General features: G+C 61.5%; 44 protein-coding genes (2 of these 44 running past the window's edge). 23 read left to right on the plus strand and 21 right to left on the minus strand.

All coding sequences use genetic code 11. The annotated features are described in order from the left end of the window. Together A7317_RS29470 and A7317_RS29475 are read right to left on the minus strand one after the other, a co-directional pair. Positions 1-218, minus strand: the start of a protein-coding gene (locus A7317_RS29470) for a D-hexose-6-phosphate mutarotase (protein WP_024078156.1). The gene continues 682 nt to the left of window position 1, outside the view; the window shows 218 of its 900 coding nt (coding positions 1-218); it begins with the start codon at positions 216-218; its stop codon lies off the left edge, out of view. A 58-nt stretch (positions 219-276) separates the two neighbouring features. Continuing rightward, entirely contained in the window at positions 277-681 is a 405-nt protein-coding gene (locus tag A7317_RS29475; RefSeq protein ID WP_010566936.1) for an acyl-CoA thioesterase, read from the minus strand. Between the two features lie 472 nt (positions 682-1153). Here A7317_RS29475 and A7317_RS29480 point away from each other — a divergent pair, with 472 nt between their 5' ends. The 8 genes from A7317_RS29480 to A7317_RS29515 all read left to right on the plus strand — a co-directional run bounded on the left by A7317_RS29480 (position 1154) and on the right by A7317_RS29515 (position 11569). Continuing rightward, entirely contained in the window at positions 1154-2443 is a 1290-nt protein-coding gene (locus tag A7317_RS29480) for an MFS transporter (RefSeq protein ID WP_024078155.1), read from the plus strand. Between the two features lie 262 nt (positions 2444-2705). After that, positions 2706-3692 (plus strand): phosphate ABC transporter substrate-binding protein PstS, encoded by a 987-nt coding sequence (locus A7317_RS29485; RefSeq protein WP_016978637.1) that lies wholly within the window; start codon positions 2706-2708, stop codon positions 3690-3692. 386 nt (positions 3693-4078) lie between these two features. Further along, positions 4079-6112 carry an ABC transporter permease subunit gene (locus tag A7317_RS29490; RefSeq protein ID WP_172831392.1) on the plus strand — a complete coding sequence of 678 codons (2034 nt, stop codon included), beginning with the start codon at positions 4079-4081 and terminating at the stop codon, positions 6110-6112. 15 nt (positions 6113-6127) lie between these two features. Further along, positions 6128-7798 carry a phosphate ABC transporter permease PstA gene (gene pstA, locus A7317_RS29495; protein ID WP_069077343.1) on the plus strand — a complete coding sequence of 557 codons (1671 nt, stop codon included), beginning with the start codon at positions 6128-6130 and terminating at the stop codon, positions 7796-7798. A 177-nt stretch (positions 7799-7975) separates the two neighbouring features. Continuing rightward, the gene (pstB, locus tag A7317_RS29500; RefSeq protein ID WP_024078152.1) at positions 7976-8809 is read left to right on the plus strand and encodes a phosphate ABC transporter ATP-binding protein PstB; all 834 of its coding nucleotides are present in this window, start codon (positions 7976-7978) and stop codon (positions 8807-8809) included. A gap of 70 nt (positions 8810-8879) precedes the next feature. After that, a complete protein-coding gene (gene phoU, locus A7317_RS29505) occupies positions 8880-9641 on the plus strand; it encodes a phosphate signaling complex protein PhoU (protein ID WP_024078151.1) in 762 nt (253 codons plus the stop codon). A 168-nt stretch (positions 9642-9809) separates the two neighbouring features. After that, complete coding sequence (locus A7317_RS29510) at positions 9810-10718, plus strand: response regulator (RefSeq protein WP_069077344.1); 909 nt, start codon at positions 9810-9812, stop codon at positions 10716-10718. A 188-nt stretch (positions 10719-10906) separates the two neighbouring features. Then, positions 10907-11569, plus strand: coding sequence for a M23 family metallopeptidase (locus A7317_RS29515; protein ID WP_069077345.1), 663 nt, complete (start codon positions 10907-10909; stop codon positions 11567-11569). A 30-nt stretch (positions 11570-11599) separates the two neighbouring features. On the opposite strand, the gene A7317_RS29520 is transcribed toward A7317_RS29515, so the two are convergent. The 3 genes from A7317_RS29520 to phoB all read right to left on the minus strand — a co-directional run bounded on the left by A7317_RS29520 (position 11600) and on the right by phoB (position 15272). After that, on the minus strand, positions 11600-12940 hold the full coding sequence (locus A7317_RS29520) for a hemolysin family protein (RefSeq protein ID WP_024078148.1): 1341 nt from the start codon (positions 12938-12940) through the stop codon (positions 11600-11602). Between the two features lie 261 nt (positions 12941-13201). After that, positions 13202-14488: a phosphate regulon sensor histidine kinase PhoR gene (phoR, locus tag A7317_RS29525; RefSeq protein ID WP_206379746.1), complete on the minus strand. Its 1287-nt coding sequence runs from the start codon at positions 14486-14488 to the stop codon at positions 13202-13204. Positions 14489-14582: 94 nt separating this feature from the next. Further along, positions 14583-15272, minus strand: coding sequence for a phosphate regulon transcriptional regulator PhoB (phoB, locus tag A7317_RS29530; protein ID WP_003176964.1), 690 nt, complete (start codon positions 15270-15272; stop codon positions 14583-14585). A gap of 154 nt (positions 15273-15426) precedes the next feature. On the opposite strand from phoB, the gene A7317_RS29535 reads away from it, so the two are divergent. Next, a complete protein-coding gene (locus tag A7317_RS29535) occupies positions 15427-15807 on the plus strand; it encodes a hypothetical protein (RefSeq protein WP_069077346.1) in 381 nt (126 codons plus the stop codon). Between the two features lie 119 nt (positions 15808-15926). Here the strand turns inward: A7317_RS29535 and ubiA are convergent, their stop codons facing one another. Both ubiA and A7317_RS29545 read right to left on the minus strand, forming a co-directional pair. Next, positions 15927-16817, minus strand: a complete 891-nt coding sequence (ubiA, locus tag A7317_RS29540; RefSeq protein WP_069077347.1) for a 4-hydroxybenzoate octaprenyltransferase — start codon at positions 16815-16817, stop codon at positions 15927-15929. Next, positions 16817-17380, minus strand: coding sequence for a chorismate--pyruvate lyase family protein (locus A7317_RS29545; RefSeq protein ID WP_024078144.1), 564 nt, complete (start codon positions 17378-17380; stop codon positions 16817-16819). Before A7317_RS29545 ends, ubiA begins: the two co-directional genes overlap by 1 nt. A 197-nt stretch (positions 17381-17577) precedes the next feature. Here A7317_RS29545 and A7317_RS29550 point away from each other — a divergent pair, with 197 nt between their 5' ends. From A7317_RS29550 to A7317_RS29560, 3 genes are all read left to right on the plus strand, one after another. Continuing rightward, a complete protein-coding gene (locus A7317_RS29550) occupies positions 17578-17745 on the plus strand; it encodes a rubredoxin (RefSeq protein ID WP_003213373.1) in 168 nt (55 codons plus the stop codon). Between the two features lie 36 nt (positions 17746-17781). Further along, the gene (locus tag A7317_RS29555) at positions 17782-18930 is read left to right on the plus strand and encodes an NAD(P)/FAD-dependent oxidoreductase (protein ID WP_069077348.1); all 1149 of its coding nucleotides are present in this window, start codon (positions 17782-17784) and stop codon (positions 18928-18930) included. Positions 18931-19121: 191 nt separating this feature from the next. Continuing rightward, complete coding sequence (locus A7317_RS29560; RefSeq protein ID WP_003176958.1) at positions 19122-19397, plus strand: HU family DNA-binding protein; 276 nt, start codon at positions 19122-19124, stop codon at positions 19395-19397. A 127-nt stretch (positions 19398-19524) separates the two neighbouring features. Here the strand turns inward: A7317_RS29560 and A7317_RS29565 are convergent, their stop codons facing one another. The 14 genes from A7317_RS29565 to tssA form a co-directional block, all read right to left on the minus strand. Then, entirely contained in the window at positions 19525-20055 is a 531-nt protein-coding gene (locus A7317_RS29565) for a hypothetical protein (protein ID WP_024078142.1), read from the minus strand. 20 nt (positions 20056-20075) lie between these two features. Continuing rightward, positions 20076-24512 (minus strand): RHS repeat-associated core domain-containing protein, encoded by a 4437-nt coding sequence (locus tag A7317_RS29570; RefSeq protein WP_024078141.1) that lies wholly within the window; start codon positions 24510-24512, stop codon positions 20076-20078. A gap of 152 nt (positions 24513-24664) precedes the next feature. After that, positions 24665-25264, minus strand: coding sequence for a hypothetical protein (locus A7317_RS29575; protein WP_024078140.1), 600 nt, complete (start codon positions 25262-25264; stop codon positions 24665-24667). A gap of 16 nt (positions 25265-25280) precedes the next feature. Next, positions 25281-29735 (minus strand): RHS repeat-associated core domain-containing protein, encoded by a 4455-nt coding sequence (locus A7317_RS29580; protein WP_237141784.1) that lies wholly within the window; start codon positions 29733-29735, stop codon positions 25281-25283. Positions 29736-29747: 12 nt separating this feature from the next. Then, the gene (locus A7317_RS29585) at positions 29748-30182 is read right to left on the minus strand and encodes a DcrB-related protein (protein WP_024078138.1); all 435 of its coding nucleotides are present in this window, start codon (positions 30180-30182) and stop codon (positions 29748-29750) included. A gap of 15 nt (positions 30183-30197) precedes the next feature. Continuing rightward, entirely contained in the window at positions 30198-32138 is a 1941-nt protein-coding gene (locus A7317_RS29590) for a type VI secretion system Vgr family protein (protein WP_069077349.1), read from the minus strand. A gap of 147 nt (positions 32139-32285) precedes the next feature. After that, positions 32286-34940 (minus strand): type VI secretion system ATPase TssH, encoded by a 2655-nt coding sequence (gene tssH / locus A7317_RS29595; RefSeq protein WP_024078136.1) that lies wholly within the window; start codon positions 34938-34940, stop codon positions 32286-32288. Beyond that, on the minus strand, positions 34933-35976 hold the full coding sequence (tssG, locus tag A7317_RS29600; RefSeq protein ID WP_024078135.1) for a type VI secretion system baseplate subunit TssG: 1044 nt from the start codon (positions 35974-35976) through the stop codon (positions 34933-34935). The genes tssH and tssG overlap by 8 nt, the downstream gene beginning before the upstream one ends. After that, on the minus strand, positions 35940-37799 hold the full coding sequence (gene tssF / locus A7317_RS29605; protein WP_069077350.1) for a type VI secretion system baseplate subunit TssF: 1860 nt from the start codon (positions 37797-37799) through the stop codon (positions 35940-35942). Before tssF ends, tssG begins: the two co-directional genes overlap by 37 nt. Continuing rightward, on the minus strand, positions 37796-38311 hold the full coding sequence (tssE, locus tag A7317_RS29610; protein ID WP_027608263.1) for a type VI secretion system baseplate subunit TssE: 516 nt from the start codon (positions 38309-38311) through the stop codon (positions 37796-37798). Before tssE ends, tssF begins: the two co-directional genes overlap by 4 nt. A gap of 93 nt (positions 38312-38404) precedes the next feature. After that, on the minus strand, positions 38405-38893 hold the full coding sequence (locus tag A7317_RS29615; protein WP_024078132.1) for an Hcp family type VI secretion system effector: 489 nt from the start codon (positions 38891-38893) through the stop codon (positions 38405-38407). Positions 38894-39068: 175 nt separating this feature from the next. Next, positions 39069-40565 carry a type VI secretion system contractile sheath large subunit gene (tssC, locus tag A7317_RS29620; protein ID WP_024078131.1) on the minus strand — a complete coding sequence of 499 codons (1497 nt, stop codon included), beginning with the start codon at positions 40563-40565 and terminating at the stop codon, positions 39069-39071. A 2-nt stretch (positions 40566-40567) separates the two neighbouring features. Next, positions 40568-41074 (minus strand): type VI secretion system contractile sheath small subunit, encoded by a 507-nt coding sequence (tssB, locus tag A7317_RS29625; RefSeq protein ID WP_003213340.1) that lies wholly within the window; start codon positions 41072-41074, stop codon positions 40568-40570. A 54-nt stretch (positions 41075-41128) separates the two neighbouring features. Continuing rightward, on the minus strand, positions 41129-42148 hold the full coding sequence (tssA, locus tag A7317_RS29630; RefSeq protein ID WP_024078130.1) for a type VI secretion system protein TssA: 1020 nt from the start codon (positions 42146-42148) through the stop codon (positions 41129-41131). 394 nt (positions 42149-42542) lie between these two features. Between tssA and tagH the strand changes: the two genes are divergently transcribed. The 11 genes in view from tagH to A7317_RS29685 are tightly spaced (at most 51 nt apart) and all read left to right on the plus strand, a layout consistent with a single transcriptional unit that may run on beyond the window. Next, positions 42543-43898 carry a type VI secretion system-associated FHA domain protein TagH gene (gene tagH / locus A7317_RS29635; protein WP_069077351.1) on the plus strand — a complete coding sequence of 452 codons (1356 nt, stop codon included), beginning with the start codon at positions 42543-42545 and terminating at the stop codon, positions 43896-43898. A 51-nt stretch (positions 43899-43949) separates the two neighbouring features. Next, the gene (gene tssJ, locus A7317_RS29640) at positions 43950-44459 is read left to right on the plus strand and encodes a type VI secretion system lipoprotein TssJ (protein ID WP_069077352.1); all 510 of its coding nucleotides are present in this window, start codon (positions 43950-43952) and stop codon (positions 44457-44459) included. An 18-nt stretch (positions 44460-44477) separates the two neighbouring features. Beyond that, on the plus strand, positions 44478-45812 hold the full coding sequence (gene tssK / locus A7317_RS29645; RefSeq protein WP_024078127.1) for a type VI secretion system baseplate subunit TssK: 1335 nt from the start codon (positions 44478-44480) through the stop codon (positions 45810-45812). Positions 45813-45818: 6 nt separating this feature from the next. Further along, positions 45819-47108 carry a DotU family type VI secretion system protein gene (locus A7317_RS29650; protein ID WP_024078126.1) on the plus strand — a complete coding sequence of 430 codons (1290 nt, stop codon included), beginning with the start codon at positions 45819-45821 and terminating at the stop codon, positions 47106-47108. Next, positions 47105-50605, plus strand: coding sequence for a type VI secretion system membrane subunit TssM (tssM, locus tag A7317_RS29655; protein WP_069077353.1), 3501 nt, complete (start codon positions 47105-47107; stop codon positions 50603-50605). Before A7317_RS29650 ends, tssM begins: the two co-directional genes overlap by 4 nt. Next, entirely contained in the window at positions 50602-51255 is a 654-nt protein-coding gene (gene tagF / locus A7317_RS29660; protein ID WP_024078124.1) for a type VI secretion system-associated protein TagF, read from the plus strand. Before tssM ends, tagF begins: the two co-directional genes overlap by 4 nt. Then, the gene (locus tag A7317_RS29665) at positions 51256-51975 is read left to right on the plus strand and encodes a PP2C family protein-serine/threonine phosphatase (protein WP_024078123.1); all 720 of its coding nucleotides are present in this window, start codon (positions 51256-51258) and stop codon (positions 51973-51975) included. Then, positions 51972-54983 carry a serine/threonine-protein kinase gene (locus A7317_RS29670; RefSeq protein WP_069077354.1) on the plus strand — a complete coding sequence of 1004 codons (3012 nt, stop codon included), beginning with the start codon at positions 51972-51974 and terminating at the stop codon, positions 54981-54983. Before A7317_RS29665 ends, A7317_RS29670 begins: the two co-directional genes overlap by 4 nt. Next, positions 54983-55687: an ABC transporter ATP-binding protein gene (locus A7317_RS29675; RefSeq protein ID WP_069077355.1), complete on the plus strand. Its 705-nt coding sequence runs from the start codon at positions 54983-54985 to the stop codon at positions 55685-55687. The genes A7317_RS29670 and A7317_RS29675 overlap by 1 nt, the downstream gene beginning before the upstream one ends. Then, a complete protein-coding gene (locus A7317_RS29680; RefSeq protein WP_024078120.1) occupies positions 55687-56871 on the plus strand; it encodes an ABC transporter permease in 1185 nt (394 codons plus the stop codon). The genes A7317_RS29675 and A7317_RS29680 overlap by 1 nt, the downstream gene beginning before the upstream one ends. Further along, positions 56864-57671, plus strand: the start of a protein-coding gene (locus A7317_RS29685; protein ID WP_069077356.1) for a formylglycine-generating enzyme family protein. It continues 902 nt past the right edge of the window; the window shows 808 of its 1710 coding nt (coding positions 1-808); its start codon is at positions 56864-56866; its stop codon lies beyond the right edge, outside the window. Before A7317_RS29680 ends, A7317_RS29685 begins: the two co-directional genes overlap by 8 nt.

Genomic DNA, 57671 nt, shown 5'->3' on the forward strand with positions numbered 1-57671 from the left:
CCAAACCACGGCCAGCACACCGGCACACCCGTGCGAATGCCTTTGCCTGTCTTGAACACGGCGGCCTTGTTCGGCCAGATCAGCGGCTGCTCGCCTGCGCGTTGGTAACTGATGATGTGCGCGCCCTGCTGGGCCACCATCAGTTGCGCACCGTTGTGGCGGATGCGCCAGCAGTCCAGCTCGTCGACTTTCACGGTTTCAACGTGGGGCGTAGGCATACAAAAGCACTCTCAATGGCAGGCAATGGGGCAATTGACCGTCAAAACCCGGCGAGGTTTAACGCGCGCGCGACGGCACCGAACGTGTGCGGCCACTGCCATCGATGGCAACGAACACGAATACCGCCTCGGTCACCTTGCGCCATTCGCTGGACAGCGGGTCATCGCTCCACACTTCGACCATCATCTGGATCGAGCTGCGGCCGATTTCCAGGGCCTGGGTATAGAAGGACAATTGCGCGCCCACGGCGACCGGCACCAGGAACGCCATGCGATCAATGGCCACGGTGGCGACACGACCGCCGGCGACTTTACTTGCCATCGCGGTGCCGGCCAGGTCCATTTGCGAGACCAGCCAGCCGCCGAAGATATCGCCGAAACCGTTGGTTTCACGCGGAAGCGCGGTGATTTGCAGGGCGAGATCGCCTTGCGGGATAGGATCTTCTTGTTCGAGTTCGATCATGCCGGGGGTGCCTCTGACCCGTGAAGCTTTTTATAGATGGTGCAAAGTGGATAGCCGACTGGTGGAAAAACGTTTCAGCACAAACATACTCCGTTCGATACGTTTCTCGTAAGGCGTACTAAAGGGAAACTCTGCCAAACCGGCTGGGTGGCACCCAACGGCGTTTTGGCACAGCAGCCCGTCAAGGATGCGGGTCTTGCGCATGCAAGGGCCGAGTATATCGAGACCCTGACGCCACGACGACCTCCCGGCGCTCATTTGGTCGGTAAATAGACGCTGTAATGGGGCTTTTTCGGGCAACTGTTCTTCTATCCAGCTTAACGGGTGTCCCGCGACGGGATTATTTCGTCCATCTGCACAGTTAACCGTTCGGCGCTGTGCTTTTTCCAACGATTTGCTATCTTGCCAGACCCGCCGCCAGTCGCGGGCATGTCGTCCTTATTACGCTGATTACTATAAGAGAAGCTCTGCCATGTCCTCCGTGCCCGCAAGCAGTGCGCAACCGTCGCGCCCGCTGACCCGCAACGACTACAAAACCCTGTCGCTGTCTGCCTTGGGCGGGGCGCTGGAGTTCTACGACTTCATCATCTTCGTGTTTTTCGCCACGGTGGTCGGAAAACTGTTCTTCCCCGCCGACATGCCCGAATGGCTGCGTATGATGCAGACCTTCGGCATTTTCGCCGCCGGTTACCTGGCACGCCCATTGGGCGGCATCATCATGGCGCACTTCGGTGACCTGCTGGGCCGCAAGAAAATGTTCACCCTCAGCATCTTCATGATGGCCGTGCCGACCCTGATCATGGGCCTGCTGCCGACCTACGCGCAGATCGGCCTGTGGGCGCCGATCCTGTTGCTGCTGATGCGCGTGATCCAGGGTGCGGCCATTGGCGGCGAAGTACCGGGTGCTTGGGTGTTCGTCTCCGAACACGTTCCGCCGCGTCACATCGGCTACGCCTGCGGTACCCTGACTAGCGGCCTCACCGCCGGCATCCTGCTGGGCTCGCTGGTGGCCACCGCCATCAACACTATTTATAGCCCCGAGCAGGTCTCGGATTACGCCTGGCGGATTCCATTCTTGCTGGGCGGTGTATTTGGCCTGCTGTCGGTGTACCTGCGCCGCTGGCTGCACGAAACCCCGATCTTTGCCGAGATGCAGCAGCGCAAGACCCTGGCCGCCGAGCTGCCATTGCGCGCCGTACTGCGTGACCATCGTGGCGCCATCGTGCTGTCGATGCTGTTGACCTGGCTGTTGTCGGCCGGCGTCGTGGTGGTCATCCTGATGACTCCGACCGTGCTGCAGACCATCTACCACTTCACTCCGACCATTGCGCTGCAAGCCAACAGCCTGGCCATCGTGACCCTGAGCCTGGGCTGCATTGCCTCCGGTGCCCTGGCCGACCGTTTCGGTGCCGGGCGCGTACTGGTTGCCGGTTGCGCGCTGTTGCTGGCAACGTCGTGGACGCTTTACCACAGCTTGCTGGACCACCCCGACTGGTTGTTCCCGCTGTACGCCCTGACCGGTCTGTTCGTCGGCACCATTGGCGTGGTGCCTTACGTGATGGTCAAAGCCTTCCCGCCCGTGGTGCGCTTCAGTGGTTTGTCATTCTCCTACAACGTGGCCTACGCGGTGTTCGGTGGGCTGACGCCGTTGGCCGTGTCGTTGCTGATGAAGGAAAGCCCGATGGGCCCGGCTTACTACGTTGCCGTCCTGTGTGTGATGGGGATGGTGGTGGGTGGGTACCTGTGGAAGCGCGGGCGCTGACGGCCGACTGATCACCTGTGGCGGGCGCGTTCGCCACAGGTGATGTTTGCCTCATCAATAATGTCAGAGTGTTTCCGAATAACCGTTACGCCCGCCTCAACCCTCGCAGAACCCCTGTGTTTCCGAAGTTTTCCCCGCGTTGCTGCGTTTCATCATCGATGATGGCCTTTCATCTAATTGTCATATTCCAGACATAGAGTGTTCACACGGCCTCTCGATACTTGGCCCCGATCCAATTATCCCTATCTGCTAGGAGCAAGGCATGAAACTGAAACGTTTGATGGCGGCAATGACTTTTGTCGCTGCTGGCGTTGCGACCGCCAACGCGGTGGCCGCTGGTGTTGACCCGGCAATTCCGGCTTATGTGAAGACCACTGGTGTGTCGGGCAACTTGTCCAGCGTCGGTTCCGATACCCTGGCCAACCTGATGACCCTGTGGGCTGAGGGTTACAAAAAGGAATACCCGAACGTCAACATCCAGATTCAAGCTGCTGGTTCTGCCACCGCGCCTCCTGCGCTGACTGAAGGCACTTCCAACCTGGGCCCGATGAGCCGCAAGATGAAGGACACCGAACTGGCGGCCTTCGAGCAGAAGTACGGCTACAAGCCAACCGCTATCCCGGTTGCCGTGGACGCCCTGGCGGTGTTCGTGCACAAGGACAACCCGATCCAGCACCTGACCATGGAGCAAGTTGACGCGATCTTCTCCTCGACTCGCCTGTGCGGTGGCAAAGCCGACGTGAAAACCTGGGGCGACCTGGGTGTGACCGGCGACCTGGCCAACAAACCAGTGCAACTGTTCGGTCGTAACTCGGTGTCCGGCACCTACGGCTACTTCAAGGAAGAAGCCCTGTGCAAAGGCGACTACAAGCCTAACGTGAACGAACAACCTGGCTCGGCTTCGGTCGTGCAGTCGATCAGCTCCTCGCTGAACGGCATCGGTTACTCGGGTATCGGCTACAAGACCGCCAGCGTGAAAACCGTGGCCCTGGCCAAGAAAGGCAGCACTGACTTCATCGAAGACAGCGAAGAAAACGCCCTGAACGGCAAATACCCGCTGTCGCGCTTCCTCTACGTGTACGTCAACAAAGCCCCGAACAAGCCTCTGGCCCCGCTGGAAGCTGAGTTCGTGAAACTGGTTCTGTCCAAACAGGGCCAGGAAGTTGTAGTGAAAGACGGCTACATCCCGCTGCCAGCCAAAGTTGCCGCCAAGGCCCTGGCTGACCTGGGTCTGAAAGAAGGCAACTGATTGCCTCTGCGGGAACCGGTACGCCGGTTCCCGCATCACTAATTTTCAATCCGCTGCCAGCCCTGCTTCGCGGCGGATTTCTTGCGTCACTGCATTGTCATCTTTCTGTCATACAGGATCGCTAGGGTGTGCGCATGAATGATCTGGCCAATTCCACCATGACGACAACTTCTCCCCCCAAGCGCATTGATTTCAATACGCCTGAGCTGCAACGCAAGCGCCGCATCCGCGCGCTCAAGGATCGCCTGACCCGTTGGTACGTACTGATTGGCGGCCTCGCCGTCCTCGGCGCCATTACCCTGATTTTCTTCTTTCTTGCCTATGTGGTTGCGCCACTGTTCCAAGGTGCTTCCCTGACCAAGGAAGACGCGCTGACCCCGGCCTGGATCCAGGACGCCGGCAAGCCGTTGATGATTTCCCTGGAGGAACAGAACCAGGTGGCCATGCGGGTTTCCGACAAGGGCCAGGCGCTGTTCTTTGATGTCGCCACCGGTGCCGAACTCAAGCGTTTCGATCTGCCGCTGCCGGCGGGTGCGAGCGTAGCGTCCATCGGTGAAGACCAGCCGGGCAGCCCGCTGGTGATCCTCGGCTTTTCCAATGGCCAGTCCCTGGTGTTCCGCCACACCTATAAGGTGTCGTACCCGGACGGCAAGAAAACCATCACGCCTGCGATTGAATACCCCTACGGTGAAACGCCCATCGTGCTCGACGATGCCGGCCGCCCGTTGGAGCACGTCGCCCTCAACGCCACCGACTCGTTGCTGGTGGTTGCCGGCTCGGCGGGTTCGCACTTGAACGTGCTGACCCTGAGCCGTGAAGAAAACATGATGACCGGCGACGTCACCAGCGAGCAGAAGCGTATCGAGCTGCCGCAGATGACTGAGCCGGTGAAGGCGATCTTCATCGACCCGCGCCAGCAGTGGCTGTATGTGATTAACGGTCGCGCCCTGGCCGATGTGTTCAGCCTGCGCGACAAGAGCCTCAATGGTCGCTACAAGTTGCTGGAAGACGCCAACGCTGAAATCACCGCCAGCACTCAACTGGTGGGCGGTATCTCGCTGATTATCGGCAACTCCAAGGGTGGCCTGGCCCAGTGGTTCATGGCCCGCGACCCGGATGGCGAGCAGCGCCTGAAGCAGATCCGCACCTTCCAGATGGGCACCGCGCCCATCGTGGAAATCACCGCCGAAGAGCGTCGCAAAGGCTTCACCGCCCTCGATGCTTCCGGCAAGTTCGGCGTGTTCCACAGCACCGCCCACCGCACCCTGCTGGTGGATCCGGTGGTCGACGGCCAGGGCGTGTTCGGCCTGTCGCCTCGCGCCAACCGTGTGATCGTCGAAGCCGGCGGCAAGCTGCAACCGCTGCTGCTGGACAACCCGCACCCGGAAGTGTCCTGGAGCGCGTTGTGGAGCAAGGTCTGGTACGAAAACTACGACGAGCCTAAATACGTCTGGCAATCGACCGCCGCCAACACTGATTTCGAACCCAAGATGAGCCTGGCCCCGCTGACCTTCGGTACCTTGAAGGCCGCGTTCTACGCCATGCTGCTGGCCGCGCCACTGGCCATTGCCGCCGCGATCTATACCGCTTACTTCATGGCCCCGAGCCTGCGCCGCAAGGTCAAGCCGGTGATCGAACTGATGGAAGCGATGCCGACGGTGATCCTTGGCTTCTTCGCCGGCCTGTTCCTGGCGCCGTATGTCGAAGGGCATCTACCGGGGATTTTCAGTCTGCTGATGCTGGTGCCGATTGGCATCCTGGTGGCCGGTTTTATCTTCAGCCGCCTGCCTGAGTCTATCCGCCTGCGGGTACCCGATGGCTGGGAAAGCGCGATCCTGATCCCGGTGATCCTGTTGGTGGGCTGGCTCTCGCTGTACATGAGCCCGTACCTGGAAACCTGGTTCTTCGGCGGCGACATGCGCATGTGGATCTCCCATGACCTCGGCATCACCTACGACCAGCGCAACGCCCTGGTGGTTGGCCTGGCCATGGGGTTTGCAGTGATCCCGAACATCTACTCCATCGCCGAAGACGCCGTGTTCAGCGTGCCGCGCGGCCTGACCCTGGGCTCCCTGGCCCTGGGCGCCACGCCGTGGCAGACCATGACCCGCGTCGTCATCCTGACCGCCAGCCCGGGGATTTTCTCGGCGCTGATGATCGGCATGGGCCGCGCCGTGGGCGAGACCATGATCGTGCTGATGGCCACCGGTAATACGCCGGTGATGGAGATGAACCTGTTCGAAGGCCTGCGCACCCTGGCGGCCAACGTCGCCGTGGAGATGCCCGAGTCGGAAGTGGGCGGCAGTCACTACCGCGTGCTGTTCCTCTCGGCACTGGTGCTGCTGCTGTTCACCTTCATCATGAACACCCTCGCCGAGCTGATCCGTCAGCGTCTGCGCAAGAAATACTCGTCGCTTTAAGAAAGGTAGAAGTCTGTGAAACAGAACTCCCTGAATGGATGGTTCAAGAGCGGCGCTCCCGGCGTCTGGATCAGCGGTGGCGCGGTGTCCATCGCGGTCATCATGACCATTGGTTTGCTGGCGGTGATTGCCGTGCGTGGCCTGGGCCACTTCTGGCCGGCTGACCTGATCCAGGCCAACTACAACGTGCCGGGCCAGGAAAACCATATCGTCATCGGCGAAGTGGTGCAGAAAGAAGAAGTGCCGCGCGAGCGCCTGAAAAGCGCTGGCCTGCCGGTGCCCGATGCGGGCCCGGAATTCATGACCCGCGAGCTGATCAAGGTCGGCAACCGTGACCTGAACGGCAACGACTTCACCTGGATCGTCGGCGAGTGGTTGAAGGACCAGAGCACGCCGAAGAGCCTGATGACTATCGAGCGTCGCGAGTGGGGCAACTTCTACGGCACCCTGGTCAACGTCAAGCAGGATGGCAAGGTCATCGCTGAAGGCGAGGCCGCGTGGCCGGAACTGCAAGCCCGCGTCGACCGCGTGAACAAGCTGGCGGCTCAACTCAAGACCTTGGAGAAGTCCGACATCGGCGCGATCAACGCCGGCCTCGAACGTATTCGCCTGCACGGTCGCAAGCTGGAACTGGAAGGCAAGCTCGACGCCGCCGCCCAGGCCGACATGGATGCCGACCGCGCCGAACTGAACGCCCGCTACCAGGACATCGAAGCGCGCCTGGCCGACCTGCACGCCCAGTTCAACCGCGACGCCTTGACCGCCCGCGATGCGAACGGCAAGGAAGTGGAAATCGGCATCGGCAAAGTGGTACACGCCTACCAGCCGAACGCCATGGGCACGATGACCAAGATCGGCTTCTACTTCAGCAAGGTCTGGGAGTTCCTCAGCGACGACCCACGGGAAGCCAACACCGAAGGCGGGATCTTCCCGGCCATCTTCGGCACCGTGATGATGACCCTGATCATGGCGATGATCGTGACCCCGTTCGGCGTGCTGGCAGCGGTGTATCTGCGTGAATACGCCAAGCAGAACACCCTGACGCGGATTATCCGCATCGCCGTGAACAACCTGGCGGGTGTACCGGCCATCGTCTACGGCGTGTTCGGCCTGGGGTTCTTCGTGTATGTATTGGGTGGCTCGGTCGACCGTTTGTTCTTCGCCGAAGCCCTGCCGGCCCCGACCTTCGGCACCCCAGGCCTGCTCTGGGCCTCGCTGACCCTGGCGCTGCTGGCGGTGCCGGTGGTGATCGTGGCCACTGAAGAAGGCTTGGCGCGGATTCCTCGCACCGTGCGTGAGGGGTCCCTGGCACTGGGCGCGACCAAGGCGGAAACGTTGTGGAAGATCGTGCTGCCGATGGCCAGCCCGGCGATGATGACCGGCATGATCCTCGCCGTGGCGCGTGCCGCCGGTGAAGTGGCGCCGCTGATGCTGGTGGGTGTGGTCAAGCTGGCGCCGTCGCTGCCGCTGGATGGCAACTACCCGTACCTGCACCTGGACCAGAAGATCATGCACCTGGGCTTCCATATTTATGACGTCGGCTTCCAGAGCCCCAACGTCGAGGCCGCACGGCCGCTGGTGTACGCCACCGCGTTGTTGCTGGTGCTGGTGATCGCTACGTTGAACCTGTCGGCGGTGTGGATTCGCAACCACCTGCGCGAAAAATACAAAGCGTTGGATAGCTGATAACCCTGTAGGAGCGAGCTTGCTCGCGAGAAACGCAAGGGCGCCGCGTTCATTCTGGCTCCCGCGCGTTTCGTTAACGACCTTCGCGAGCAAGCTCGCTCCTACAGAAGAATGATGTAACCGCAGGCCCAATCGCCGCGGCTCACTGAAACGAATTGGTAGCACAGGGAGCATCCCATGCAACACGAAACCCAATCCCACGGCATCAACATGTCTGCCCTGGGGCGTGACAAGCAGAGCCTGAGCCTGGCCCAGGAGACCGTGGCCATCGAAGTGCCCGGCCTGAGCCTGTACTACGGTGAAAAGCAGGCGTTGTTCGACGTCAGCATGAACATCCCCAAGCAGCGCGTGACCGCCTTTATCGGCCCCTCGGGCTGCGGCAAGTCCACCCTGCTGCGCACGTTCAACCGCATGAACGACCTGGTGGACGGTTGCCGCGTGGACGGTGCGATCAACCTCTACGGCACCAACATCTACCGCAAGGGCGAAGACGTGGCCGAGTTGCGTCGTCGCGTGGGCATGGTGTTCCAGAAGCCCAACCCGTTCCCCAAGACCATCTACGAAAATGTGGTCTACGGCCTGCGCATCCAAGGCATCAACAAGAAACGTATCCTTGATGAGGCCGTGGAGTGGGCACTCAAGGGCGCGGCGCTGTGGGATGAGGTCAAGGACCGCCTGCATGAGTCAGCGCTGGGCCTGTCCGGCGGCCAGCAGCAACGTCTGGTGATTGCGCGCACCATCGCCGTGGAGCCGGAAGTGCTGCTGCTCGACGAACCGTGCTCGGCACTCGACCCGATCTCGACGCTGAAAGTGGAAGAACTGATCTACGAGCTCAAGTCCAAGTTCACCATCGTCATCGTGACCCACAACATGCAACAGGCGGCGCGGGTTTCCGACTACACCGCGTTCATGTACATGGGCAAGCTGGTGGAGTTCGGCGATACCGATACCCTGTTCACCAATCCGGCGAAAAAACAGACCGAAGACTACATCACCGGTCGCTACGGCTAGGAAGCCGTGGTTCAGATTGCACTGACGCTGCGGTTCTCCGCACCTTACCGGACGCTCCAAGGACGCCAACATGATTAGCAAAGAAGGCCTTACCCATCACATCTCCGCGCAGTTCAATGCCGAGCTTGAGGAAGTGCGCAGCCACCTCCTGGCGATGGGCGGGCTGGTGGAGAAGCAAGTCAACGATGCGGTCACCGCGCTGATCGAGGCCGACTCGGGCCTGGCCCAGCAAGTGCGTGAGATCGATGATCAGATCAACCAGATGGAACGCAACATCGACGAAGAATGCCTGCGCATTCTTGCCCGTCGCCAGCCGGCGGCGTCCGACTTGCGTTTGATCATCAGCATTTCCAAGTCGGTGATCGATCTCGAGCGCATCGGCGACGAAGCCACCAAGATTGCCCGTCGCGCCATCCAGCTGTGTGAAGAAGGCGAAGCCCCGCGCGGCTACGTGGAAGTGCGCCATATCGGCGACCAGGTGCGCAACATGGTGCGCGACGCGCTTGACGCATTCGCCCGCTTCGATGCCGAGCTGGCATTGTCGGTGGCCCAGTACGACAAGATCATCGACCGTGAGTACAAGACGGCGTTGCGTGAGCTGGCGACCTACATGATGGAAGACCCGCGCTCTATCTCAAGGGTCTTGAGCATTATCTGGGTGCTGCGCTCCCTGGAGCGGATCGGCGACCACGCGCGCAATATCTCGGAACTGGTGATCTATCTGGTACGCGGCACCGACGTACGGCACATGGGCCTCAAGCGCATGAAAGCGGAAGTTGAAGGTTCAGTCGATCAAATCCCTAATGTTCCTGGCGAATCTGACGATAAGTAAGGTTGCCCGAGAAATTAACGCCCGGCCTTTGGTCGGGCGTTTTTGTTCGTGGCAGCTGAATTTTTTACGGATCGGACGAAAGAAAGTCCGAACGTGACGATAGAGTTTTGGCAAAATGCCATTAGTCAGGCGTTCTGCGTGCCGCGGTTTTTATAGGATAAAGGGTCGATGAGTAAAGTCAGTGTATTGGTGGTGGATGACGCCTCGTTTATTCGCGACCTGGTGAAGAAGTGCCTGCGCAACTACTTCCCGGGCATCAAGATCGAAGATGCGGTGAACGGTAAAAAGGCCCAGGCCATCCTGATGCGCGAAACCTTCGATCTGGTGCTGTGCGACTGGGAAATGCCGGAGATGTCCGGGCTTGAGCTATTGACCTGGTGCCGCGAACAGGCGCACCTCAAGGCCATGCCATTCGTGATGGTGACCAGCCGTGGCGACAAGGAAAACGTGGTCCAGGCGATCCAGGCCGGTGTATCCGGCTACGTCAGCAAGCCGTTCACCAACGAGCAGTTGCTGAACAAGGTCAAGCAGGCCCTGCACAAAATCGGCCGTCTCGACGCCTTAGTCGCCAGCGCACCGACCAAGATGAACTCGGCTTTCGGCAACGACTCGCTGAGCGCCCTGACCGGCGGCAAACCTGAAGCGGTCAAGGCCGCTCCGGTCGCGGCCGTGGCACCCAGCCGCGGCTTGCTCAACAGCCCACCCGTGCAAGCGGCGCCAGCGGCAGGGGCACCGGCAGGTGGTCGTGGCCAGGGCCAATTGCGCCTGTCCAGCGGCACCCAGCAGTGTGTGATCAAGGCGCTGAGCATCAAGGAGGCGCTGCTGGTGGTGCGTCGCGGTGAGGTCCTGCCCCAGGTACTGGAAAGTGCGGTACTCGACCTTGAGCAGGGCGACAACGCCGAAGTCGCGCGCCTCAACGGCTACCTGCACGCCATTGTGGCGTTCGAGCCCAAGCCCGACAGCGACTGGCTGCAACTGACCTTCCGGTTCATCGACCAGGATGCGCAGAAGCTTGACTACATCTCGCGCCTGATCGCGCGCGGCACGGCGCAGAAGCATTTTGTGCCGGGCGCCTGATCCTCGAGACAACTGAAAAATGTGGGAGGGGGCTTGCCCCCGATAGCGGTGTGTCAGCTAACGAATACTTGGCTGAAGGACTGCTATCGGGGGCAAGCCCCCTCCCACATTGGATCTCCATTGTGGCGTACAAAGTTGTCATGATCCGTTGCTAACCTGCCGCTCAGTCATCCCGGCAGGTTCACACCATGCTCATGCGCTTTTTGCTGTGCTGCGGGCTTGCAACGGTCGCCCTGTCGACCCAGGCCATGACCCTCTACAAATCCGTCGATGCCAATGGCCTGGTGTTTTTCAGCGACCGGTATACGCCTGGCGCCCAGGCGTTCGTGATCCGAGAGCGCAAGGTTGAGCGACCGATGCTTGTCGTGCCCAGGCCCGATCGTCCACAACAAGCTTACCGCTACCCCTTGCCTTGGCGCGGCGGTCCTTTCCGCCTGACCCAGGGCCCCAACGGCAGTTTCAGCCACACCGACGCCAAGAGCCGCTACGCCATGGACATTGCCATGCCTGAAGGCACGCCGATTATTGCCGCCCGCAGCGGTGTGGTGGTGAAGACCGAGAACGAGCAGGCCGGGCGGGGCAATGATGCGTCGGGGAATTTTGTGCGGGTGCGGCACGACGATGGCACCGAGGGCGTGTACCTGCATCTCAAGCGAGGGTCGGTCAGTGTGAGGGTAGGGCAACGCGTGGCAGTGGGGAGCCCGCTGGCGTTATCGGGCAATACCGGCAACAGCAGCGGGCCGCATCTGCACTTCGTGGTGCAGCGGCCCACCGAGGCGGGGCTGGTGTCGATCCCGTATGAATTCAACCAGCCCGTCGGCGCATTGCCCAATTTTGCATTGGGCAATTGACGGCAGGAGCGGGCAAGCCCGCGCCTGCGGTTAGTCGAGCAGTAACACCTTGGCCAGCACGATCTTCGGTCCTTTCATCTTCTTGATGATGATCCGCAAGCCCTCAACCTCCAGCACTTCTTCTTCTTCAGGCACCCGCTTGAGGGTGTCGTAGACCAGCCCGGCCAAGGTTTCAGCCTCGATGTGGTCCAGGTCGACGCCCAGCAGGCGTTCCACCTTGAACAGCGGCGTATCGCCCCGTACCAGCAGCTTGCCCGGCTGATAGGCGAGGATACCGCGCTCGGCCTTGCGGTGTTCGTCCTGAATATCGCCTACCAGCACTTCCAGCACGTCTTCCATGGTCAGGTAGCCGATGACCTTGCCGTCGGCTTCTTCCACCAGGGCGAAATGCGCGCCGCCCTTGCGGAACTGCTCCAGCAACTGTGACAACGGCATGTGCCGCGACACACGTTCCAGCGGGCGGGTCAGCTCGGCCAGGTTGAACGACTCGGGGAGGTGGTCCAGGGCCGCCAGTTCCAGCAGCAGGTCCTTGATGTGCAAAAGGCCGACAAACTCGTTGCGCACCGCGTCATACACGGGGTAACGGCTGAATTTGTGGCGACGGAACAGCGCGAGGATTTCCTTGAGGGGGGCGTTGAAGTCCAGGGTCACCAGGTCTTCCCGGGAGTTGGCCCAGTCCACCACTTCCAGCTCGCCCATTTCCACGGCCGACGCCAGCACGCGCATGCCCTGGTCGCTGGGGTCCTGGCCACGGCTGGAGTGCAGGATCAGCTTGAGTTCTTCGCGGCTGTAATGGTGCTCGTGGTGCGGGCCGGGTTCGCCTTGGCCGGCGATGCGCAGGATGGCGTTGGCGCTGGCGTTGAGCAGGTAGATCGCCGGGTACATGGCCCAGTAGAACAGGTACAGCGGCACGGCGGTCCATAGCGACAGCAACTCGGGTTTGCGGATCGCCCAGGACTTGGGCGCCAGTTCACCGACCACGATGTGCAGGTAGGAAATCACAAAGAACGCGGCAAAGAACGACACACCCTTGATCACTTCCGGCGATTCGACGCCCACGGCGCCCAGCAGCGGTTCGAGGATATGCGCAAAGGCCGGCTCACCGACCCAGCCCAGGCCCAGGGAGGCGAGGGTGATACCCAGCTGGCAGGCCGACAGGTAGGCGTCGAGCTGGCTGTGCACGGTGCGCAGGATCTGTCCGCGCCAGCCGTTGGTATGGGCGATGGCCTCGACCCGGGTGGAGCGCAATTTGACCATGGCGAACTCCGCTGCAACGAAAAATCCGTTGAGCAGTACCAGGACCAGTGCAAAAAGAATCATGCCGAAGTCGGCGAAGAGTGTGGCGAGGGTGATACCAGGGGAAGGGTCCATGATGGGGTTTTGCGGGTTCCGTGTGTTCAATTAGGGGTGACAGGAGGGCCTGAAAGGCAGACACAAGTGGGCCAATGTAGCGGCTGATGGGGCGCTTGCCTAGTGGTTGCTGCCAGGTGGGGTATGGAATGCACTCTCTAAGACAACACCGATCCACTGTGGGAGGTGGCTTGCCCCCGATGGCGGCGGGTCAGATATGAATGTGCTGCATGACACCCTGCCACCTATATCGGGGGCAAGCCCCTTCCCACAGTATTGGGTTTATTCGTCGGGGCTGAGGACTCGCGAGCGCGCCACCTGAGTCGGCGGAAAATGGCAGGTGAACGTACTGCCATGCCCCAGCACGCTGCTGATCTCCAGCCGCGCGCGATGGCGCAGCAGCACATGCTTGACGATGGCCAGGCCGAGGCCGGTGCCGCCGGTGTTGGAGTTGCGGCTGGAGTCGACACGGTAGAACCGTTCGGTGAGGCGCGGCAGGTGCTTGGCATCGATGCCGATGCCGGAGTCCTGCACGCTCAGGTGGGCGCCGTGTTCATCGGCCCACCAGCGGATGCGGATATTGCCCTTGTCCTGGGTGTATTTCACCGCATTGAACACCAGGTTGGAAAACGCGCTGCGCAATTCGCCTTCGCTGCCTTTGAGCAGGATCGACGGGTCGGCTTCCAGGGTGATCTGTTGCCCGCGTTGGCCGGACAGGGCCTGGGCGTCGTTCTTGATGGTCTGCAACAGGCTCTGCACCGCGACCGGCTGGTTGTCCGACGGGTAATCGGTGGCCTCCAGCTTGGCCAGCAACAGCAAGTCGTTGAGCAGGGTTTGCATGCGCGAGCCCTGTTGCTGCATCTGTTGCAGGGCGCGGCTCCAGCGCGGGTTGATCTCGTCGACATTGTCCAGCAGCGTCTCCAGGTAGCCGCAGATCACGGTCAATGGGGTACGCAGTTCGTGGGAGACGTTGGCGACGAAGTCCTTGCGCATCTGCTCCAGCTGGTGGATGCGTGTCACGTCACGCACCAGCATCAGGTGTTCGTTGTTGCCGTAGCGCGTCAGGTACAGCTGGATGCGCACGCGGTCGTTGGTGGGCGAGGGGATTTCCAGGGCTTCTTCGTAGTTCTCCTGTTCGAAGTACTCCTTGAAGCGCGGGTGGCGCACCAGGTTGGTCACCGGCTGGCCGCTGTCCTGGGGCGTCTTGAGGCCCAGCAGGGTCTCGGCGGCGCGGTTCCACCATTCCAGGTTGCCATCGCTGTCGAGCATGATCACCGCGTCCTTGAGCGCGGCGGTGGACTCCTGTACCCGGTCGATCACCGCTTGCAGGCGCCCGCGGACGCGTTGGTCGCGGCGTTGCAGGTGGTAGATGCTGTCGAACACCTCGCCCCACAGGCCGTAGCCGTCGGGTGGTGCTTCATCGGGTTTGTGCTGGCGCAACCATTCATGCAGGCGCAGCAATTGCTTGAGCGTCCAGCCCAGGTACAGGCCGATGCCAACAGCCAGGCTCCAGCCGTATTGACCGCTGACCAGGCCCACCAGCAGGCAGCCGGTGATCAACAGAAGCATGTGGCGGATCAGGGTGCCATGCCAGTTTTGATTCACTTGAACATGCGTCCTTGTCAGCTGTTAAGTCAGACTCTTAAATCAGGAAGTGGCTGGCTCAGCCCTTGGTGGAAAACCGATAGCCGGTGCCGCGCACGGTTTGTACCAGATTCTCGTAAGCGTCGCCCAAGGCTTTGCGCAGGCGACGGATGTGCACGTCCACGGTGCGCTCTTCCACATACACGTTGCCGCCCCACACCTGGTCCAGCAATTGGCCACGGGTGTAGGCGCGCTCCTGGTGGGTCATGAAAAATTGCAGCAGGCGGTATTCGGTCGGGCCCATCTCGGCAGGCTTGCCGTCGATGGTCACGCGGTGGCTGATCGGGTCCAGCAGCAGGCCGCCCACTTCGATCGGTGCTTCGCCATCGGTAGGACCGGCACGGCGCAGTACCGCTTTCAGACGAGCGACCAGCTCCCGTGGGGAAAATGGCTTGGTGATGTAGTCGTCGGCGCCGACTTCCAGGCCCTGGATCTTGTTGTCCTCTTCGCCCTTGGCGGTGAGCATGATGATCGGGATATCCCCGGTCAGCTCATCACGCTTGAGGCGGCGGGCCAGTTCGATACCGGAGGTGCCCGGCAGCATCCAGTCCAGCAGGATCAGGTCCGGCTTGCGGTCGACGATGATGGCATGGGCCTGCTGGGAGTTTTCCGCCTCCAGGCAGTCATAGCCGGCCATTTCCAACGCAACGGCGATCATCTCGCGAATGGGCGCTTCGTCGTCAACGATCAGAATGCTCCTGCCAACCATGCCTAAAATCCTCTTGTCATTTAACTGTCTTGCGCCGCATTAGATAACGGAATTATTGCAGTCGTGTGACAGTAATTTAGCCGCTTGGGCAATTCCCGCCCGTGTGGACTACGCTTTGAGTCCGAATCCTGACAACCACAAAAGGAAGGTTCCGATGACTTACAGTACTTTTTCCTGGAAAGCCTTGCTGGTAACGGTGGCGTTGACGCTGCCGACCCTGGCGTTTGCCGCAGAGCCGGCGATGACGAAAGATGGGGTGTTGGTGGATCACAAAGGCATGACGCTCTACACCTTCGCCAAGGATGCCGATGGCAAGTCCATGTGTAACGACAAGTGCGCTGCCAACTGGCCGCCGGTGATGGCCGAATCCACCGACAAGCCCATGGGCAAGTGGACCGTCATCACCCGAGACGATCAAAAGAGCCAATGGGCCTACAGCGGCAAGCCCCTCTATACCTTCGTCATGGACAAAAAGGCCGGTGACATGACCGGCGACGGCAAAATGGACGGGGCCTGGAAAGTCGCCAAGCCCTGATCCTGCTTCGTGGCTAAAACATCGCGGGTAGGCCCGCTCCCACCTTTTGATGTGTGAATACATTCAAACGTGGGAGGGGGCTTGCCCCCGATGAGGCCCGACCAGACACTGCAAACACCTCAGCGAAACGCGTAATCCGCCACAATCCCGACAAAAATCGCCAACCCGGCCCAGTGGTTGTGCAAAAACGCCTTGAAGCATTTCATCCGGTCCCTGTCGCGGGTGTACCAGAACTCCCAGGCAAAGCAGCCTGCCGCCGCCAGCAACCCCAGGTGGAACCAGCCCCCCAGCTCAAACCTTGCGCCGGCCAGCAACAGGCACAGCAGCGCCAGGCCTTGCAGGGTCAGGATGATCACCCGGTCAGCATCGCCGAACAGAATGGCCGTGGATTTGACGCCGATCTTCAGGTCGTCATCGCGGTCGGTCATTGCGTAATAGGTGTCGTAGCCCACCGTCCACAGCAGGTTGGCTATATACAGCAGCCAGGCGGTGGCGGGCAGGTGGCCGGTTTCGGCGGTGAACGCCATCGGCATGCCCCAGGAAAACGCCGCGCCCAACACCACCTGGGGATAATAGGTGTAGCGCTTCATGAACGGGTAGCTGGCCGCCAGTGCCAGGCCGCCCAGCGACAACCAGATGGTTGTGGCGTTGGTCAGCAGTACCAGCAGGAAGCTGATCAGCATCAGTACCGCAAAGAACACCAGGGCCTCTTTTGAACTGATCTTGCCGCTGGCCAGCGGGCGTTGCGCGGTGCGCTTCACATGGCCGTCGACCTTGCGGTCGGCCCAGTCGTTGATCACGCAACCGCCGGCGCGGGTCAGCACCACACCCAATACGAAAATCACGATGTTGAGGAGGGCCGGCGAGCCCTTGCCGGCGATCCACAGCGCCCACAGCGTCGGCCACAGCAACAGGTAGATGCCGATGGGCTTGTCCATGCGGGTCAACTGAATGAAATCCCAGGCCCTGGGGTTCAGGCGGTTCAAGGATTTGAGCAGACGTTGATACATCAGCAATTCTCCGGATGGTCATGCAGCGCGTGCCAGAAACTCGGCAGGAAGACTTCCGCCACCAGCACGCTCAGCGGCCCACGATCAAAGCGTGAGCGGCGTGCCCACAGCCCGTCGGCCTGGTCCGTGGTGGGCAGCCATTGGCGAGGGTAACGGCACACCTCGATGGCTTGGCGGGTGAACGCGTGATCGCAAAACAGCAATTCGCCCAGGGAGCGGCTGCCCAATTCGTCCATATGCAAGCCGTCGCCCTGCAATGCGCTGCGCGCCGCCACACTGCGGGCAAATACCCACGGTTGGCCATGCCCGCGCAAATACACCTCGCGCACCCAACCGATACTGGCCGGGGGCATGTGCAGCGCCGCGCATTCATCATCGCGCAGCGGCTGCCAGCCTTCGAACAGCGGCGTCACGCTGAAGCCATCGTTGGACAGCCACGTCAGCCGGCGCGTCAGCGAGCCTTCGTCGAACAGCCAGTCGAGGGTCACGGGCGCGGGCGCAGGGGTCAGAAGGCTCTGGGTCAGCCATTGGCAAACATCGGGAAGGGCGATTGAGTGCGGCACGGTGAGTCAGTATTGGCAGCAAAAGAGGCGGCGAGCTTACCATGGCGTCCTGACCTTTTGCCGGGCCGAGCCAGCGCCTTGCGTCGATCGAGCTTGCATCTCCCGGCCCCGATCAGTACAAAACGCCCTGAGCCGCGCGGCAACGCTGGATCCATCGACCGCCGGCCAACCTGCCTGGACCCTGAGGAAGCAAGTAAATGAAGAAGTGGCAATGTGTAGTCTGCGGCCTGATCTATGACGAAAAAGACGGCTGGCCGGATGATGGTATCGCTCCGGGCACCCTGTGGCAGGACGTCCCGGAAGACTGGCTGTGCCCGGACTGCGGCGTCGGCAAGATGGATTTCGAAATGATCGAAATCGGCTAATTTTCAGTTTCAGAACCGTACTACAAGGAGAAAGGAATGAACGCACCTGTCGTGATCATCGGCACAGGATTGGCCGGCTACAACGTGGCCCGGGAGTTTCGCAAGCTCGACAGCGAGACCCCATTGCTGCTGATCACCGCGGATGACGGGCGCTCCTACTCCAAGCCCATGCTCTCCACTGGCTTTGGCAAGAACAAGGACGCCGATGGCCTGAGCATGGCTGAACCGGGCGCGATGGCCGAGCAACTCAAGGCTGAAGTGCGCACCCACACACGCATCACTGGCATCGACCCAGGTCACAAGCGCCTGTGGATTGGCGAGGAAGCCGTGGCCTATCGCGACCTGGTCCTGGCCTGGGGCGCAGAAACCGTGCGGGTGCCGGTGGAAGGCGATGCATCCGAGCTGATTTTCCCCATCAACGACCTTGAAGATTACGCACGCTTTCGCACTGCGGCCGCCGGCAAGCGCCGCGTACTGCTGCTGGGCGCGGGCCTGATCGGCTGCGAATTCGCCAATGACCTGATCCTCGGCGGCTATGAAATCGACCTGGTCGCGCCCTGTGAGCAAGTCATGCCGACCCTGTTGCACCCCGCGGCGGCAGCGGCAGTGCAGGCGGGGCTGGAAGGCCTGGGGGCGCGTTTCCACCTGGGCCCGGTGCTCAATCGCCTGCAACGCACGGCAGACGGGCTTGAAGCCCACTTGTCCGACGGCGAGGTGGTCGCCTGTGACCTGGTGGTGTCAGCCATCGGCCTGCGCCCGCGCATCGACCTGGCGGCTGCCGCCGGCCTGCAAACCAACCGCGGGATCATGGTGGATCGCCACCTCAAGACCTCCCACGCCAATATCTACGCCCTGGGCGACTGCGCCGAAGTCGACGGCTTGAACCTGCTCTACGTCATGCCCCTGATGACCTGTGCCCGCGCCCTGGCCCAGACCCTGGCCGGCAACGCCACCGCCGTCAGTTACGGCCCGATGCCCGTCACCGTGAAGACCCCGGTCTGCCCGCTGGTGGTTTCGCCACCGCCACGGGGCGCCGAAGGGGTCTGGAGCGTCGAAGGCCAGGGCGCCGACATCAAGGCCCTGTGCCGCGACGCCAGCGGCCGCCTGCTGGGTTATGCGCTGACCGGCAGCGCCGTGATGGAAAAACTCGCCCTCAACAAAGAACTTCCGCCGTTGCTGGCGTAAATACCGGTCGTTCTGTCGGAATAAGCACATTTTTTACCCTAGAAAGGTCGCCGCGAGACTGGCGCGGCGTACGAGGGCATGCCATCCTCACTCCCGTCTGCCGCAGAGTAGAGCCTGCGGCGCTTTGGGCGCTGCTCCACAGACGAGCAGCACGGACATAACAACAAAAAACCGTCAAAGAGGCTTCATTTATGCGTAAACCAGAACTCGCAGCCGCCATCGCTGAAAAAGCGGATCTCACCAAAGAACAGGCCAACCGCGTCCTCAACGCCGTTCTCGAAGAAATCACCGGCGCCCTGCACCGCAAGGACAGCGTCACCCTGGTTGGTTTCGGCACCTTCCTGCAACGCCACCGTGGCGCCCGCACCGGCAAAAACCCGCAAACCGGTGAGCCTGTGAAAATCAAGGCGAGCAACACCGTTGCGTTCAAGCCGGGTAAATCGCTTAAAGACACCGTCAACGCGTAAGCAGTGCCGTCTCGACAGGGGGCGGGGTGGTAGGAAAAATGGGCACGCCGACTGGGTCGGGTGCCCATTTTTTGTGGACGGATATTGTGTGGTGGGGCAGCCAACCCCCTGTTTTTTGATCTTTATCTTAACTAATCAAAAAGTCATGGTGGCTGGTGATAGTGACCGGTCTGTTTTTCAGCAGATCGTTAATGATCGAGTGCTGAGCGTCGAATTCTTCCTTTAGCGTACGCTCCCAGACGGGGTCATCTTCTGTTTGCGCGTAGTGATCAATCAGATTAATGATCACCTCAAGGGCGTAGGCAAGGTTCTCCGTGTCGGTTGCGCTGTTAAGTGCAGAATTGAAACCCGCCAACGAATAGGTTTCGTGTGCCTCGGGTTCCTCATAGTTGGCAGCATACTCATCCATTGTGTCCAGCAGGTGTTGAAGTTTGTGCTGATAGGACGAGATGTTGCCTTGAAGAATAGAATCAACAATAGTTTCTTTGCTGTCGCTGATACCCAGTTTTTGCTGAATAACAGTCAGGGTATTTGGCAAGCTGAATAAGCCATTGACACACCAGGCCGATAAAAAAATAGTTTGCTTATCGGACAAATTTTTAAGGCTGTTCTGAATGAAGGCCTGATAGTTGTCTATCTCGTCGACGATATTAAACATCATGATTGTCCTGTAAGTTTTTAATCGAAAATGCCGCCGGAAGCATCCACATGAGGCTGGCAATTTGAACAGGATGCGTTGGTTTGTTTACCACCCCACGACACGCCCCATTTTTCGACTTTTGCACCTTCTGGCAGGTTTCTGATGATAACCCGTTCAGCATGGTTTTCCAGTTTCGCCTGTGTCGGGTCCGCGTTACTGCTTCGTACCTTCGTGCCTGACAATATGTTTTCAGGTGGTATACCCATTTCAGCGGCGAGTTTTCTTTGTGCAGGGGAGAGTGTGCCGCCGCTGCCAGCCACGTAATGTGTAGTTTTTCCATTGATCGTGACCTCCGCGATGGCGACGGTTGAATTCCGTTTGGCGAACGGATCTCTCGCCACGTCATGTATTTTTCGAGCCTTGGCACTGAGGGAGCAACTTAATCCCAGCGGGTCGATCCAGCCAATCGGATTGGGCGCGTACTGGTAGAGATTGAGTCCGCCTGCCAGCCCGATAGGGTCCCGGGTGGTAAACCGCCCTACATCAGGGTCGTAAAAGCGGAACGTGTTGTAGTGCAGACCGGTTTCTCTATCGAGGTACTGGCCTTGGTATCTCAGGTTTTGCCCTTCGATGTAATACGGTTCTTGCACTTCTTGGAGGGTATTGCCCCAAACTTTATAAGTGGCCTCCCAGACAGGGCTTCCGTCCGCTTCAGTCAGTTGTAGGGGCGATCCATTAACGTCGTTATGGTAATACCTGATTTTTTGCTGGTGACCGCGCCCATCGACACGCGCCAAAGGCTCGTATCCGCTGGTGGCATACAGGTATAAGCTTTTCTGACTGTTATGTTGCTCCTCGAGTAGTTTTAAACCGTCCCATAAGAACGTGGTTTTGTTTGTCTGAAACCCATTGCGCCACTCACATTTTTCCTGACGCCTGCCCAAAGGGTCATACTTCATGCAAATCACGGAGTCCCCAGCAGTACCGTGATTTCGAACTTCAATCAGGCGATGCTCAGCGTCGTATCTGAAGCTCTGTAGACCGCGTTGGCTGCTTCTTTTTTCGATCACCCGGCCAAATCCGTCGTAACGGAAGCGCTTGTCTTGATAGGTGATTAATTTGTTGTGTACGACCAGGCCTGCTCCTTGTTGCGACCCATCCAGCAGATTTGCCGCCGCGTCATAAGCGAATATTTCTGCTTGTCCTTGGATATCGCCCTGGCTGGCAATAATCCGCCCCGTAGCGTCGTAATGCAGAAGCTGGTGGCGCTGTCCCTTGGCGTGTTGATCTCGCTTTAAGGCCAGGTTGTTTGCGAGGTCGTATTCGAAGTTGCTTTGCTCTGCACTGGGCAACAGCGACGCCTGTTGCGTGTATCTGCGTTGACGAGACCTTAACCTGCCACTGCGGTCATACCCCAAGTAAGTACTGATCTGCCCCTGGGTACGCATGACTTCGCGATGCAAGCGGTCGCGCTCAAAGTCACTGATGATGACGCCGTCTAAGTTGATTTGATGGAGGTGGCCACTGCCGTAGAACAATCGATTTATCCAGCGTCCGTCGGGCAATTGGGTTTGTGTCAGGTTACCCAACTCATCGTAATGATGGCGCAAACTCCCAGCTGGGCTGGCCTCCTCCAGAAGTTGGCCGAGTGCATCATACGAAAAGCCCAGCGCTTGCGAATTGCCTTGGTGATCCGTAAACGTCACTGCGAGCAATTGGTTGAGTACGTCATAAACGTATTCGGTCCGGCCATCGTCGGTAACTTTAGCTGTCAGGCGCCCGATTGCATCCCGCTCCAGCCGGTGAACAATAGGTTTAGCCCTGGTGGGCGGTACAACTGAAAGCCCTGTGCCATAAAGTGCGGGCACAGATTCCACGCTGGCCAAGTTATCCAGCGTATCGTAGGCGTAGTACTTGGCACTGCCGTCGAGATCCTGCTGTTTCTCAAGCCGGTCACCGGCGTCCCAGGTAAACAGATAACGTTCGCCATTTTCATTGGTCAGCGCCTGCAGCCTCCCGAAGGCATCGTAGCCAAACTCGACCGTACGACCGTGGGCATCTGTGCGCTGTGACACCTGCCCGCGACGGTTGCGTCGATAGTGCGTGGTATGGCCGGCAGCGTTGGTGTGGCTGACCAATTGCCCGTTTGCATTGCGCTGAAAATAGTCCATCTGCCCGTCGGGTGATTGGCTGGTTAGCAGCCGTCCTTTGGCATCAACACTGAAATGGGAGCGTTCTCCCAGCGCATCGGTAATCGTCTGCAAAAAGCCACGTTCGTCATAGCTGAACCGTGTCGGGTAGCCCGAGCAGTCAATGTACTCAATGAGCTGGCCGAATTGATTCCAGCGCATTCGTTTGCTTTTGCCCGCGGCATCAATGATTTCTACGATCTGCCCATGAGCGTCATAACGGTACTGCGTGCTATAGCCCAATGGGTCAGTTTCTCGGATGCAGTTTCCGCGTGAGTCGTATTGATACGTCCAACTATTGCCCGCCGCATCAATTTGAAATCGAGGCAGCGCCCAATGCGGCAGCCACACGGTAGAGTCACTGCGTCCCAAGGGGTCGTGTTCGCCAATCAGGTTTCCCGAATCGTCATAGCTGAACGCATATCGCCCCCCTTTCGGATCGGTTGCACTGAGTAACTGACGCTCGTCATTCCACTCAAACAACCACGTCTGGCCCAAGTTGTCCGTGTAAGAGACAATTTGATGTTGGCTATTCCACAACCGGGTGCTGACACGCTGCAGGCTGTCGGTGATCCGAGTAATGCCCGCTTGCAGGTCATATTCAAATCTGTACTCGTCCCCTTCATCCGTCCAATGCCGGATAACCCTCCACTCCATCTGGTCAATCAACGCCCACTCATAGAAACAACGCAACCCTGTGGGCAACTGGTGTTCGACCATTCGCTGGCTGCTGTCATAAGCGAAACGTCTTTGAGTCTGGCCGGTAGCATCGCTGACGTGCGCCAGATCACCGGCTGCATCGAAGCTATAAAGGGCAAGGGGTTCTCGCCGGTGGTCGGGGTACACGCGGACAATCTGACAGACACGATTACGTTCGCGCGTCAGTTCAATCTGTATCAAGTCAAAGGTATCTCGCAGCCGAACCAGTTGACCTCGCTCGTCATAATCAAGATAAATCCGGTTGTCATTGCGGTCGCCCAATTGACTCAGGCGCAGAAATGCCGAGTCTCCAGGGGCGCTGTCGAACAGGCGGTACAGCCCGTCTTCACTCTCGATCAGCACCTGCCCGTTACGGTGACGTCGAATGCTCAAGCCCTCGCCGGCACTGAACATCGCAGTACCCAGCGGCATAGCCCCCAGATGGATGCGTCGTGCCTGTTCGTCGGTGTAGACCAGGTCTTCGCCACCATCTGGGTGAGGCAAGATTTCGATGCAGACCTCATACGAAACGCTCCATCCTGCGCCAAACATCCCGTTGCGACGTTTATCCCGGCTGTTATAAAAGCGTTGCCAAGTGATCGGCAGTATCCCTGGCAGTACGAAATCCATTTCGGTATTACCGCCCAGCACCTTTGCTCCCGTCGCCGCATGTACCGGATTAGGCGAGCCCATCGTTGCATTTGCCGCTGCCCCCATAGCCTGGCTGACCGCATAGGACGTGACTCCGCTAAGCAACATGCAAGGCAGGTCGCTCAGCGTCTTGCCCTTCGCTCCCTTGAGCATCATCAGCACTTCAATCGCCAACCCAACGCCTGGGGTTTTCCCGCTGCGAATCTCCTGTACCACCACCGTACCGCCGCCAATCGTGACATTCGGCGAGATCAGGCCCGAGGACACTACCGTCGCGTCGCACATGCTGCGGTCACCACTGCGCACGGCGGGCTGGCCGTTGATGGTTACTTTGTCGGAACCCTCCGCCAGAAGTTGCGGGGGCATCGGCGGATGACGGGCGCACAGGACCATATCGGTGAGGGCTGGAACGACACCAGGCGCGGGCGTGGCGACGGTCGGCCGCCATAGCTGCGAGAAGAAGCCCTCGGCCATATCCAGGAAGCCGGGCTCGGCTTGTGGCGCGGTGTCGGGTTCCGGCGGCGGGAGTTCAAGCTCCGTGCCTGCGGGCGCCACATGCGAGGGAATGGAGCCTGCCGCACGCGCAGCGGGGATGCTATTGACGAAAGTGTCGGCCGAGCCTACCGCAATCGTGGCTTCCACCACCGGTGGAAACAGCGCGTTGGCGAAACTCTCGCACATTTTACTGAGGCCCTTGTCGGCCCCCGTCTTGCTCATGGCCATGCCGACGACAATGCCGACTACCGCGCCGAGGATGCAGCCACCAATGCCGGCAGTAGCGACCGTCACACCAATCGCCGCCGCCACCGCAGCAGTCGCCAGAGCAGTGATCGCCACGTTGGCCGCCACCTCCAGCACACCGCCAAGAATGTCGGCCATCATGGAGGTGTGGGTCAGCGCATCGCCCATCCGGGCAGCCCATAACGCGTCAGACATGCGTGGTGCTCAGGGATGTGCCGATTCTATTGAGACTTTCCATAGTCAGTCAGCTGCCACTGTGTGGTTAAGGCATGCTCATCAATGCTGTTCTCATGCGCGGATCCTCAAGGCAGTCGACAGGCCGTACGTTGTCTTTGGCACAATCCGTCTTAGCCGTAGAAGTAATCGAAAAAACGTTCGAAGTTCTCCTCGCCCAGCAACGGGCTGACCTCTTTCGTCAGCAATTTTACAAATTTGGGGGAAAGCTCGTCGTCATCGTTGTAAATGTCAAAGATGTCGAATTTTCCGTGAACAATTTCGATAGTTTTGGCGAATGCCAAGAGGAAATCAGCCAGGGAGTTGGCAATCTTGAACGGCTCGACGACATCGTAGCTCGCCCACACTGGAGTCCCGGGAGTGTCCGTAACGGCGATAATCGGTTTTCCGCCGCCAATATCATCCATGAAAACCAGATACTGGGCAGGCCAATTCCCGTTTACCTGGGTCTTGTTCGAATCGCCATCCCATTTATAGCCAACTTGGCCGTCTTCCAAAGCGCTCAAGTTGAAGAAGCAGATCGGCGTCAGACCGGTTTCAACTTCAACATCAACTGGCTCACAGTTATCGTAGAAATAGTCGGTTTCTGCCGAGCGCGGTAACGTCTGCGGCCATTTTGCGTTGGCATGGCTGCTTTTTTCGAAGCTTCCTTCGATATCGAATTTTTTGTGGACGCGGCGCAACTCTTTAAATGCGTTGTCAAGGGCGCTCATGTTCTTCTCCAATGGATTATTTACCGCAGCCGGCTTTTCTGCCGGGTGTTCTAAGACGGTCGATCAATCGGCCTTTGCCTGAGTTGGCATAATTCTTTCGGTGCCCTTGAGGGCTGTTCAAATGTTCGTCCACACCACTTGGGTGTTTCGAGTTTTGCAAGAAAACAATGTTCCTCGGGTCACCTTTCCAGGCCTTGCCCAAGGCACCGTTACCTTCGACGCTGTTGATATGGTGACCGGTGTAGCCTGCTTTGGACATCTTAGAGTTCAGGCGAGCGTTGCTCTTTGTATTCTTGATCAGCTCGCGTTCCTCATCCGTCCAGTTTCGTGAGCCGCCACCGCGTAGAACCAGATCCCGTTCTTCGCCCCATGCCCTATTGATTGCCGTACCGCGGCCACCCGCTTTCGGGGTGACGGACGCCTTGGGTTTGTAACGTATCAAATCCTCAGGATTCAAGCCGTAGGGGTCGATCCAGGTCAGTGGATTTGTCGAATACAGGTAAAGGTTCAGCCCCCCTGCAAGGCCGATAGGGTCGGGGGTAGTGAAGCGGCCGATATCCGGATCGTAGAAACGGAATGTGTTGTGATGCAAGCCGGTTTCACGGTCCAGGTACTGGCCCTGAAACCTCAGGTTTTGTTCTTCGATGTAGTAGGGTTCACGAATTTCCTGAACCGTGTTTCCCCAAATTCGATAGCTGGCTTGCCAGACGGTCTGACCTTCAGCTTCCGAGAGCAGTTCGGGCAGACCGTTTAGGTCATTGTGGTAATAGCGAACTTTCTGCTGGATGCCACTGCCATCAACGCGAGCGAGAGGTTCGTGACTATCGTCCCCGTATATGTAAAGGCTGGTCTGGGCGTGCTTGTGTTCTTGCAGCAGGCGCAGTCCATCCCAAGTAAAGCGGGTCTCGCTCAACAAATAGCCATTCCCGTCGTAGGTCGCCTTGGCAGTTCTTCGTCCTATAGGGTCGTAGGTCATTTTTACGACAGACCGCTGCCCGCCGTGCTCATTGTGGACCTCAATCAAGCGATGTTCGGCGTCATAGGCAAAGCGCTGGATGCCGCGATTTGCGCTGCGTTTTTCGATCATTCGACCGAAACCGTCGTAACGATAACGTTTGTCCTGATACGTCAGGACCTTGTTGTGCTGTACCAGCCCGGCACCAGGTTGCGGAGCATCCAGAAGGTTCGCAGCTGCATCATAGGAATAGGTTTCGCGTTGGCCTACGAGATTGTCTTGGCTAGCGACCACCCGGTCGGTTGCGTCGTAGTGCAGCAGTTGCCTGCGTTGGCCGCTCGGCGTCTGCTCGAGCTTGCCAATCAGGTTGTCGCTGGGGTCATACTCGAAATGCTTTTGTACCGCAGCAGGAAGTACCGATGCTCGAGTGATCTGACCTCGTTCACGGGAGCGCAATCGCCCACAACGGTCATAGTGATGACGCGTGCTGAGATGTCCTTGGGTACGCAGTACTTCGCGGTGCAGGCGATCGCGCTCGAAGTCGCTGATAACCTGACCGTCGAGATTTATTTGATGGAGGTGCCCACTGCCGTAGTGCAAGCGGTTGAGCCAGCGCCCGTCGGGAAGGCGAGTCTGACTCAGGTTGCCGAGCTCGTCATAGTTATGTTGCAGGGTGCCAGTCGCGCTTTTCTCTTCGATCAGTTGACCAACGCTGTCGTAGTCAAAGTTGATCGCTTGTTGCCTGCCGGCATTGTCGGTAAATGTGACGGCCTTGAGTTGATCCAGCGAGTCGTAGGTGTATTCCGTTCGTCCATCATCAGTGATCTTGACCCGCAGGCGGCCAACAGCGTCGCGCTCAAAGCAATGCACGATGGATGCTTCGGGAGTTACAGGGACTGATGCCATTCCGCTGCCCAGAGGGGCAGGAATAGATTCCATCCGCTTAATGTTGTTCAGTGCGTCGTAATGATAGCGGCGCACGCTACCGTCCAGGTCCTGCTGCTCAGCCACGCGGTCGTTGGCGTCCCAGGAGAAACGGTACCGCTCACCGTTTTCGTTGCACAGAGTTTTAAGGCGGCCATAGCGGTCGTATTCAAAGTTGACTTGGCGGCCGTGCGCATCAAGCCGCTGACTGACCTGTCCCTGGCGATTGCGTTGATAGTAGGTAGAGTGCCCGGAGAAGTCGGTATGTGCGATCAGTTGACCGCTGGTGTCGCGTTGAAAGTGTTCAATGCGTCCATCAGGCAGCTGAGTACTCAGCACCAGGCCCCGAGCATCGTAAACAAACGTTGTGCGCTCACCCAATGCATCGGTGACAGCCTGCAAATAGCCTCTTTCGTCATACTTGAAACGGGTCGGGTAACCTGAGCAGTCAATATGCTCAATAAGTTGGCCGAATGGGTTCCAGCGCATCCTTTTGCTTTTTCCCGCTGCGTCGATGACCTCCACCAACTGCCCGTGATCGTCATAGCGATACTGCGAAACATGACCCTGCGGGTCCGTTTCAGCAATGCAGTTACCTCGCTGGTCATAACGTAAGTGCCAGGTGTTGCCTTCGCTGTCCGTGCCAGATACTGGTAAAGCCCAATGCTCAAGCCACGTAGTGGATTCGCTGCGGCCCAGCGGGTCGGTCTCGCCGATCAGGTTGCCAGCGTCGTCGTAGCTGTATGCAAAGCGCCCGCCCAGCGGATCGGTGGCGCTGAGCAATTGGCGCTCGTCGTTCCACTCGAACAGCCATGTTTGCGCGAGGTTGTCGCAGTAGCGAACGATCTGGTGCTGGGTGTTCCAGTGGCGGGTACTGACGCGTTGCAAGCCGTCGGTAATGCGCGTGATACCGGCCTGCAAGTCATAGTCGAACTGGTAGGCGTCGCCTTCGTCGGTCCAGTGCCGGACCACGCGCCATTCCACGTCTTCAACCAAGGCCCATTCGTAGAAACAGCGCAGACCGGTAGGTAACTGGTGCTCCACCATGCGCCGACCACTGTCGTAGCAGAAGCGCCGCTGCACCTGGCCAGTGGCATCGCGGACCTCCGCCAGGTTGCCAGTAGCGTCGTAGCCGTAACTGACGAGCACTTCGCGGCGTTGATCGGGGTAAAGACGTTCGAGCCGCATCACGTGGCCTTGATCGCGGATCAACTCCACTTGCACCAGATCGAATGTATCGCGCAGCCGAATCAGTCGCCCGGCTTCGTCATAATCGACATGGATACGGTTGTCGTTGCGGTCGCCGAGCTGGCTGAGGCGCAGCAATGAAGGGTTGGCAGAGGGTTCAAACAAGCGATACAGCCCGTCATCGCTCTCTATCAGCAATTGCCCGTTGAGGTGTCGGCGCACGGCCAGCCCCTCACCGGCGCTGAACACCGCGCCGCCCAGGGGAATACTGCCCATGTCGATAGGCCGACCCTGTTCATCGGTGTAGACCAGCGTTTCGCCGCCCTCGGGATGGGGACGAATTTCGACGCACACCTCATACGGCACGCTCCAGCCCGCGCCGAACAAACTGCCCGTGCGTTCGTCGCGGCTGTTGTAGAAACGTTGCCAATCAATCGGCAGGATGCCCGGCAGTACGAAATCCAGCTCATTATCGCCGCCCAACACCTTGGCACCGGTGGCAGCATGCACCGGGTTCGACGAGCCCATGGCCGCATTGGCCATCGCCCCCATCGCACTGCTCACGGCCATCGAGGTCGCACCGCCGATCAACATGCACGGCAGCTTGCTGAAGAACTTGCCCTTGCCGCCCTTGAGCATCAACAACGCGGTGACCGCCAGCCCCACACCCGGCGTCTTGCCGCTGCGAATCTCGCGCACCACCACCGAGCCGCCACCAATGGTCACGTTGGATGAAATCAACCCGGACGACACCACGGTCGCATCGCACGTACTGCGATCACCGCTGCGCACCGCCGGCTGGCCGTTGATCGTGACCTTGTCCGAGCCCTCGGCCAGAAACTGCGGTGGCATCGGTGGATGCTTCATGCAGGTGACCAGATCCAGCGGCTTGGGTACGGCGCCCGGCGCCGGGGTGGCAACCGTGGGCCGCCACATCTGCGAGAAGAAGCTTTCGGCCATGTCGAGGTAACTGGCTTCGGGCTCTGGCTGGGGGGCTTCCAGCTCGGTACCGGCCGGCGCTACATGGGAGCTGATCGCCCCGGCGGCGCGGGCGGCAGGAATGCTGTTGGTCAGGGTATCGGTGGAGCCGGTCAGAATGTTGGCCTGCACCGTGGGCGGAAACAGCGCGTTGCTGAAGCTATCGCATAAATTCGTGAGCCCTTTGTCCGCCCCTGTCTTGCTCATGGCCAGGCCGACAATCGTGCCCACCACCGCGCCCAGCAGGAAGCACCCCAGCCCGCCGGTGGCGACGGTAATACCGGTGGCCGCGACCACGGCAGCAGTCGCCACGGCGGTGATTGCGATATTGGCCGCCACCTCCAGCACCCCGCCGAGGATGTCAGCCATCATCGAGGTGTGGGACAGCGCATCGCCCATCCGGGCCGCCCATAACGCGTCAGACATGCAGGTAGCTCATCAAGAAATCGCGTCGAACGACAGCGAGTTTTTGATCAATGCCCAATGCGCCGCCTCGGCATCACCCAGCTTGTCCGCCTTCACATAACTCAACGCGAGCATCTTGCGTGTGCCCGGTATCACCAGGGCCAACTGATACTGAAACACCTTGTCATTGCCCTTGTTGAACTGGCTGCGCAGCTCGATGCCTTCGACCTCTTGCGCGGCGCCCAGGCGCACATCCACACCCGGTTGATAGCGCAAGTCCTGCACCTGTTTTTCCAGGCGCTGGAGCTGGTCGTTGAAGTTGCTGTGCAGGGTTTCGCCCTCGGCGAGCAGGCTGCGGCTGACGATCAGGGAGGTGCCCAGTTCGGGGAACTTGAGGATGTTGATCGTCGCGTCCTGCAACTCACTGGCGGGCAGTTGAAACTGGAATTCGTTGATTCGGTACGTCATGGAAAACAGGTCTCGTCAGGAGCTTTTAGGCGCGGGAAACGCGGCTTTGATATTGGCGTCGATGGCGCCTTTCTGGCCCTGGCCATCGGGCGTGGCGCCGGGGCCGCCGCCGTTGTTCAGGTGCAGCACGCCGCCGGTATTGAACTCGGCATCGCCACTGGCGTAGAAACTGATTTGCACGCCAGTCAGGTTGATCTGCCCGCTGGCGTTGAGCTCCAGGATGCTTTCACCGCAGACCAGGCGCAGGTTTTCACCGACTTCGATGACGTAGCTCTGGCTGATGCTGTCGGTCTTCCTCTGGCCCACCGAGAGGATGTCTTCCTGCTTGACGATGCGCAGGCGGTTGTTGCCGATGGTCACCGTCTCGTTGTGCCCGATGCTCTTGTTGCGGTCATGCCCCACCGAGTGACTTTCGTCCACTTCGACGACGATGTCCTGGTTACGCTCGGCATGGATGTACAACTGCTCCAATCCCTTCTTGTCCTCCATGCGGATTTCATTGAAATTGGCCGGCGTGCCGCCCTTGCTCGAGCGGCTCTTCATGCCGCTCTGGGTCGCATTTTCCGGCAGGTCGTAGGGCACCGTCTGCTCCGCGTTGTACACCCGCCCGGTGATGATCGGCCGGTCGGGATCACCTTCCAGAAAGCTCACAATCACTTCCTGGCCGATGCGTGGAATCTGCATCGAGCCCCAGTTCTTGCCGGCCCAGGATTGCGAGACGCGTATCCAGCACGAGCTGTTTTCGTTGGATTGGTCGTGACGGTCCCAGTAGAAGTGCACCTTCACGCGGCCGTACTGGTCGGTCCAGATTTCCTCGCCTTTGGGGCCCACCACCAGCGCGGTCTGCGGGCCTTTGACGATCGGGCGGTGGGTGCTCGCCAGTGGGCGGAAGCTTTGCTGGGCGTCGATGCAGGTCAGGCTGCTTTCGAACTGCGCCGCGCCTGAACCGCCGCCGCTTTCCAGGCTTTCCTGGACGATGTAGTAACGGCAGCCGACGATCAGGTATTCGCGGTTCTGGTCCTGGCGGCTGAAGCCGGCGAGGCTGAACAGGTGGCCGGCCCCCAGGCCGCGGGCGTTGCCGCTGAACTCGATCTGCTCATGCAGGGTTTGCAGGGCTTCGATGCGGGTACGTGCGTAGTGTTCGCCGTCTGCGCTTTGCACGTAGGTGCCGGGGTAGTCGTACAGCGGGTAGTCGCCCGCGGTGTGCGGGCGCGGCATGGCCGAGCGCACGTCGATGCTCGCGCTGGGGCGCTGGAAGTCGTAGTCGTTGAGCTCCAGCGAGCCCGGCTGCACTTGCTGCGCCAGGTGCCAGTTGTGCATGTGGTCGCGTTCGCGTTGCTGCTCGTCCTTGGGGTAGTAGGGGATCGACGCGTAGCCCGGCACCGTAGTGTGGGCGCCATAGGCATCGGCCAGCACCAGCACATGGCGGTCCTGCTCATGGCGGAAGAAGTAGTAGATGCCTTCCTGTTCCATCAGGCGGCTGACGAAATCGAAACTGGTCTCGCGGTACTGCACGCAGTATTCCCACTCGCGATACGGCCGGCTCAGGGCGTCTTCGAAGTCGGAAAAGCCCAGGTCGCGGAACACCTGCTTGATGATCTGCGGGATGCTCAGGTTCTGGAAAATCCGGCAATCGGACGTACGGCTGAGCAGCCACAGCCATGGGCGTAGCGTCACCTGGTAACTGGCAAACTGGCCCTGGTCGATGCTCTGGCTGCACTGCGCGACGATGCCGTGGAAGTGCCGTTCGCCACCGTCCGCCAGTTGCAGGCCCACGCTCATCGGCTTGCCGAGCAACTGGTTGAGGTCGATGTTGGCGTCCAGGGACGTCAGTTGCAGCTCGTAGGTGAACAGGCGCCCCAGCTCTTCGCCGCCGCCCATTTCATTGAGCAGCAGCACATCCGGCCCGAGGGGGCTGGTGATCTTGGCCAGGCGTGAGGCTTGGTTGAATAGCATCGAAGTACCCTAATAACTGAAGGAACCCAGTCCAAATGTGGGAGGGGGCTTGCCCCCGATAGCAGTGTGTCAGGTGATGCATTGGTGACTGATTCACCGCCATCGGGGGCAAGCCCCCTCCCACATGTTGAGCTGTATTCCGTCAGGTCAATCGTTGAACTGGTAGTGCAGCTCATTATCCCGGCTGCTGATGCGCACACCCGCCAGCGCCTTGCCCTCAAGCATGCGCGTGAGGAATTCACGGCTCATGTCGGGCAGCAGGCTGTTGGTGAGGATGGTGTCGATCATGCGCCCGCCGCTTTCGGTTTCGGTGCAGCGCGAGACGATCAGGTCGACCACCGCGTCGTCGTAGTCGAAGGCGACCTTGTGCGTATTTTCCACACGCTTCTTGATGCGGTTGAGTTGCAGGCGGGTGATCGCCTTGAGCATCTCATCGCTGAGCGGGTAGTAAGGAATGGTCACCAGGCGGCCGAGCAAGGCTGGCGGGAAGATCTCCAGCAATGGCTGGCGCAGGGCCTTGGCGATTTCTTCCGGCTCGGGAATGTTCGCCGGGTCCTTGCACACCTGGGAAATCAGCTCGGTACCGGCGTTGGTGGTCAGCAGGATCAGGGTGTTCTTGAAGTCGATCACCCGGCCTTCGCCGTCTTCCATCACGCCCTTGTCGAACACTTGGAAGAAGATCTCATGCACGTCCGGGTGGGCTTTCTCCACCTCGTCCAGCAGGACCACGCTGTAAGGTTTGCGCCGCACCGCTTCGGTCAGCACGCCGCCTTCGCCGTAGCCGATATAGCCCGGTGGCGCACCCTTGAGGGTCGACACGGTATGGGCTTCCTGGAACTCGCTCATGTTGATGGTGATCACGTTCTGCTCGCCGCCGTACATGGCTTCGGCCAGGGCCAGGGCGGTTTCGGTCTTGCCCACGCCCGAGGTGCCGGCCAGCATGAACACACCGATCGGCTTGCTCGGGTTATCGAGGCCGGCGCGGGAGGTCTGGATGCGCTTGGCGATCATCTGCAGGGCGTGGTCCTGGCCGATGATGCGTTTTTTCAGGTGCTGGTCGAGGTTGAGCACGGTTTCCAGTTCGTTGCGGGCCATGCGGCCCACCGGGATACCGGTCCAGTCGGCGACCACCGAGGCCACGGCCTGGTAATCCACGGTCGGCAGGATCAACGGGGTTTCGCCTTGCAGCGCGGTGAGGCGCTGTTGCAGATCGACCAGTTTTGCACGCAGCTCATCGTTGCCACTGTCTACAACCCCGGCCTTTTCGCGCAGGGTTGCACGGGTGGCGAGCAACTCATCCACCAACGCTTTTTCTTCGGCCCAGCGGCTTTCCAACGTGGCCAGGCGCTCGCGCTCGGCGCTCAGCAAGGCTTCGCTGTTGCTCTGGCGCGCGCCAATCGCAATGCCGATGGCATGCTCGCGGGCGATGATTTGCAGCTCGGTTTCCAGGGCTTCGATGCGGCGACGGCTGTCGTCCACTTCGGCCGGCACCGCGTGCAGGCTGATGGCGACGCGGGCGCAGGCGGTGTCCAGCAGGCTCACGGATTTGTCCGGCAACTGGCGCGCGGGGATGTAGCGGTGAGACAGCTTCACCGAGGCTTCCAGGGCTTCATCGAGGATCTGCACCTGGTGGTGTTTCTCCATGGTCGACGCCACGCCGCGCATCATCAGCAGCGCCTTGTCTTCCGACGGCTCGGCCACCTGTACCACTTGGAAACGACGGGTCAGGGCCGGGTCTTTCTCGATGTGTTTTTTGTACTCGGCCCAGGTCGTCGCGGCCACGGTACGCAGGGTGCCACGGGCCAGGGCGGGCTTGAGCAGGTTGGCGGCATCACCGGTCCCGGCGGCACCACCGGCACCTACGAGGGTGTGGGCTTCGTCGATAAACAGAATGATCGGCTTGGGCGAGGCCTGGACGTCTTCAATGACCTGGCGCAGGCGCTGTTCGAACTCGCCTTTCATGCTGGCGCCGGCTTGCAGCAGGCCCACGTCGAGGCTGCGCAGTTCCACGTCTTTCAGCGCGGGCGGCACGTCGCCGGCGACGATGCGCAGGGCAAAACCTTCGACCACGGCGGTCTTGCCGACGCCGGCTTCGCCGGTGAGGATCGGGTTGTTCTGGCGGCGACGCATGAGGATGTCCACCAGTTGGCGGATCTCTTCGTCACGGCCCACGATCGGATCGAGCTTGCCGCTGCGTGCCTGCTCGGTCAGGTCGACGGTGAAACGCTTGAGGGCCTCCTGCTTGCCCATCGCACTCGGCGCCATGGCACCGCTGGCTTCGCCTGGAACGCCGGCATTAAAACCATCGCTGGCGCTGAGGGCGTTTTCCGGCGAGTCGCCGACGTATTCGTCAAAGCGTTCGCTCAGGGCTTCGGCCTTGATCTTGTCGAACTCAGACGACAGGCCGAGCAACGCATGGCGCAGGCTTGGGGTCTTGAGGATGCCCAGCACCAGGTAACCGGTGCGCACCTGGCTTTCGCCGAACATCAGGCTGCCATAGACCCAGCCGCGCTCCACGGCTTCTTCCACATGGGAAGACAGGTCGGTGATCGAGGTCGAACCACGCGGCAGGCGGTCCAGGGCTTCGGTGAGGTCACGGGCCAGGCGCGCCGGTTCCACGTTGAACTGGCGGATGATGCGGTGCAGGTCCGAGTCCTGCAGTTGCAGCAACTGGTGAAACCAGTGGGCCAGTTCCACGTACGGGTTGCCCCGCAGCTTGCAGAACACGGTGGCGGCTTCGATGGCCTTGTAGGCCACGCTGTTGAGTTTGCCGAACAACGCGGCGCGACTGATTTCACCCATGCTCTGGATTCCTTGAGGTGGTGGCTTGATCGGCGTAATGCCGGGCCAGGATTAGGTCGTTGGCATCAACCGCAGGGCGGCCAAGCCAGGTGTTGAAGCCCAGGCGGAACTGGCCGTTGAGTTGCAGCGCCGGCACTTCGGGTTGTTGCAAAACCAGGTTCAAGTCCCAGTCCAATTCATGGCCCAGGTACTCGGCCACCCAGGCCACCAGCTCATTGAACGGCGACTGGCCAGGCAGCATGCCCATGTAGTCGTCCAGCTTGAGTGGGCCCAGGCGGATACGGAATTTATGCTGGCGGTCCCACACGTGGCTGCCCAGGCAGAAGTCCACGCCCAGTTGGTTGGCGCTGACGCCCACGCGGCTGCGCTCGGGCAGTTCCAGCCATTGGCCGACGTATTCTTCGATCTCCACCGGCAGGCCGAAATACTCGCCGAGGATCGCCTTCAAACCGTCCGGGTAGCGGGTTTGCGCCGACAGATGGCCGCTGTAATGCAGCTTCGCGGTATCAGGGATGAGCCCCTGATTCAGCAGGCTTGGCATCCCGCGACCACTCAGTGCGGCGAGGCGTGCAGACCAGTAGTCATCGTCCGGGCGGTCGTGGCTGACCGTCGGCCGTGCCTCGGCCCAGGCCCGGTAGAACAGGCTCAGCAGGCGGTGGTGGAAGATATCCAGGAACTGCTTGCTGGTGCTGTCGGCGTTGTTGCGCTGGCGTTCGCGCACGTATTCGGTGATATGCAGCGGCAGCGGGCCGTTGGGGCCGCCAAGGCCGAAGAAGAATTGCTCCAGCCGCGCCGGCTTGCCGTCGCCACCGGGATCGACCGAGGCCAGCGTAGCCGGGGCGAAAGTGCAATCGGCCTGCTGCCCCAGGCGCAGCGGGTCATCCGCCAGGCGCAGGGAATGGCCCAGGCGCGGCAGCTCGGGCGATTCGCACTCGATACGCCGCAATGCCTGGAAGAAATCGTATTCCCAGGGCTCCTGATGCATCGCATCCAAAGTACTCACAGGGTCGGACGACGCCCGGGCTTGGCTTTCCATCGCATGATCTCGCCGCGTTCGGTGGTACGGATCACCGTCTCCGTAAAACTGTTGATCGACACGTAGCGTGCCAGGAAGCGTTCCAGCACCGCACCGAGCAGGAACACGCCGGTGCCGCGAAACGCGTTTTCATCAAACTCCAAGGTAATTTCCAGGCCACGACCAAACACAATCGGGCCGGGCATCGGCAAGCGGCGAGTGACCGCCTTGCTGCTGACCTCGCGCAGGCCTTCGATCTGCAATTGCAGGGCGGCGTCGTTGCTGTCGCCGTACAGGCGTAGCAGTTCGCGCAATGCCGCCGCGCCCTGGCCCTGTTCGCTCAGGGACAAATAGTTGAGGGACAACTGGCTGATCAGGCGCCAGGCCTTGGCATCATGGGCATGGCTGGCGCGCGGGCGGCTTGGCCCGGCGACGCAACGCACGGATAAAACCGGCGCACTGTCGGCCAGGGTGAAGTCGGTCTTGCCGTTGCCCACGCTCATGAACAGCGGCAAATCGCGGTTGGTGCACAACGCGGTCACGCCAAGCTGGCGCAGGTCGTGGCGATATGGCGCCTGGCGGCTGTCGACCAGGCTGACAAAGGTTTCGCTGCCCACATAGGTGGAGCGCGGGCCGTTGCGGCGCTGGTCGCTGGACAACACCCGTGGCTCGCGGCGCACGGTGTAGTAAGCCTGGTCGCGGCCATACCGCGATGGATCGCGTACCGCATAGAACGGCAAAAATGGCTGCTCTGGCCCGGTGCCGTGGCCGGTGATGCCGCTCAACGAATGAATCTCGAAATCCATCGGCCGCGTGCGGTCGGCGATCACATGGTGTTCGTTGACCCGGTCGGACAAGTGGATACGGTCCACGCGCTTCGGGAACAGGTTGATCGCCGGGGTGCAGAACGGCAAAAACTGCGCCGCGCCGACGCTGCCTTCCAGGCTCGGTTCGTGACGGTCGAACAGCACGATCAGTTCCAGTTCCTGGCCGTCGCAACGCTTGACCGCACGGCTCAGCTCGGCGAACTCGACGAACAGGAAGCGGTGGGGCAGGGCGAAGTACTCCTGCAACAGGCGGTAGCCCTGGAACGCCCGCGCCACCACTGGCATGGCGGCATCGGCGTCGTCGAAGCCCCGCGAGCGCAATGCGCCTTGTGGCAGGCGTTCGACCCAATCGCCACCGGGCTTGCGCGCAAACACCGCGCAGGCGTTGCCCAGCAGTTGTTCGTAAAGGCGGAACGGCTGCTCGTCGGCACCGCTGAGGTACAGCGGCAGGTTGTCCAGGTCGAGGCTGTTGAACGGCAATTCGGCGCCGGTGCGCAGGGTCAGGCGCAAGCCGGCCTTGGCTTTCGGCTCACTGGCGGCCAGGCGCCCGAGCACGGCGGCGGGGTTGCCGAAGTACTCGGCGCCACTGACCTGCAACGGCCACAACGTCACCGGATGCGCGGTGCGGTACTCGCAGCAGGTCTGGGTTTCGCGGCCCAAGGCGGCGCGCAACACGGTGTCGCGCGGCAGCGGGAAGCCGCTGGCCAGGGAGCCTTCATCGGGATCGGTCTGCAACTGCACCACGGTCATCGACGGGGTCGGCGCCAGGTAGTGCGGGTAGGCGATTTCCAGCAGGTTGTGGGTGAAGGTCGGGTACTCGGCGTCGAGCTTGAGCTGCACGCGGGCAGTGAGGTAGGCGAACCCCTCCAGCAAGCGTTCGACGTAGGGGTCGGCGCAGTCCATACCGGACAGGGTCAGCCGACTGGCGATCTTCGGGTATTCCTTGGCGAACTCGGCGGCGCTTTCGCGCACGTGGTGCAGTTCCTGGTTGTACAGCTCCAGCAGACGCGGGTTCATGGGCGCCTCCGCTGGTCGGCATTGACCACGCGCACATGGCCGGATTCCAGGTCGAGGTCGGTTTGCAGCAACAGGCGCAATGGCACCGGCTGCGCCCACAGGTCGCCTTCGATCTCGAAACTCAGGGCGTTGTGATTCATCTCGCCATGGCCGACGCGGGCTTTGACGCGCAGGGTGTGGCGCAGGATGCGTGGTTCAAAGGTGGCGATCGCCTGGTAGATCAGGGCTTCCAGGGCCTTGATATCAACGCTGGAAACGCTGTTGCCCGCCAGCGCCGGCAGGCCGTAATTGACCACCGAGGTGCCTGCTTGTGTGTGCAGCGTGGCATCGGCATCGAGCAACGACGTGGTGTTGAGCAGCCACGCCAGGTCGCGCAGCACCGAGGCCTTCAATTGGGTCAGGGACAATACGCGTTTATCCGCGCTTTCCTTGGGATTGGTTGGGTCGTCGTCGGTCAACCGGTCCAGCAGGGACGGTTGCAGACGGTCGCGGGAAGCGATTTCAGTTACCACCAAAGCAGCTCCACGGACGGGTTGTGAGAGGGACGCTCGTTCAGAGGGGTAGGGGCTTGTGGCCGTGGCGCAAAGCCACGGCCACAAAGGCTATCAGCGCTTGGTGTTGGAACGGATGTTCCAGCCAAACTTGATCGCGCCGCCGTCTTTGGTGCCGTCGGCTTTCTGCGGCTGGTAGTCGACCATCACTTGGGCGAAGTTCAGGGTGACGTTTTCAGTCAGGCGGTCATCGCTGCCCGAACCGCCGGTGCTCAGGGACGTGACCAGCACTTCTTCCAGATTGATGATCATGTACTCGACCTGGCTTTCGCCACCGGCCTTGCGCACGGTCAGCTTGACCTTGTCGATGTGCTTGCCGCTGGCGCAGTGCATCATCAGGTTCGGCGACGCCTTGTCGACGTACTTGGTCAGCGACAGGTCCTGGATATTCACCTTGCCCGCGCCGCCGCCACCGCCGACGTGCATGTTGCCGGACTGGGACATGCCCCAGCTCCAGTTCAGCACGTCGATCTCGTCCTTGTGGGCCTTGTCCATGGACTCGCCCTTGATGTCGCCGATCTTGATGAAAATATCAACAGCCATGTTTTCTCCCTGTGTGGTCTCAGCCACAGTATTTGTTAACGCCGCCGACCCCTGTAGGAGCGAGCTTGCTCGCGAAGGTCGTCAACGGTGACGCAGGCATCCTGGATGAACGCAGCGCCTTCAAGTTTTTCGCGAGCAAGCTCGCTCCTACAGGGAGCGAGCCAGTCCGGATTTTTTACGCGCTTTTCGCCGAAGGCAGCTTCGATACCAGGCGCAACGACACGGTCAGCCCTTCGAGCTGGTAGTGCGGGCGCAGGTAGAACTTGGAGTTGTAGTAACCCGGGTTGCCTTCGACGTCCTCCACGATCACTTCAGCGGCAGCGAGCGGGTGCTGGGCCTTGGTGGTTTCGGTGGAGTGCGCCGGGTCGCCGTCGACGTAGTTGAGGATCCAGTCCTGCAACCAGCGCTGCATCTCGTCCTTCTCTTTGAAGGAACCGATCTTGTCGCGCACGATGCACTTCAAGTAGTGAGCGAAACGGCAGGTGGCGAACAGGTACGGCAGGCGCGCGGCCAGGTTGGCGTTGGCGGTGGCGTCCGGGTCGTCGTATTCGGCCGGTTTCTGCAACGACTGCGCACCGATGAACGCGGCGAAGTCGGTGTTTTTCTTGTGCAGCAGCGGCATGAAACCGTTCTTCGCCAGTTCCGCTTCACGGCGGTCGCTGATGGCGATTTCGGTCGGGCACTTCATGTCCACGCCACCGTCATCGGTAGGGAACGTGTGGGCCGGCAGGTTTTCCACTTCACCGCCAGACTCCACGCCACGGATGCGCGAGCACCAGCCGTAGTGCTTGAACGAACGGTTGATGTTCACCGCCATCGCATAGGCCGCGTTGGCCCAGGTGTACTTGGAGCTGTCGGCGCCATCGGTGTTTTCTTCGAAAGCGAAGGCTTCCACCGGGTCGGTCTTGGCGCCATACGGCAGGCGCGCCAGGAAGCGCGGCATGGTCAGGCCGATGTAGCGCGAGTCTTCCGATTCACGCAGCGAGCGCCAGCCGGCGTATTCCGGGGTGGTGAAGATCTTGGTCAGGTCGCGCGGGTTCGACAGTTCCTGCCACGAGCCCATGCCCATCACGGTCGGCGAAGCCGCAGCGATGAACGGGGCGTGCATGGCGGCGCAGACTTTCGACAGCTCGCCCAGCAGCTCGACATCGGGTGGCGACTGGTCGAAGTAGTAGTCGCCTACCAGGCAACCGTACGGTTCGCCGCCGAACTGGCCGTATTCTTCTTCGTACATCTTCTTGAAGATCGGGCTCTGGTCCCAGGCCGTGCCCTTGAATTTCTTCAGGGTCTTGTGCAGGTCCGGCTTGGAGATGTTGAGCACGCGAATCTTGAGCTGCTCATCGCTCTCGGTGTTGTTGACCAGGTAGTGCAGGCCACGCCAGGCGCTTTCCAGCTGTTGGAAATCCGGGTGGTGGATGATCTGGTTGACCTGGGCGGTGAGCTTGGCGTCGATGGCGGCGATGATCGATTCGATCGACTTGATCGCGTCGTTGGACACCAGGTCGGTTTGCGCCAGGGCCTGTTCGGCCAGGGTGCGCACGGCGGTTTCCACGGCTTCGCGGGCACGCTCGGTCTTAGGCTTGAATTCCTGCATCAACAAGGATGCGAACTCGCTGGTTTCCTCAATTGCACCCAGGCTCTGGGCGCCTTCGCGGGCGGTATTGTCAGTCATGATTACTGCTCCCCTGCAGGCTTAGGCGCGCTGGCAAGTGCCTGAAGCAGTGCCGGGTCCTTGATCGCCTTCATGATGATTTCTTCAGCGCCAGTCTTGCCGTCCATGTAGGTCAGCAGGTTGGCCAGTTGGGTGCGGGCTTCGAGCAGTTGCTTGAGCGAGTCGACCTTGCGGGCCACGGCGGCCGGGCTGAAGTCGTCCATGCTTTCGAAGGTGATATCCAGGCTCAGGTTGCCTTCACCGGTCAGCTCGTTGGGTACGTGGAACGCCACGCGTGGCTGCATGGCCTTGAGGCGCGAGTCGAAGTTATCGACATCCACTTCAAGGAACTTGCGGTCGGCCACAGGCGCCAGAGGCTCGGCAGGCTTGCCGGCGAGGTCGGCCATCACACCCATCACGAAGGGCAGCTGGACCTTTTTCTCGGCGCCGTAGAGCTCGACGTCGTACTCGATCTGCACTCGAGGCGCGCGGTTGCGCGCGATGAATTTCTGAGAACTTTGCTTCGCCACGTTGCTGCTCCTGGTCGCTTGAGCGACGGTGTTGTTACTGCACTGCCGGGCGGTTTACTCGCCGTCCGGGCCGCGCAGGTTTTCAAATTGGGACATGCCATCGGGAATCAGGTTGCGCACGATGGCCGCGAAGTCGGCGTGCACCAGATGTTTGGCCCGGTTCAACAACACCGGCAGCGGGCTCGAAGGCTCGTGCCGGGTGTAGTACGCAAGGATCTTGTCGAGGCTGCGCAGCACGTCGTCGCGGTTGGCGATGTCGCCAGTGGGGCGAGGTGCGGCGGGGGCAGCGGCGAAATCGACCGAGGGGGCATTGTCGTCACTGACGGCCTCGGGTTCGCGGCTGCTTGTAGGGTCGGGTACGGCTTGGTTGAGTATTTGCAACGCCTGCTTGAGCGGCTGCTTCAGCAGGCTGAGGTCCACGCCCTGGGCTGAACCGACCTGGTCGCTGACCTGCTGCTCGATGGCTTCGCAAGCGGCGCGCGCCGTGCTCAAGGCGTCACGGGTGGCCTGCAGTTGTTCGGGATCGCTGTCGAGGAACGCGGCGTTGAGTTGCTGGGCGCCGAGTTGTTCATCGGGGAAATTCATCAGGCCGCTGGCGCTGAGCGCAGCGCGCAGGCTCACGGGGCCGAAGGTGCGCGAGCGCGTGAGGATGCTTTCGCGCAACAGACGAATGGTCGCGTCGCTGGTCAGGCCAGACAGGGCGTTGATGCGCACGGTGGGGTCGTTATCGTCGTCGGCATCCAGGTGCGGATGCAGGTCGGCCCAGTATTCGCGCAGCAGCGCGTTGATCAGCGTGAGGACTTCAGCCAGCCCGGCCACGCCTTGCAGGGCGAGGGAGCTTTGCAGCAGGAAATGGGTGATGCGCAGGTCTTTGCTGCGTTGCAGCAAGTCAAGGCTTTGCTGCTGGATGCTGCGCCACTCCGGCGGTTCAGCGGGCAGGATCGAGTCGCCCATGCTGCGCTCGGGTTGGCCCTTGGCATCACGCTCCAATTGCAAAAATTGCGCGTCATATTCCATGTCTTCACCACACGGCGAAGTCGCGGAAACGGCGGTGAGCAGCAACGGCACATCCACTGAAATCGATCTCCCTATCAGCCCGTTAAATGGCGGGCAATTCATGCATTAGTTGCGCGAGGAACTTTGCATGTTTTCTTGGTCATATAAGTAAGATGCCACTAATGTGCCATCACTGGTATTCAAGAAGTTGTGCATTTTTGGTGTAGTACTTATGCCTTGTCAAGGTAAGCTATTCGCGCTCTGTGACAGATGTGCGGTGTTTAACAACCTGTGCGACTGGTGGGTCGAACGACGCACCGGAACAGGATTTTTGTCATGAAGGCCAGTTAAGATCAGCGATCATGCTGACAAAAGCAGGTTGTGGAAGGTCGATTGCACGACCTGATGGGGATCTCTCGGGAATCGCTGTCCCTTGGATCGACTGCGCGCGAAGTATCAGCAAGGAGGCAAGATGTCGCTGTGTTTGACTATCACTAGTTATCACAAGATTACCCCGGGGCAGTGCTCCGAAAAGTCCATGAACCAGGGCTCGATGGCTATCGGCCGCAGCTCGGATAATGACTGGGTATTGCCCGACCCTGAGCGCCTGGTGTCTTCGCAACACTGCGTTATTCAATACAAAGATGGCCGTTATTATTTAACCGATAACAGTACAAATGGTGTGGAGTTGGTTAACGCCGGTATTCGTATGCGCCGGGGTAATAGCGAGCCGCTGCAGGATGGCGAGTTGATCCGCATCGGCGATTACGAAATCCAGGCACGTATCGATTTCAACGTGCAGGCCGTCGATAGCCAGCCGTTTGCCGGTGATTCACCGAACAGTTTTGAGGCCTTGATGGGCGCCGTGGCGAACAAGCCCGCGCCGACGCCCGTGATTGCGCCGCAGTTCCACGGCGCTTCGTCGATGGACACCCTGCCCGACCTGTTCGACTTCCTCAGCCCCACCGCCGTACCGCCGCCCACCGTGCCGGACCACGTACCCTCCGAGCAACACGACTTCCGCCCACCTACGCCGGTCGCGGTGCCGGTGGTCGAGAAGCCTGCGATATCCGGCGCGGTGATTCCCGAAGACTGGGACCTGTTTGGCGATACGCCAGCGCCGTTGACCAGCGCGCCGCCGCCCGCGCCGACACCACCCCCCGTACCGACACCGCCGCCTGCACCGAGCGTGCCGTCGCCCCCCGTGGTCGAGCCCGTGCTCCCCGTGGCCGATACCCGGCAACCCGACCTCCTGCAAGCCTTCCTGCGTGGCGCGGGCCTGGATCAACTGCGCCTGGACAAGGCCGATGCCTGTGCGCAGATGGAAAGCATCGGCCGCAGCTACCGCCTGATGGTCGAGGGCTTGATCGACGTGTTGCGCGCCCGCGCCAGTCTCAAGGGCGAGTTCCGCATGCAGCAGACGATGATCCAACCCGCCGAAAACAATCCGTTGAAATTCGCACCGAACGCCGACGAAGCGTTACTGCTGCTGCTTCGCCATGGCAACCAAGCGTTTATGGCTCCGGATCTCGCCGTGCGCGACAGTTTCGACGATCTGCGCGCCCATCAGTTGGCGGTGATGGCGGGGGTGGAAGCGGCGATCAAACACCTGCTCGGCCGCTTCGAACCGGCACAACTGGAAGAACGCATGGGCAAACCCGGCGGGCTGTCGAGCCTTTTCAACGGTTCGCGCCAGGCCCAGTACTGGCAACAATTCACAGAGCTCTACAGCAATATTTCCCGCGAGGCCCAGGAAGATTTCCAGGACCTGTTCGGCCGCGAATTCAGCCGAGCCTACGAAGAACACAGCGCACGCCAGCGTCGCTGACCCGCAGCACATGGATTAACGGATAGCTAAGTACGTCATTGAGGACGCAGGATGATTCCCAGGTTTTTACTCGCAGTCACTACCGCGCTGCTGCTGACCGCGTGTGCCAAGGACGCGGCCAAACCCGAAACAGCCGCTGAGGCTGAAGTGGACACCGCCGCCGTCGAGTTGCATTTCCACGCCATTGCCGGGCTTAACCCCGGCGCCAACGGCCAGGCCGCCCCGGTGCGGGTACGGATTTTCGAACTGAAGAACGCCGCTACCTTCGCCCGCTCCGATTACTTCGCCCTGGCTGACCGCGCGCAATCCACCCTCGGCCTGGACCTGCTGGACCAGGACGAAGTCATGGTGCAACCCGGCCAGCAACTGAGCATCCAGCGCGACCTCGACCCCTCCACGCGCCAGATCGGCTTGCTGGTGGGTTATCGCGAGCTGGACCGCGCGCAATGGCGCACGGTGATCAACGTGCCCGCGCGCCAATACACCGAATACCAGATCAGCCTCGATGTGCGTGCCGTGCGCGCCGACGTCGTGGCTACCCCATCCAGCCCTGCCCAATAAGAAGCAATCGGAGCCCCCATGTCCTGGAACAATCGCGTGGTCTGGTCGGAAGGCATGTTCATCGGAACGCAGCACTTCCAGCAGCATGACCGTTACCTGGAAAACCTGATCGACGCCCGCAGCCGTCCGCTGTCCGCCGGCGCCTGGGGCTTTTCCGAGTTGCTGATCGACCAGGGCCTGCTGGCCCAGGGCAAGCTGGCGATCGTGTCGGCACGCGGCCTGTTGCCCGACGGCACGCCGTTCAATATTCCCCAGGATGACCTCGCGCCGAGCCCGTTGAATATCGACGACAACCTGCGCGACGGCCTGGTCTACCTGGCCTTGCCCCTCAAGCGCGCGGGTGCCCGCGACACCGTCGACGACGGCGAAGACCTTGGCGCCGCGCGTTACGTGAGCCAGGTGCGCGAAGTGCGCGATGACAACGCCCCGTTCGAGAACCGCGCCCCAGTGGCCGTTGGCTCCCGTGCCTTGCGCCTGCTGACCGCGCAGGATGGCATCAGCGATTACGCCGCCATCGGGCTGGTGCGCATCAAGGAAAAACGCGCCGACCGCGCGCTGGTCCTCGACGACACTTATATCCCGCCGGTATTGGACGTGGCCGCGAGCAAACCACTGAGCGCATTTCGCAGTGAGCTGCTTGGCCTGCTGCACCAGCGTGGCGAAGCCCTGGCGGGCCGTGTGGTGGCCTCGGGTGCCGGTGGGGCGTCGGAGATTGCCGACTTCATGCTGTTGCAACTGGTCAACCGTGCCCAACCGCTGATCCAGCATTTCAACCAGTTGAGCCCGCTGCATCCGGAGCGTTTCTTCAGCGAACTGGTCAGCCTGGCCGGTGAGTTTTCCACCTTTTCCACCAGTGGCCGTCGCCCCCAGGAATACCCGCAGTACCAGCACGACGACCTGGCCCTGAGCTTCGCCCCGGTGATGGCAGCGCTGCGCGAAGCGTTGTCGATGCTGATCGACAGCAAGGCCACGCCGATCCCGATCGTGGAGAAAGCCTATGGCATCCACGTGGCGATGCTGGCCGACAAGACCCTGCTCGACAGCGCCAGCTTCATCCTCGTGGTGCGTGCCGATGTGCCCGGCGAAACCCTGCGCGCGCGCTTCGGCCAGCAGAGCAAGGTCGGCTCGGTGGAGCACATCCGTGACCTGGTCAACCTGCAACTGCCGGGCATCAGCCTGCTGCCGTTGCCGGTGGCGCCACGTCAGATTCCCTACCACGCGGGCAGTACCTATTACGAGCTGGACCGTGGCAGCGAGCACTGGCAGCAGTTGGGCAACTCCGGCGGTTTCGCCTTCCATATCGCCGGGCAGTTCCCGGGTTTGAACCTGGCCTTCTGGGCGATCCGAGGATAATTCGCGATGCATCCCAATGATGATGACCGCACCCAGTTCATGCCGCGCCCGGGTGGCCGTGCGCCGGAACCTGTGCGTGCAGAGCCGGCGCCGCTGTCGATGCCGGCGGCACCGATCCTGACCGGCAAAAGCCAGGGGCTTAACCCGCTGGAAAGCGCCGCCGGCCCGCTATTGGCGTTGCTGACACGCCTGCGCAACACCATTGCCCACCCCGCACCGGCCAGCTTGCGTGCGCAACTGCTGGCCTACCTGCGCCAGTTCGAAGAACGTGCGGAAGCGGCCGGTGTGGCACGCAATGAAGTGCTGCTGGCGCGGTATGCGCTCTGCACCGCCCTCGATGAAGCGGTGTTGAGCACGCCGTGGGGCAGCACCAGCGACTGGGGCAAGCAGAGCCTGTTGATCACCGTGCATAACGAAGCCTGGGGCGGCGAAAAAGTCTTCCAGTTGCTCGACCACTGCCTGCAAAGCCCGCGCGAGCGCCTGTACCTGCTGGAATTGTTGTACCTGTGCATGTGCCTCGGGTTCGAGGGCCGCTACCGCGTGATCAACGACGGTCGCAGCCAGCTGGAAGCCCTGCGTGAGCGCACCGCTGCGGCGATTCGCAGTGCCCGTGGCGACCACGAACGCGAGTTATCGCCGCACTGGCGCGGCGTCAGCGTCGCGCGGGATCGCCTGGCGCAGTTCATGCCGCCATGGATCGCGGTGGCTATCGGCCTGGCGCTGCTGCTGGCGTTGCTGTTCGGCTTGCGCATGAAGCTGGCATCGGACGCCGAGCCGGTGTTCAAGAACATTCATGCCTTGGGCGAGATCCCGGTGCAGGCCATCGACCGTCCGGTGGCGCAGCCCAAAGTCATCGAGCGGCCACGCCTGGCCGGCTTCCTGGCGGAGGACATCAAGGCGGGTCGTGTGGCAGTAGAAGATCAGGTCGACCGTTCAGTCGTGACCATTCGTGGCGACGAACTCTTTGCGTCTGCCAGCTCCAGCATCGTCGATGACTACCAGCCGCTGATGCTGCGCATCGCCGATGCCATTCGCAAGGTCAAGGGCCAGGTGCGTGTCACCGGGCACAGCGACAACCGCCCGATTGCCACGCTGCGCTTCCCGTCCAACTGGGCGCTGTCCGAAGCGCGGGCCAAGTCGGTGCTGGACATCCTGGCAGCCAAGACCGGCCAAGGCGACCGCTTCAGCGCCGAAGGCCGCAGCGACACCGAGCCGGTGGCCACCAACGCCACCGCCGAAGGCCGTGCCCGCAATCGCCGGGTTGAAATCACCGTATTGGCGGAGGGCGTCGAGTGAAGGCGTTTTTCAGTTTCATGATTCGCTGGGTGATCCCCGTACTGGGCCTGATCGCCCTGAGCCTGATCATCTGGTTTGTGGGGCCGTTGCTCGATGGGCTGGTTCCGGAAGGGCGGCGCTGGGCGCTGATCGTGCTGATCTTTGCGGTGTGGATTGCCTATCGGGTGTTCCGCATCATCCAGGCGCGCCGTCAGGCGGCCGAAGTGATGCGCAGCCTGGCGGCGGAAACCCCGGCCGACCCCAACAGCGTGGCCACCGCCGAAGAATTGTCGAGCTTGCGCCAGCGCATGGACGAAGCCTTGGCCCTGTTGAAAAAGGCCAAGCTTGGTGGTGACGAACGCCGCAATCTCTATGAGCTGCCGTGGTACGTGATCATCGGCCCGCCAGGCTCGGGCAAGACCACTGCGCTGGTCAATTCCGGGCTGCATTTCCCGCTGGCCGCGCAACTGGGCGCCGGTGCGGTGCGTGGTGTCGGCGGCACGCGCAATTGCGACTGGTGGTTTACCGACCAGGCGGTATTGCTCGACACCGCAGGCCGCTATACCACCCAGGACAGCAATTCCACGGTGGATAAAGCCGCCTGGCTGGGCTTTCTCGACCTGCTGAAAAAGCAGCGCTCGCGTCGCCCGATCGATGGTGCCTTTATCGCGATCAGCCTGTCTGACCTGCTGCTGGGCACCGACGCCGAACGCGCCGCCCATGCGGCGGCGATCCGCCTGCGTATCCAGGAGCTGTACACCCAATTGGGCGTGCGTTTCCCGATCTACCTGATGCTGACCAAGCTCGACCTGGTGCCGGGCTTCATGGAGTTCTTCGACAACCTGAGCAAGGAAGAACGCGCCCAGGTGTGGGGCATGACCTTTGCCCTGGATGACGGCAAGAACAGCGACAGCCCGCTGGCCCACCTGCAAAGCGAATTCGCCGGCCTGGAACAGCGCCTCAACGAACGCCTGGTGGAGCGCCTGCAACAGGAGCGCGACCCGGCGCGGCGCGACCTGATCTACGGTTTCCCGCAACAGTTCGGCGCCCTGAAGGATTGCCTGCAAAGCTTCCTCGAAGGTGTATTCAAGCCCAACGCCTTTGAAGAACGCGTGTTGCTGCGCGGGGTGTACTTCACCAGCGGTACCCAGGAAGGCAGCCCGATTGACCGCCTGATTGGCGCCATGGCCCAGAGCATGAACCTGGACCGCCAGCACCTGGCGCGCCAGAGCGGTACCGGGCGCAGTTACTTCATCGAAAAACTCTTCACCGCCGTGGCTTTTGCCGAACGTGGACTGGTGGGTGTGAACCCGAAAGTTGAGCGCCGGCGCAAGTGGATCGCACGCGGTGTGCTCGCGGCCACCGTGGCCTTGGTGATCGTGGTCAGCAGCTTGTGGTGGGTGAGTTATCGCGCCAACCAGGCGTATATCGCCCAGGTCGATCAGAAGGTCGCGCCCCTGGGCCAGACCGTCCAGAACCTCAGCCCGGCGCAGCGCGAAGTGCTGGCCGTGCTACCGCTGCTCAATGCGGTGAAGAACCTGGCAGGCGATTCGCCCAACTGGTCCGAGGGCCTTGGGCTGTATCAAGGCGACATGCTGGAAGCCGAGTCCGCCAGCGTCTACCGCAAGCTGCTGATCGCGGTCTTCGCGCCACGCCTGGTGACGCGTATCGAAGAGCAACTGCACGGCGGCGGCAATTCCGACTTCCTTTACGAGGGCCTCAAGGCCTACCTGATGCTCGCCGACACCGAGCATTACGACCCGGACTTCATCAAGGCCTGGATCGCCCTCGATTGGGACCGCAACCTGCCCCGTGACCTGCCCGCCGATCAGCGCCAGGCGCTGGCCGGGCACCTGCAGGCGTTGTTCGAACGGCACCCGCCGAGCGCACGCCTCGATCCGCGTTTGATCGAAGACCTGCGTCGCCAGTTGCAACAACTGCCGGTGGCCCAGCGCGTCTACGACCGGGTCAAGCGTCAGAAATTGCCTGAAGGCATCCCGGACTTCCGCATCAACGAAGCCGCCGGCCGTGATGCTGCGCTGGTGTTCAGCCGCAAAAGTGGCAAGCCGCTGGGTGAGCCGCTGAGTGGTTTCTTTACCGCCAAGGGCTATCGCCAGGCGTTCCTGCTGAGCAGCCTGAACCAGACCGGTACCCTGGCCGAAGAGCAATGGGTACTGGGCCGTGAGCAGGCCGACCAGCAGAACGTGGTCAGCCTGGCCGCCGATGTGCGTCGCCTGTACTTCCAGGACTACCAGCGCCAGTGGGATGCGTTGCTCGCCGACATCGACTTTGTACCGATCACCAGCGTGGCCCAGGCAGCCGATGTGCTGCGGGTGATTTCCGGACCCACCTCGCCGCTGAAAAAACTGCTGGTGGCGGTGGCCAAGGAAACCGACCTGCAAGCGGAAGAGCGCCAATTGGCCGCCAAGGGTGTACCGGTGGAAGGTGGGGTGGACAAGCTCAAGGAGCGCCTGGGCAGCCTGCTCGGCCAGGAGCAACCGACCGCGAATGCCCCGGCCGCCGCGGATGATCCGGTGACCGCACACTTCGCCGAACTCAACAGCATCGTCAGCAAGAACGAAGGCGAACCGGCTGCCATCGACGGCCTGTTGTCGGACATGAATGCGCTATATGTGCAGGTCAGCGCCATGGTCGGTGCCAGCGGCGACGCCTTGCTGGGTGAGGCGAAGAACCAGGCGGCGGCTGCGGCCACGCGGGTCAGCCTGAATGCCGAGCGCCAGCCCCCTTTGGTGCAAGGCATGGTCAAGTCGGTGGTCAACTCCACCACCAACAGCATGATGGGCGGTGTGCGTAACCAACTGAACGCGGCCTGGGTCAGCGAAGTGGTCAACGTGTATCGTCAGTCCCTGGCAGGGCGCTACCCGATGTCGCCGGGCAGTACGCGTGACGCCACCCTGGATGACTTCGGGCAGTTCTTTGGCGTGGGCGGGGTGATGGACAATTACTTCCGCAAGTACCTGCAGCCGTATGTGGACACCTCGGCGCAGACCTGGCGCTGGCAGCCGGGCGCGGCGCAGAAGCTCGGGATTGCACCGGGCGTGCTGCAAACCTTCCAGCGTGCCGCGACGATCCGCGATGCGTTCTTCCGCTCCGGGGGTACCCAACCCATCGTGCGCTTCGAACTCAAGCCAGTGTCGATGGACCCGAGCATTACCCAGTTCCTGCTTGACCTTGACGGCCAGCAACTGAGCTACGACCACGGCCCGAGCCGCCCGGTGGCGATGCAATGGCCAAACCCCGGCAGCATTGGTGTGGTGCGAATTTCCATCATGCCGCCGTCGGCCAGTGGCCGCTCCGGTGTGACCCTGGATGGCCCGTGGGCTTGGTTCCGCCTGTTGGAGCAATCGGACCTTACCGCCGGCAACTCGCCTGATCGCTTTAACCTGCGCCTGCGTGTGGATGGGGCGAGCATCGCCTACGAGTTGCGCGCCAACAGCGCCTTCAATCCGTTCAAGAGTCGCGTGCTCAGCGGCTTCAGCCTGCCGGAGCGGTTATGACGACGCTGGGTTTCTACGGCAAGTTGGCCAGTCGTGGGGACTTTGTCAGCCGCGCCTTGCCCCAGAGCTTTATTGGCCCATGGGACAGCTGGTTGGCGGCGGGTTTGCTCGCCAGCCAGCAGAGCCTGGGCGCCGAGTGGCTCAACGTGTACCTGGTCAGCCCGCTGTGGCGCTTTGTGTTGGCGCCGGGTGTGTGCGGACCGAACGCGGCGGCGGGCGTGGTGATGCCGAGCATCGATCGGGTGGGGCGGTATTTCCCGCTGGCGGTGGTGGCCTTGCTCGATCACGACACCAACCCGGCTTCTCTGGTGGGCGGTCCGGACACCTGGTTCGAACAGGCCGAAGAGCTGTTGCTCGGCACCCTCGATGCCGACGCTACCTTTGAACGCTTCAACGATGGCCTCGACAGCTTGGGCTTGCCGGCGATTGAGCCGCGAGCGGTCGACAGCCGTTTCGCCGGCCTGCAACGTGTGGCCGCCACCGAGCCCCACCAGCGCATGACCGCGCTCGCCGAACAGGCCTGCGACGGTGCCAGCCTGTGGTGGGGCCGTGGTTCGCAGACGATTTCCCCTGGTTTATTGCGGTGTCAGGGCCTGCCCGCCACCGGCGATTTTGCGCAGTTTTTGCTCGGACAAGAGGGTGTGATGTAGATGGGGGCGACGTATGTATCCGCGAGCAAAAGCCATGTGGGCATGGTCCGCCAGGTCAACGAAGACGCCTGCCTGGACCTGCCGGAAAACCGCCTGTGGGTGGTGGCCGACGGCATGGGCGGGCATGCGGCGGGGGATTACGTCAGCAGCCTGATCGTCGACAGCTTGCGCAGCGTGCCGCTGGGTCGGTCCCTCGAGGAATACTCGGCGGCCTTGCGCAATGACCTGCTCCGTATCAATGCCGCCGTGCGTGAAGAAACCGCCAACCGTGGTGTGACCATGATGGGCAGCACCGTGGTGGTGCTCGCCGCCCGCGGCTTGCGCGGTGTGTGCCTGTGGGCTGGTGACAGTCGCCTGTACCGCCTGCGCGACGGCGTGCTCGAAGGTATCTCCCGCGACCACAGCTACGTGCAGGACCTGCAAGACAGCGGCCTGCTCAGCGAAGCCGACGCGCGCGTGCACCCGCGCGCCAACATCGTCACCCGCGCCATTGGCGTAGAGGCCCAGTTGGAACTGGCGGTGGTCGACCTGTTGATCGCCCCGGGTGACAGCTACCTGCTGTGCAGCGATGGCCTGAACAAGACCGTCGAAGACCATGAGATCCGCGAAGTGCTCAGCCACGACGCGCCGGACGAAATCGTGCGCAGCCTGGTGCACCTGGGGCTTAACCGCGGCGCGCCGGACAACATCACCGCCATCGTCGTGAAGGTATCGGCATGAACATTGTGATTCCGGGCTACGACATCGAAGGCGAGATCGGCGAAGGCGCCATGGCCAGCGTGTACCTGGCGACCCAGCGCTCGCTGGAGCGCAAGGTGGCGTTGAAAGTGATGGCGGCGGCGCTGGCGGCCGACCCGAGTTTCTGCGAACGCTTCCTGCGCGAGGGCAAGACCCTGGCGCGCTTGTCGCACCCGCATACGGTGACCATCCATGACATCGGCAATGTCGGTGAGCTGTACTACATGGCCATGGAGTACCTGCCCAACGGCACGCTCAAGGAGCGCATCGCCGCGGGCCTGACGCCAGAGCAGGGCGTGACGTTGATTCGCCAGATTGCCTCGGCGCTGGGCTATGCGCATGCCCAGGGGTTGGTGCACCGCGACGTCAAGCCGGCGAACATCCTGTTCCGTGCTGACGGCACTGCGGTGTTGTCGGACTTCGGTATCGCCAAGTCCCTGGACGACCGTACCCAGTTCACCCAGGCCGGGTTTGCGGTGGGCACGCCGAGCTACATGAGTCCGGAGCAGGCACGGGGCCAGGAGATCGATGGCCGTGCCGACCTCTACGCGCTGGGCGTGGTGCTGTATGAAATCCTCGTCGGCAAGCTGCCGTATAACGGCACCGATGCGCTGTCCACGGCGCTGGCGCACCTGACCGAACCCTTGCCGGAGTTGCCGGTGCACCATGGCCGTTATCAGGGTGTGCTGCGCAAGCTGTTGGCCAAGGACCCGGCGGAGCGTTTCCCGGATGCGGCGGCGTTGCTGGCGGCACTGGACCAGCTGCCGGCGGACTCGCCAGAGGCCACGCTGGTGCGGCCGTTGCCGATCCCGCTGAGTTTTGATCTGGCGGGCATGACGCCCGTCACCATCGACATCCCGACCGACAAACCCCAGCCGCAACCGGTGCGCCAGCCGGTGGTGACACCGACCCAGCATAACGCCGTGTCCGAGCAGCGCCGTGGGCCGGTGTTGGCACTGGCCGCCGTGGCGGTGGCCGTGGCATTGGCCATTGGTGGCGGCAGCTACTGGTGGTTGAGCGGCCGTGATGAACCGGCCAAGCCGCCGGTTGCCGTCGTGCCGCAGGCCAAGCCGCCTGCGGCGGTAGCCGAAGTGCCACAAGCAACGCCACCCGTGGCGGTGGCTGAAGTGGATGGCGGCCAACGTCCGTTGTTGATGGCCGGCAAGAGGACCCTGTTCCAGCGTGTCCTCAGCAAGCCCGGCGCCAAACTGTCGAATGAGGCCGGCAGCACGTCGGGCAAGGCCCTGCCGGCGTTCTCCGTGCTCTACGTGTATCAGCGCAAAGACGTCGACGGCAGCCCGTGGGTTCGTGTCGGCGCCGCCACCGATGGCCGCAGCGACGGTTGGTTGCCCGCCGCCCAGGTCAGCGACTGGAAGCAAAGCCTGGTGCTCAAGTTCACCGAGCGCTCCGGCCGGGCGCCGGTGATGTTCCTGCGCCAATCCGCCGAAGTGGAAAAGCTGCTGGCTGATCCTGCCGCGGCCAAAGGCGTGTTGGCCAAGGCGCAGAAAAACAGCGAAGACAACGGCCAGGTCCTGGCCTTGGAGCCGGCTGCCAGTGCGGTGCCGCAGAACCAGTTCTACCTGTTGCCGATCTTCGACTCCAAAGAGAGCTTCGACGAAAACGGCCAGCCGGTGCAGTTGCTGAATGTCGCGTCCATCGACCCTGGCAGCAGCGCGGCCGCCAAGCCTGCAACGCCGGTGATGAGCGCCAATGCCGACGCCTTCCGCACCGCCGTGGTGCTGGTGGTCGATACCACCGTTTCCATGCAGCCCTATATCGACCAGGTTCGCGACGTGGTGCACGAACTGCAAACCCGCATTGCCGAGCGTGGCGAACTGGACAGTGTCAGCTTCGGCCTGGTCGGTTTTCGCAACAGCATCAAGAAAACCCCGGGCCTGGAATACGTGGCCAAGACCTTGATCAGCCTTGACCAGGGCCGCGACCCGCAACGCTTTCTCGACATGGCGCGCCAGGTCAAGGCGTCCACGGTGTCCAGCCATTCCTTCAACGAAGATGCGTTTGCCGGGGTGATGCAGGCCGTGGAAGGCATGGACTGGTCCGGCTATGGCGGGCGGATCATCCTGCTGGTCACCGACGCTGGCGCCCTGCGCAAGAACGACCCGTTCGCCGCCACTCAGATGAACGAAGCCGAAGTGCGCCAGGCCGCGCTGGGCAAGCAGATCAAGATCTACGCCCTGCACCTGCGCACCGACGCTGGCAAGAAAACCCACGCCGGCGCCGAGAGCCAATACCGTGTCCTCACCGCCGACGCCAACCCACAGATCGGCGACCTGTACACGCCGGTACCGGGGGGGGATGTGCGCAAGTTGGGTGAGCGGGTCGATGAGATCGGCACGGTGTTCGCCAACCTAGTGCACCAAGTGCGCAGCAACACGCCGCAGCCGGTGCCGTTGCTGAGTGGCGCGCCGAGCCTGGCGGATAAATCCGCGGCGGTCGGCTATGCCATGCACATGGACTTCCTCGGCCGCAAAGCCGCGAGCCAGGCGCCGCAACTGGTCAGCGCCTGGACCGCCGACCGCGACCTGACCAACCCGGCACTGCCGGCGTTCCAGGTGTGTGTGATGTTGACCAAATTGCAGCTCAATGACCTGCAACAGTCGCTGAAACTGATCGTCGATGCCGCGCGCAAAACCCAGACTTCACCCAAGGATTTCTTCCAGGAAATCGCCAGCGCCTCAGCCTATATGAGCCGTGATCCGCAAGCCCTGCGCAAGGGCGGCAACCTGGCCGATGGCGGGATTCTCGGCGAGTACCTGGAAGGCCTGCCGTACCGCAGCAAGTCGCTGAATATGACCCAGGATTTGTGGTTGTCGTTGAGCGTGGCCGAGCAGGAAGACTTTATCGACGAGCTGGATTCGAAGATCCGCCTCTACGAAACCTTCCACAATGACGTGGCCAACTGGGTCCGTTTCGGCGATGCCGAGCCGGGTGATGCGTTGTACCGCGTACCCTTGTCGACGCTGCCGTAATGCTGAACCTGAGTGCGGTGCACAAGAGCCGGGGTGTCGGCAGCCAGCGTTACAGCTTGGTGATCCCGGCGCTGCACCTGCGTGCCGGGGAGCAGTTGGCGATTGTCGGGCCGAGCGGGTGCGGCAAGAGCACCTTGCTGGATCTGCTGGCGCTGGTATTGGCGCCTGATCAGGTGGGCCGGTTCGAATTCAATCAGCAGGACATTGGCGGGCTGTGGCGTGCCGATCAGCAATCCACCCTGGCCGCGCTGCGCAGCCAACACCTGGGCTATGTGCTGCAAACCGGCGGGCTGCTGGGCTTTCTGGATGTACGCAGCAATATCGCGCTGTCGCGGCAACTGCTGGGGTTGAAGGACGATGGCAGCGTGGCGCGCCTGGCTGAACAGCTGGAGATCAGCGACCAGTTGGCCAAGAAGCCGGCGGCCCTGTCAGTGGGCCAGCGCCAACGCGTGAGCTGCGCGCGCGCTTTGGCCCATGCGCCGCAGTTGGTGCTGGCTGATGAACCCACCGCGTCCCTTGACCCATTGAATGCCGAACGCGTCATGCAGGCGCTGCTGGCCCAGGCCCGCGAGCATCGCGCCGCCTGTGTGATCGCCACCCATGACGAACCCCTGGCCCGCGCCAGCGGCTTGCAGGTGCGGCGCATCAGCTGTCGCCGCGACGCCGACGGCGGCGTCACCGCGACCCTCGGGGAGGCGTGCTGATGCGTATCCCTCTGGTGGCGTCCCTGGCCTGGCAGGATTACCGCAACGATGCCTGGCTGTCGGCCTGCTCGGTGTTGGCGCTGGTGGCGGTGATCGCGCCGTTGCTGGTGTTATTCGGCCTGAAATTTGGACTGGTTAGCAGTTTGACCGAACGTTTGGAGACCGATCCGGCCACCCGTGAAATTATTCCGTTGGGCGGTGGTCGATTCAGCAGCGCATTTGTCGAACAGCTCGGCCAGCGCAGCGATGTGGCGTTCGCCTTACCACGCACGCGGCAGATTGCGGCGACGGCGCAGGTCGGCACGCTGACCTTGGAAATGCTGCCGACGGCTGCGAGTGACCCGTTGTTGAGCGGCCTGCCGATGCCCAAGGGCCTGGACCAGATCGTGCTGAGCCACACCGCTGCCGAGAAGCTCGCGGCACGGCCGGGGGATTGGTTGGAGACCAGTTTTGCGCGGCAAGTGGCGGGACGTGTAGAAGCCCAGCGCACACGCTTGCAGGTACTGGCGGTGCTGCCGCTGGAAGCCTTCGCGCGTGATGGGTTGTTTGCCGATTTGAGATTGCTGGAAGCGGCGGAAGATTACCGCGATGGCCGTGCGGTACCGGCGTTGGGTTGGGCCGGTGATGAGGTGGCTGTGAGCGAGCAGCGGGTATACCCGGCATTTCGCCTGTATGCGCGCAGCCTCACCGATGTGGAACCGCTGCGGGTGTATTTCGCCGCGCAGAATCTGTTGGTGTCGACCCAGGCGCAGACCATCGCCCAGGTGCAGTCGTTGAGCCGCAACCTGTCGATCGTGTTCTGGATCATCGCCGGGTTGGCCTTGGCGGGGGCGTTTGCGGCGATCTTCGCCGGGGCGCTGGCCGCCGTGGCGCGCAAGCGCCGGGAACTGTCGGTGTTGCGCCTGTTGGGTTTTTCCACCGGCGCACTGTTGCTGTTTGTGGTGGTGCAGGCGCTGTACAGCGCAGGGTTTGCCGCCTTGCTCAGTGCCGGGCTGTATGGCCTGGCCGAGACAGCGGTGAATAAGTTATTCGTGCAGGTGCCGGGCGAATACGCCAGCCACCTGCTGGCGCGTCACTACGGCCTGGCCCTGGTTGCAGTCCTCGGCGTCAGCGCCGTGGCGGCGGCCTGTGGCGGTTGGCGAGTGGCGCGTATCCAGGCTTCTGAAGGAATCAGAGATGTATAAGTTACTGGGCGCCTGTGTGGCGCTGACCTTGGCTTCGATGGCCTGGGCCGATGAAGCGAGTGACAAGCTCGACAACCCCAAGCCGTTGCCCGACGACGTCAGCCTGCCGTTGCCGTGCGAAGGCAATATGGTGTTCCGCTACGCCTACGTATTGGCCCAGGGCACCCTGGACGACCGCGAGATCAGCCTTGGTTACCCGTTTGCCGAAGGCGAGGCGGGCTATCAGCAGTCGTTTATCTCCGGCTATCGCCGCGACTTCATCAACGGCCAATTCACCCTCAAGGACTTGCCGAAAGACTGGAACAAAGTCATCGCACCGTTGATGCCCAAGACCGACGCCAAGACCCCGCTCAAGCCGATGCTGTACTTCATCGGCAAGTACGAAGTGACCGCGCGCCAATACGCCCAGGTGATGTCCCAGGCGCAGTCGCTGGCCAGTGGCGAGCCCGCGCCGGCCTGCGATGCGCCCACCGGCATTGCCGCGCGTTTGCCCAAGGTGAAACTGTCGCGCTTTGAGGCCGAGCGTTTCTCGGCGGTGTACAGCGCCTGGCTGATGAAATACCACCGCGACTTGCTGCCGGTCAGCGGGCGCGGTTCGTCGGCAGAAGAGGGCGGCCTGGGCTTTGTGCGCCTCCCTACTGAAGTGGAGTGGGAGTTTGCGGCCCGCGGTGGGCACGCGGTCAGCCGCCAGGACCTGGAAGGGCGCCTGTTCCCGCGCCGCGTCGAAGGCAGCGAGAGCGACGGCCCGCTCGGCGATTACGCGGTGTTCAACCAGGTCGCCGGTGGCACCGGCCAGGCCG

Source organism: Pseudomonas fluorescens (genome assembly GCF_001708445.1).
GTDB classification, from domain to species: domain Bacteria; phylum Pseudomonadota; class Gammaproteobacteria; order Pseudomonadales; family Pseudomonadaceae; genus Aquipseudomonas; species Aquipseudomonas gorinensis.

Coding starts and splice junctions, on each gene's coding strand:
- A7317_RS29560 (WP_003176958.1), top strand. CDS start 19,122: ATGCGTAAACCAGAACTCGCAGCCGCCATCGCTGAAAAAGCGGATCTC.
- A7317_RS29575 (WP_024078140.1), bottom strand. CDS start 25,264: ATGAGCGCCCTTGACAACGCATTTAAAGAGTTGCGCCGCGTCCACAAA.
- tagF (WP_024078124.1), top strand. CDS start 50,602: ATGACGACGCTGGGTTTCTACGGCAAGTTGGCCAGTCGTGGGGACTTT.
- A7317_RS29480 (WP_024078155.1), top strand. CDS start 1,154: ATGTCCTCCGTGCCCGCAAGCAGTGCGCAACCGTCGCGCCCGCTGACC.
- A7317_RS29675 (WP_069077355.1), top strand. CDS start 54,983: ATGCTGAACCTGAGTGCGGTGCACAAGAGCCGGGGTGTCGGCAGCCAG.
- tssH (WP_024078136.1), bottom strand. CDS start 34,940: ATGGGTGAAATCAGTCGCGCCGCGTTGTTCGGCAAACTCAACAGCGTG.
- A7317_RS29615 (WP_024078132.1), bottom strand. CDS start 38,893: ATGGCTGTTGATATTTTCATCAAGATCGGCGACATCAAGGGCGAGTCC.
- tssG (WP_024078135.1), bottom strand. CDS start 35,976: ATGGAAAGCCAAGCCCGGGCGTCGTCCGACCCTGTGAGTACTTTGGAT.
- A7317_RS29555 (WP_069077348.1), top strand. CDS start 17,782: ATGAACGCACCTGTCGTGATCATCGGCACAGGATTGGCCGGCTACAAC.
- A7317_RS29570 (WP_024078141.1), bottom strand. CDS start 24,512: ATGTCTGACGCGTTATGGGCTGCCCGGATGGGCGATGCGCTGACCCAC.
- A7317_RS29680 (WP_024078120.1), top strand. CDS start 55,687: ATGCGTATCCCTCTGGTGGCGTCCCTGGCCTGGCAGGATTACCGCAAC.
- phoU (WP_024078151.1), top strand. CDS start 8,880: ATGATTAGCAAAGAAGGCCTTACCCATCACATCTCCGCGCAGTTCAAT.
- A7317_RS29585 (WP_024078138.1), bottom strand. CDS start 30,182: ATGACGTACCGAATCAACGAATTCCAGTTTCAACTGCCCGCCAGTGAG.
- pstB (WP_024078152.1), top strand. CDS start 7,976: ATGCAACACGAAACCCAATCCCACGGCATCAACATGTCTGCCCTGGGG.
- tagH (WP_069077351.1), top strand. CDS start 42,543: ATGTCGCTGTGTTTGACTATCACTAGTTATCACAAGATTACCCCGGGG.
- A7317_RS29535 (WP_069077346.1), top strand. CDS start 15,427: ATGACTTACAGTACTTTTTCCTGGAAAGCCTTGCTGGTAACGGTGGCG.
- phoB (WP_003176964.1), bottom strand. CDS start 15,272: ATGGTTGGCAGGAGCATTCTGATCGTTGACGACGAAGCGCCCATTCGC.
- A7317_RS29565 (WP_024078142.1), bottom strand. CDS start 20,055: ATGTTTAATATCGTCGACGAGATAGACAACTATCAGGCCTTCATTCAG.
- phoR (WP_206379746.1), bottom strand. CDS start 14,488: ATGCTTCTGTTGATCACCGGCTGCCTGCTGGTGGGCCTGGTCAGCGGT.
- A7317_RS29550 (WP_003213373.1), top strand. CDS start 17,578: ATGAAGAAGTGGCAATGTGTAGTCTGCGGCCTGATCTATGACGAAAAA.
- A7317_RS29515 (WP_069077345.1), top strand. CDS start 10,907: ATGCTCATGCGCTTTTTGCTGTGCTGCGGGCTTGCAACGGTCGCCCTG.
- A7317_RS29580 (WP_237141784.1), bottom strand. CDS start 29,735: ATGTCTGACGCGTTATGGGCGGCCCGGATGGGCGATGCGCTGTCCCAC.
- tssK (WP_024078127.1), top strand. CDS start 44,478: ATGTCCTGGAACAATCGCGTGGTCTGGTCGGAAGGCATGTTCATCGGA.
- A7317_RS29670 (WP_069077354.1), top strand. CDS start 51,972: ATGAACATTGTGATTCCGGGCTACGACATCGAAGGCGAGATCGGCGAA.
- A7317_RS29510 (WP_069077344.1), top strand. CDS start 9,810: ATGAGTAAAGTCAGTGTATTGGTGGTGGATGACGCCTCGTTTATTCGC.
- A7317_RS29485 (WP_016978637.1), top strand. CDS start 2,706: ATGAAACTGAAACGTTTGATGGCGGCAATGACTTTTGTCGCTGCTGGC.
- A7317_RS29650 (WP_024078126.1), top strand. CDS start 45,819: ATGCATCCCAATGATGATGACCGCACCCAGTTCATGCCGCGCCCGGGT.
- ubiA (WP_069077347.1), bottom strand. CDS start 16,817: ATGTATCAACGTCTGCTCAAATCCTTGAACCGCCTGAACCCCAGGGCC.
- tssF (WP_069077350.1), bottom strand. CDS start 37,799: ATGAACCCGCGTCTGCTGGAGCTGTACAACCAGGAACTGCACCACGTG.
- A7317_RS29590 (WP_069077349.1), bottom strand. CDS start 32,138: ATGCTATTCAACCAAGCCTCACGCCTGGCCAAGATCACCAGCCCCCTC.
- tssJ (WP_069077352.1), top strand. CDS start 43,950: ATGATTCCCAGGTTTTTACTCGCAGTCACTACCGCGCTGCTGCTGACC.
- A7317_RS29475 (WP_010566936.1), bottom strand. CDS start 681: ATGATCGAACTCGAACAAGAAGATCCTATCCCGCAAGGCGATCTCGCC.
- A7317_RS29665 (WP_024078123.1), top strand. CDS start 51,256: ATGGGGGCGACGTATGTATCCGCGAGCAAAAGCCATGTGGGCATGGTC.
- tssC (WP_024078131.1), bottom strand. CDS start 40,565: ATGACTGACAATACCGCCCGCGAAGGCGCCCAGAGCCTGGGTGCAATT.
- A7317_RS29520 (WP_024078148.1), bottom strand. CDS start 12,940: ATGGACCCTTCCCCTGGTATCACCCTCGCCACACTCTTCGCCGACTTC.